This is a genomic window from Rhodococcus sp. ACS1 (assembly GCF_002300155.1).
Lineage (GTDB): Bacteria > Actinomycetota > Actinomycetes > Mycobacteriales > Mycobacteriaceae > Rhodococcus_F > Rhodococcus_F koreensis.
This window is the reverse complement of sequence record NZ_NSDZ01000001.1, coordinates 1031971-1089096: the sequence shown is the minus strand read 5'-3', so window position 1 is coordinate 1089096 and position 57126 is coordinate 1031971. Positions and strand designations below refer to the sequence as shown.

At 68.9% G+C, this 57126-nt stretch carries 53 protein-coding genes, 2 tRNA genes, 1 other RNA gene and 1 pseudogene (2 of these 57 cut by a window edge); 33 read left to right on the top strand and 24 right to left on the bottom strand.

From position 1 onward, the window contains the following. Positions 1 to 188: the 5' end (the start) of an alpha/beta fold hydrolase gene (locus CJ179_RS05220; protein WP_072937667.1), read on the bottom strand. It extends 598 nt beyond the left edge of the window; the window shows 188 of its 786 coding nt (coding positions 1–188); the start codon lies at positions 186 to 188; its stop codon lies beyond the left edge, outside the window. Positions 189 to 244: 56 nt separating this feature from the next. Here CJ179_RS05220 and CJ179_RS05215 point away from each other — a divergent pair, with 56 nt between their 5' ends. Both CJ179_RS05215 and CJ179_RS05210 read left to right on the top strand, forming a co-directional pair. Continuing rightward, positions 245 to 3541: an ATP-dependent DNA helicase gene (locus tag CJ179_RS05215; protein WP_095860831.1), complete on the top strand. Its 3297-nt coding sequence runs from the start codon at positions 245 to 247 to the stop codon at positions 3539 to 3541. Next, complete coding sequence (locus CJ179_RS05210; RefSeq protein WP_095861063.1) at positions 3538 to 6900, top strand: ATP-dependent DNA helicase; 3363 nt, start codon at positions 3538 to 3540, stop codon at positions 6898 to 6900. The genes CJ179_RS05215 and CJ179_RS05210 overlap by 4 nt, the downstream gene beginning before the upstream one ends. Here CJ179_RS05210 and CJ179_RS05205 read toward each other — a convergent pair. Then, positions 6878 to 7276, bottom strand: a complete 399-nt coding sequence (locus tag CJ179_RS05205) for a MauE/DoxX family redox-associated membrane protein (RefSeq protein ID WP_095860830.1) — start codon at positions 7274 to 7276, stop codon at positions 6878 to 6880. The two genes, CJ179_RS05210 and CJ179_RS05205, sit on opposite strands and share 23 nt — an antisense overlap. 121 nt (positions 7277 to 7397) lie before the next feature. Here CJ179_RS05205 and CJ179_RS05200 point away from each other — a divergent pair, with 121 nt between their 5' ends. Further along, complete coding sequence (locus CJ179_RS05200; RefSeq protein WP_072937670.1) at positions 7398 to 8465, top strand: TrkA family potassium uptake protein; 1068 nt, start codon at positions 7398 to 7400, stop codon at positions 8463 to 8465. Between the two features lie 20 nt (positions 8466 to 8485). After that, positions 8486 to 9397, top strand: a complete 912-nt coding sequence (gene nudC / locus CJ179_RS05195) for an NAD(+) diphosphatase (protein ID WP_072937671.1) — start codon at positions 8486 to 8488, stop codon at positions 9395 to 9397. On the opposite strand, the gene CJ179_RS05190 is transcribed toward nudC, so the two are convergent. After that, entirely contained in the window at positions 9394 to 9648 is a 255-nt protein-coding gene (locus CJ179_RS05190; protein ID WP_015890142.1) for a mycoredoxin, read from the bottom strand. The genes nudC and CJ179_RS05190 overlap by 4 nt on opposite strands. An 80-nt stretch (positions 9649 to 9728) precedes the next feature. Between CJ179_RS05190 and CJ179_RS05185 the strand changes: the two genes are divergently transcribed. After that, positions 9729 to 11867, top strand: coding sequence for an ATP-dependent DNA helicase UvrD2 (locus tag CJ179_RS05185; RefSeq protein ID WP_083395561.1), 2139 nt, complete (start codon positions 9729 to 9731; stop codon positions 11865 to 11867). A gap of 451 nt (positions 11868 to 12318) precedes the next feature. Further along, complete coding sequence (locus CJ179_RS05175; RefSeq protein ID WP_095860829.1) at positions 12319 to 12660, top strand: WhiB family transcriptional regulator; 342 nt, start codon at positions 12319 to 12321, stop codon at positions 12658 to 12660. 41 nt (positions 12661 to 12701) lie between these two features. Here CJ179_RS05175 and CJ179_RS05170 read toward each other — a convergent pair whose 3' ends face one another. The 3 genes from CJ179_RS05170 to CJ179_RS05160 form a co-directional block, all read right to left on the bottom strand. After that, positions 12702 to 14039, bottom strand: a complete 1338-nt coding sequence (locus CJ179_RS05170) for an AarF/ABC1/UbiB kinase family protein (RefSeq protein WP_072937674.1) — start codon at positions 14037 to 14039, stop codon at positions 12702 to 12704. Further along, positions 14039 to 14929 (bottom strand): hypothetical protein, encoded by an 891-nt coding sequence (locus CJ179_RS05165; protein WP_095860828.1) that lies wholly within the window; start codon positions 14927 to 14929, stop codon positions 14039 to 14041. Before CJ179_RS05165 ends, CJ179_RS05170 begins: the two co-directional genes overlap by 1 nt. A 119-nt stretch (positions 14930 to 15048) precedes the next feature. Beyond that, positions 15049 to 16476, bottom strand: a complete 1428-nt coding sequence (locus tag CJ179_RS05160; RefSeq protein WP_072937676.1) for a zinc-dependent metalloprotease — start codon at positions 16474 to 16476, stop codon at positions 15049 to 15051. Positions 16477 to 16589: 113 nt separating this feature from the next. Between CJ179_RS05160 and CJ179_RS05155 the strand changes: the two genes are divergently transcribed. Beyond that, a complete protein-coding gene (locus tag CJ179_RS05155) occupies positions 16590 to 17612 on the top strand; it encodes a PDZ domain-containing protein (RefSeq protein ID WP_072937792.1) in 1023 nt (340 codons plus the stop codon). A 36-nt stretch (positions 17613 to 17648) separates the two neighbouring features. Here CJ179_RS05155 and CJ179_RS05150 read toward each other — a convergent pair whose 3' ends face one another. After that, on the bottom strand, positions 17649 to 18260 hold the full coding sequence (locus CJ179_RS05150; RefSeq protein WP_072937677.1) for a PPA1309 family protein: 612 nt from the start codon (positions 18258 to 18260) through the stop codon (positions 17649 to 17651). Between the two features lie 155 nt (positions 18261 to 18415). Here CJ179_RS05150 and CJ179_RS05145 point away from each other — a divergent pair, with 155 nt between their 5' ends. Continuing rightward, the gene (locus tag CJ179_RS05145; protein WP_072937678.1) at positions 18416 to 21397 is read left to right on the top strand and encodes a UPF0182 family protein; all 2982 of its coding nucleotides are present in this window, start codon (positions 18416 to 18418) and stop codon (positions 21395 to 21397) included. 77 nt (positions 21398 to 21474) lie between these two features. Here CJ179_RS05145 and CJ179_RS05140 read toward each other — a convergent pair whose 3' ends face one another. Continuing rightward, positions 21475 to 22029: a transglycosylase family protein gene (locus CJ179_RS05140; protein ID WP_072937679.1), complete on the bottom strand. Its 555-nt coding sequence runs from the start codon at positions 22027 to 22029 to the stop codon at positions 21475 to 21477. A 481-nt stretch (positions 22030 to 22510) separates the two neighbouring features. Continuing rightward, positions 22511 to 22840, bottom strand: a pseudogene (locus CJ179_RS05135) (transglycosylase family protein); the annotation flags it as partial. A 440-nt stretch (positions 22841 to 23280) separates the two neighbouring features. Between CJ179_RS05135 and CJ179_RS05130 the strand changes: the two are divergent. Beyond that, a tRNA-Met gene (locus tag CJ179_RS05130) sits at positions 23281 to 23357 on the top strand. A 104-nt stretch (positions 23358 to 23461) separates the two neighbouring features. Here CJ179_RS05130 and CJ179_RS05125 read toward each other — a convergent pair. Both CJ179_RS05125 and CJ179_RS05120 read right to left on the bottom strand, forming a co-directional pair. Beyond that, entirely contained in the window at positions 23462 to 25096 is a 1635-nt protein-coding gene (locus CJ179_RS05125; protein WP_095860826.1) for an acyl-CoA synthetase, read from the bottom strand. Positions 25097 to 25175: 79 nt separating this feature from the next. After that, the gene (locus CJ179_RS05120) at positions 25176 to 25937 is read right to left on the bottom strand and encodes an MBL fold metallo-hydrolase (protein ID WP_095860825.1); all 762 of its coding nucleotides are present in this window, start codon (positions 25935 to 25937) and stop codon (positions 25176 to 25178) included. Positions 25938 to 26034: 97 nt separating this feature from the next. On the opposite strand from CJ179_RS05120, the gene CJ179_RS05115 reads away from it, so the two are divergent. Beyond that, positions 26035 to 28023, top strand: coding sequence for a phage holin family protein (locus CJ179_RS05115; protein WP_095860824.1), 1989 nt, complete (start codon positions 26035 to 26037; stop codon positions 28021 to 28023). A gap of 36 nt (positions 28024 to 28059) precedes the next feature. Here the strand turns inward: CJ179_RS05115 and CJ179_RS05110 are convergent, their stop codons facing one another. The 4 genes from CJ179_RS05110 to CJ179_RS05095 all read right to left on the bottom strand — a co-directional run bounded on the left by CJ179_RS05110 (position 28060) and on the right by CJ179_RS05095 (position 32259). After that, complete coding sequence (locus tag CJ179_RS05110; protein ID WP_095860823.1) at positions 28060 to 29265, bottom strand: acyl-CoA dehydrogenase family protein; 1206 nt, start codon at positions 29263 to 29265, stop codon at positions 28060 to 28062. A 29-nt stretch (positions 29266 to 29294) separates the two neighbouring features. Next, positions 29295 to 30707 (bottom strand): acyl-CoA dehydrogenase family protein, encoded by a 1413-nt coding sequence (locus CJ179_RS05105; RefSeq protein ID WP_095860822.1) that lies wholly within the window; start codon positions 30705 to 30707, stop codon positions 29295 to 29297. A gap of 224 nt (positions 30708 to 30931) precedes the next feature. Then, a complete protein-coding gene (gene hisN, locus CJ179_RS05100) occupies positions 30932 to 31714 on the bottom strand; it encodes a histidinol-phosphatase (protein ID WP_095860821.1) in 783 nt (260 codons plus the stop codon). Between the two features lie 50 nt (positions 31715 to 31764). Continuing rightward, complete coding sequence (locus CJ179_RS05095; protein WP_095860820.1) at positions 31765 to 32259, bottom strand: carbonic anhydrase; 495 nt, start codon at positions 32257 to 32259, stop codon at positions 31765 to 31767. Positions 32260 to 32425: 166 nt separating this feature from the next. On the opposite strand from CJ179_RS05095, the gene prfB reads away from it, so the two are divergent. From prfB to CJ179_RS05015, 16 genes are all read left to right on the top strand, one after another. Then, entirely contained in the window at positions 32426 to 33532 is a 1107-nt protein-coding gene (gene prfB / locus CJ179_RS05090; protein ID WP_072937793.1) for a peptide chain release factor 2, read from the top strand. 5 nt (positions 33533 to 33537) lie between these two features. Next, complete coding sequence (locus CJ179_RS05085; RefSeq protein ID WP_072937794.1) at positions 33538 to 34434, top strand: mechanosensitive ion channel family protein; 897 nt, start codon at positions 33538 to 33540, stop codon at positions 34432 to 34434. Continuing rightward, the gene (locus CJ179_RS05080; protein WP_095860819.1) at positions 34431 to 34892 is read left to right on the top strand and encodes a hypothetical protein; all 462 of its coding nucleotides are present in this window, start codon (positions 34431 to 34433) and stop codon (positions 34890 to 34892) included. Before CJ179_RS05085 ends, CJ179_RS05080 begins: the two co-directional genes overlap by 4 nt. A 53-nt stretch (positions 34893 to 34945) precedes the next feature. Continuing rightward, on the top strand, positions 34946 to 35635 hold the full coding sequence (gene ftsE, locus CJ179_RS05075) for a cell division ATP-binding protein FtsE (protein WP_005240222.1): 690 nt from the start codon (positions 34946 to 34948) through the stop codon (positions 35633 to 35635). Between the two features lie 67 nt (positions 35636 to 35702). Continuing rightward, a complete protein-coding gene (gene ftsX, locus CJ179_RS05070) occupies positions 35703 to 36608 on the top strand; it encodes a permease-like cell division protein FtsX (RefSeq protein WP_072937689.1) in 906 nt (301 codons plus the stop codon). A gap of 75 nt (positions 36609 to 36683) precedes the next feature. Then, positions 36684 to 37157, top strand: a complete 474-nt coding sequence (gene smpB / locus CJ179_RS05065) for an SsrA-binding protein SmpB (protein ID WP_015890164.1) — start codon at positions 36684 to 36686, stop codon at positions 37155 to 37157. An 8-nt stretch (positions 37158 to 37165) separates the two neighbouring features. Continuing rightward, a complete protein-coding gene (locus CJ179_RS05060) occupies positions 37166 to 38020 on the top strand; it encodes a DMT family transporter (RefSeq protein ID WP_072937690.1) in 855 nt (284 codons plus the stop codon). A 95-nt stretch (positions 38021 to 38115) separates the two neighbouring features. Further along, positions 38116 to 38487: a transfer-messenger RNA gene (gene ssrA / locus CJ179_RS05055) on the top strand. Positions 38488 to 38575: 88 nt separating this feature from the next. Next, positions 38576 to 38950, top strand: coding sequence for a CrcB family protein (locus CJ179_RS05050; RefSeq protein WP_095860818.1), 375 nt, complete (start codon positions 38576 to 38578; stop codon positions 38948 to 38950). Then, on the top strand, positions 38947 to 39291 hold the full coding sequence (gene crcB, locus CJ179_RS05045; RefSeq protein WP_072937692.1) for a fluoride efflux transporter CrcB: 345 nt from the start codon (positions 38947 to 38949) through the stop codon (positions 39289 to 39291). Before CJ179_RS05050 ends, crcB begins: the two co-directional genes overlap by 4 nt. A 73-nt stretch (positions 39292 to 39364) precedes the next feature. Continuing rightward, positions 39365 to 40996 carry a phosphoglucomutase (alpha-D-glucose-1,6-bisphosphate-dependent) gene (pgm, locus tag CJ179_RS05040; RefSeq protein ID WP_072937693.1) on the top strand — a complete coding sequence of 544 codons (1632 nt, stop codon included), beginning with the start codon at positions 39365 to 39367 and terminating at the stop codon, positions 40994 to 40996. 58 nt (positions 40997 to 41054) lie between these two features. Beyond that, entirely contained in the window at positions 41055 to 42281 is a 1227-nt protein-coding gene (locus CJ179_RS05035; RefSeq protein WP_095860817.1) for an MFS transporter, read from the top strand. A gap of 26 nt (positions 42282 to 42307) precedes the next feature. Next, positions 42308 to 42796 carry a MauE/DoxX family redox-associated membrane protein gene (locus tag CJ179_RS05030; RefSeq protein WP_072937695.1) on the top strand — a complete coding sequence of 163 codons (489 nt, stop codon included), beginning with the start codon at positions 42308 to 42310 and terminating at the stop codon, positions 42794 to 42796. Positions 42797 to 42837: 41 nt separating this feature from the next. Next, positions 42838 to 43569: a DsbA family protein gene (locus CJ179_RS05025; protein ID WP_095860816.1), complete on the top strand. Its 732-nt coding sequence runs from the start codon at positions 42838 to 42840 to the stop codon at positions 43567 to 43569. A 162-nt stretch (positions 43570 to 43731) separates the two neighbouring features. Beyond that, positions 43732 to 43804: transfer RNA gene (locus CJ179_RS05020), tRNA-Ala, on the top strand. Positions 43805 to 43891: 87 nt separating this feature from the next. Beyond that, the gene (locus CJ179_RS05015) at positions 43892 to 44101 is read left to right on the top strand and encodes a hypothetical protein (protein WP_011598322.1); all 210 of its coding nucleotides are present in this window, start codon (positions 43892 to 43894) and stop codon (positions 44099 to 44101) included. A gap of 258 nt (positions 44102 to 44359) precedes the next feature. Here CJ179_RS05015 and CJ179_RS05010 read toward each other — a convergent pair whose 3' ends face one another. Continuing rightward, a complete protein-coding gene (locus CJ179_RS05010; RefSeq protein ID WP_241031547.1) occupies positions 44360 to 44761 on the bottom strand; it encodes a PAS domain S-box protein in 402 nt (133 codons plus the stop codon). 127 nt (positions 44762 to 44888) lie between these two features. On the opposite strand from CJ179_RS05010, the gene CJ179_RS05005 reads away from it, so the two are divergent. Further along, entirely contained in the window at positions 44889 to 45374 is a 486-nt protein-coding gene (locus CJ179_RS05005; protein ID WP_072937697.1) for a DapH/DapD/GlmU-related protein, read from the top strand. Here CJ179_RS05005 and CJ179_RS05000 read toward each other — a convergent pair. Beyond that, on the bottom strand, positions 45314 to 45838 hold the full coding sequence (locus CJ179_RS05000; RefSeq protein ID WP_072937698.1) for a MarR family winged helix-turn-helix transcriptional regulator: 525 nt from the start codon (positions 45836 to 45838) through the stop codon (positions 45314 to 45316). The two genes, CJ179_RS05005 and CJ179_RS05000, sit on opposite strands and share 61 nt — an antisense overlap. A gap of 65 nt (positions 45839 to 45903) precedes the next feature. On the opposite strand from CJ179_RS05000, the gene CJ179_RS04995 reads away from it, so the two are divergent. The 3 genes from CJ179_RS04995 (at position 45904) to bluB (ending at position 48510) form a co-directional block, all read left to right on the top strand. Next, on the top strand, positions 45904 to 46746 hold the full coding sequence (locus CJ179_RS04995) for an alpha/beta fold hydrolase (RefSeq protein ID WP_095860815.1): 843 nt from the start codon (positions 45904 to 45906) through the stop codon (positions 46744 to 46746). 70 nt (positions 46747 to 46816) lie between these two features. Beyond that, positions 46817 to 47854, top strand: coding sequence for a GTP-binding protein (locus CJ179_RS04990; RefSeq protein ID WP_072937700.1), 1038 nt, complete (start codon positions 46817 to 46819; stop codon positions 47852 to 47854). Then, positions 47851 to 48510, top strand: coding sequence for a 5,6-dimethylbenzimidazole synthase (gene bluB / locus CJ179_RS04985; protein ID WP_095860814.1), 660 nt, complete (start codon positions 47851 to 47853; stop codon positions 48508 to 48510). Before CJ179_RS04990 ends, bluB begins: the two co-directional genes overlap by 4 nt. Here the strand turns inward: bluB and CJ179_RS04980 are convergent. The 4 genes from CJ179_RS04980 to glp all read right to left on the bottom strand — a co-directional run bounded on the left by CJ179_RS04980 (position 48507) and on the right by glp (position 52754). Continuing rightward, on the bottom strand, positions 48507 to 49940 hold the full coding sequence (locus CJ179_RS04980) for a DEAD/DEAH box helicase (protein WP_174705451.1): 1434 nt from the start codon (positions 49938 to 49940) through the stop codon (positions 48507 to 48509). The genes bluB and CJ179_RS04980 overlap by 4 nt on opposite strands. 252 nt (positions 49941 to 50192) lie before the next feature. Continuing rightward, positions 50193 to 50606 (bottom strand): molybdenum cofactor biosynthesis protein MoaE, encoded by a 414-nt coding sequence (locus tag CJ179_RS04975; RefSeq protein ID WP_087556627.1) that lies wholly within the window; start codon positions 50604 to 50606, stop codon positions 50193 to 50195. Further along, positions 50599 to 51573: a bifunctional molybdenum cofactor biosynthesis protein MoaC/MoaB gene (gene moaCB / locus CJ179_RS04970; RefSeq protein ID WP_095860813.1), complete on the bottom strand. Its 975-nt coding sequence runs from the start codon at positions 51571 to 51573 to the stop codon at positions 50599 to 50601. Before moaCB ends, CJ179_RS04975 begins: the two co-directional genes overlap by 8 nt. Beyond that, positions 51570 to 52754, bottom strand: a complete 1185-nt coding sequence (glp, locus tag CJ179_RS04965; RefSeq protein WP_072937703.1) for a gephyrin-like molybdotransferase Glp — start codon at positions 52752 to 52754, stop codon at positions 51570 to 51572. The genes moaCB and glp overlap by 4 nt, the downstream gene beginning before the upstream one ends. Positions 52755 to 52873: 119 nt before the next feature. Between glp and moaA the strand changes: the two genes are divergently transcribed. Both moaA and CJ179_RS04955 read left to right on the top strand, forming a co-directional pair. Continuing rightward, positions 52874 to 53929 (top strand): GTP 3',8-cyclase MoaA, encoded by a 1056-nt coding sequence (moaA, locus tag CJ179_RS04960; protein WP_095860812.1) that lies wholly within the window; start codon positions 52874 to 52876, stop codon positions 53927 to 53929. Then, complete coding sequence (locus CJ179_RS04955) at positions 53922 to 54179, top strand: MoaD/ThiS family protein (protein WP_015890181.1); 258 nt, start codon at positions 53922 to 53924, stop codon at positions 54177 to 54179. Before moaA ends, CJ179_RS04955 begins: the two co-directional genes overlap by 8 nt. A 20-nt stretch (positions 54180 to 54199) precedes the next feature. Here CJ179_RS04955 and CJ179_RS04950 read toward each other — a convergent pair whose 3' ends face one another. Both CJ179_RS04950 and nadE read right to left on the bottom strand, forming a co-directional pair. Beyond that, positions 54200 to 54973, bottom strand: a complete 774-nt coding sequence (locus CJ179_RS04950; RefSeq protein WP_095860811.1) for an SDR family oxidoreductase — start codon at positions 54971 to 54973, stop codon at positions 54200 to 54202. 4 nt (positions 54974 to 54977) lie between these two features. Further along, on the bottom strand, positions 54978 to 55817 hold the full coding sequence (gene nadE / locus CJ179_RS04945; RefSeq protein ID WP_072937706.1) for an ammonia-dependent NAD(+) synthetase: 840 nt from the start codon (positions 55815 to 55817) through the stop codon (positions 54978 to 54980). Between the two features lie 50 nt (positions 55818 to 55867). On the opposite strand from nadE, the gene CJ179_RS04940 reads away from it, so the two are divergent. Next, positions 55868 to 56419, top strand: coding sequence for a nucleosidase (locus CJ179_RS04940; protein WP_072937707.1), 552 nt, complete (start codon positions 55868 to 55870; stop codon positions 56417 to 56419). On the opposite strand, the gene CJ179_RS04935 is transcribed toward CJ179_RS04940, so the two are convergent. Further along, positions 56416 to 57126, bottom strand: the 3' portion of a protein-coding gene (locus tag CJ179_RS04935) for an META domain-containing protein (protein WP_072937708.1). Its footprint extends 60 nt past the window's final position; only the last 711 of its 771 coding nucleotides appear in the window; its start codon lies beyond the right edge, outside the window; its stop codon occupies positions 56416 to 56418. The genes CJ179_RS04940 and CJ179_RS04935 overlap by 4 nt on opposite strands.

The window sequence follows — 57126 nt, the reverse complement described above, 5'->3', positions numbered from 1 at the left end:
CACGGCGGCGACCACGTCGAGCGGCCGTGCCCGAGCAGGTCGGGGGAGATCCACCGGGCGTCGGGCAGCTGGTCGGTGGCCAGCGCCTCCCACCGTCTGCCGTGGCCGGTGAGTCCGTGCAGGGCGAGGATCTCCGTGCCGTCCTCGGCGCCGAACAGGTACGTATTCAGTGCTGACACGTGACCCATGATGCCGGATCGGGCCGCCGCAGGAGATGTCGGACCGTTCTGGTGGAATGCTGCCCATGACGGAATCGGCGGTGCGCACCAGGACGTCGGCTCCCCGGGCCCGGCTCGTGCACCGCCCGAGCCCCGACCGCCCGGCCCGGGTGTGGGACGACTCCACGCAGCGGGTCCTCACCGCACCGCCCCTCGGCATGGGCTGGAATCCCTGGCAGGTGCTCGGCGGCCCGGGAACCGGCAAGACGTCGCTACTCGTCGACGTCGCGGTGGACCGGATCGCCGGCGGCGAGGACCCGGAGTCGGTGCTCGTCCTGACGCAGTCGAAGCGAGCGGCGGGCCGGGTGCGCGAAGAGGTGACCGCCGCCCTCATCGGCCACGACGAGCACCACGGGCCCCGGGCCACGCGCGAACCGCTCGTCCGCACCGTCCACTCCTACGCGTTCGCGGTGCTGCGGTTGCAGGCCGCCGCCCACGGCAATCCGCCGCCGCGCCTCATCACCGGCGCCGAGCAGGACGCCGTGCTCCGCGAGATGCTGCAGGGCGACATCGCGGACGGCGGCGAGATGTGGCCCGAACGGCTGCGTCCCGCACTGGCGCTGGGCGGCTTCGCCGTCGAACTGCGCGACCTCATGTTGCGCGCGAGCGAGCGGGGCCTCGGCCCGGAAGATCTGATCACGCTGGGCCGGCGGCACGACCGCTCCGAGTGGGTGGCGGCGGGCATGTTCGCCGCCCGGTACGAGCACGGCATGCTGCTGCGCGGAGCGGTGGGTGTCGAGGCCCCCGAGGCCACGGCGCCGGCGCTGGACGCGGCCGAACTCATCGGTGCGGCCCTCACCGCGTTCGCCACCGACCCGGACCTGCTGCGCGCGGAACGGGACCGGGTGCGGCACCTGCTCGTCGACGACGCCCAGCACCTCGATCCGCAGGCCGCGGAACTGGTCCGGCTCGTCGGCACCGGTACCCGCACCACGGTCGTGGCCGGCGACCCCGACCAGTCGATCTACGGGTTCCGCGGGGCCGACCCCACGTTCCTCGCCGACCTGGCCGACAAGGGCGATCCCCGGCAGGTGCTGTTACCGGTCAACTTCCGCAGTTCGGCGGAGGTCGCGACCACTGCGGCCCGGATCACGTCCCGCCTGCCGGGGCATCTGCCCCACCGGATCTGGACCCCGTCCCAGGGCGGCGGCAGGACGTCGGTCCGGGTCCTGGGCACCGCGGCGAAGGAGGCGGCGCTGATCGCCGACACCCTGCGCCGCGCCCACCTCCTCGACGGGGTGCCGTGGTCGGAGATGGCGGTGATCGTGCGCTCGGTTCCGCGGGCGCTGGCTCCGCTCCGGCGGGCGCTGCTCGGTGCGGGTGTGCCGGTCACCACCGCGGCGTCCGAGTTGCCGCTGGCTCGTCAGCACGGGGTGTCGGGGCTGATGCTGGTGCTGCGGGCACTGTCGGGGCAGGAATTCACGGGCGAGGACGCGCTCGCCCTGCTCGCAGGCCCGGTCGGCGGCGCAGAACCCGTGGCGCTCCGGCGTCTTCGCCGGGGTCTGCGGCGCGCCGAGCTGGCCTCCGGCGGCGACCGTGACTCCGCGGAACTGGTCCGTCTCCTGCTGGTCGGCGAGACGGACAGCACCCGCAGGGTCACGGCGAAGCTGACCGACGTCGAAGCGGCGTCCCTGAACCGGGTGCTGTCCGTGCTGCGCAAGGCGAGGGTTCCGCTCGAGCGGGGGCGCGGCATCGAGGACGTGCTGTGGGCGGCGTGGCAGGCCACCGGACTCGAACGTCGCTGGTCGGCGGCCTCCGCCCGCGGCGGTCCGATCGGGGCGCAGGCCGACCGCGACCTCGACGCCGTGGTCGCCCTGTTCGACGCAGCGGCGAGTTACGTCGACCGTCTCCCTCGCGCGCAGCTCGCCGGGTTCGTCGACTACCTGACCGGGCAGGCGATTCCCACCGCGCGCACCGTCTCCGTCGTTCCGGGCGACGCCGTGTCGGTGCTCAGCGCCCACTCGGCGGCCGGCCGGGAGTGGGACGTCGTCGCGGTCGCGGGTGTGCAGGAAGGGCTGTGGCCGAGCCTGCGGGCGCGCGGAAGCCTGCTCGGCACCGAGGCGCTGATCGACCTCACGGGCGGCGTGTCCGACGGCAGCGAGACCGCCGCCGACCGGATGTCGCGCACCGCACCGCTGCTGGCCGAGGAACGCAGGCTGTTCCTGGTGGCGTGCAGCCGGGCGAGGCGGAGTCTGCTGGTCACCGCGGTCGACTCGGCCAGCGGCGACGCCGATCTCGTCCACTCCCGTTTCGTCGACGAACTGCTCGCCGGAGAACAGGATTCGGACGCCGAGGAGGTGGTGGTTCCTGCGGAGGATCCGGCGACCCGGGTCCTGGCCCTGCCCGCCCTCGTCGCCGAATTGCGCAGCGTGGTCTGCGATCCGGACGTCGCCGAATCCGACCCCGCCCGCCAGGAACGCGCCGCCCGCCAACTCGCCCGGCTCGCCGAAGCCGGGGTGCGCGGCGCCCACCCGGACCAGTGGTACGGCACGGCCGAACCGAGCACCGGCGTGGCGTTGTGGAACGCGGAGGACGGACCGGTGTCGCTGTCGCCGTCCACCGTCGACCTGCTCAACACCTGCCCGTTGCGGTGGCTGCTCGAACGCCACGGCGGCCGGGACGGCGACAACACCCACGCCATCGCCGGAACGCTCGTGCACACGCTGGTGCAGGCGCTCGCAGGCCGCATCCCACCCGATCAGGTGGAACGTGCGCTCGAGAACGCCTGGGAGTCGATCGATCTCGGCTCCCAGTGGTACTCGCGGCGCGAACTCGACCGCACCCGGGACATGCTCGCCACGTTCACCGCCTGGCTCGGGAACACCCGGTCCGAACTCACCGAGGTCGGAGTCGAGGTGGCCGTCGACGGCGTCCTCGAGCCGCGGGAGGAGGGTTCCCCGCAAATCCGGCTGCGGGGGCGGATCGACCGGCTCGAACGCGACGCCGAGGGCAGGCCCGTGATCGTCGACGTGAAGACCGCCCGCTCACCCGTCACCAGGGACGACGCCCAGCAGCACGCCCAGCTGGCGGCGTACCAGGTGGCGGCGGCCACCGGTGCGATCGACGGGGAGCCGGCGTCGAAACCCGGTGGGGCGCGGCTGGTCTTCGTCGCCAAACCACACAAGAAGGAAGGCGCGACGCAGCGGGTGCAGGCACCGCTGTCGGAGGAGGACCTCGAGACGTGGCTCGCGGTCATCCATGCGGCGGCGGCCGCCACCAAGGGGCCGGAGTTCCTCGCCCGCGTCAACGACGGATGCAGGCACTGCCCGGTGCGGACGAGTTGTCCCGCGCACGACGAGGGACGGCAGGTGACGTCGGAATGACCATCCGAATCGACCCGGTGGAACTCGCGATCGGACTGGGGCAGCATCCGCCGACCCCGGAACAGGCCGCCGTCATCGCGGCCCCCCTCGGCCCGACCCTCGTCGTCGCGGGGGCAGGCGCGGGCAAGACCGAGACGATGGCCGCCCGCGTCGTGTGGCTGGTGGCCAACGGGGTCGTCGACCCCGAGGCGGTGCTGGGTCTGACGTTCACCCGCAAGGCGGCGCAGCAGCTGACCGCCCGGATCAGGAAACGCCTTGCCCGTCTGGCGGGTTCGGACCTGCTCCGCCGGGTCGACCCGAGCGGTGACCTCCGGTCGCGCATCCTCGCCGGCGAACCGGAGGTCAGCACGTATCACTCCTACGCCGGGCGACTGCTGTCCGAGCACGGGCTCCTGTTGCCCATCGAACCGTCGGCGACGCTGCTGTCGGAGACGGAACTGTGGCAGCTGGCGCACCGGGTGGTCAGCTCGTGGGACGGCGACCTCGACACCGATAGAAATCCGGCGTCCGTCACCGAGGCGGTCCTCGCGCTGGCCGGGCAGCTCGCCGAGCACCTCGTCGAACCGGACGACCTGCGGGAGGCGCACACCGAACTCGACAAGCTCGTCCACACCCTGCCCGCCGGACCGCGGCAGCGCGGTGGTCCCGGTAAGGAACTGCTCGACATCCTCGACACCCAGCACCGCCGGGTGGAACTCTTGCCGCTGGTGCAGCGGCTCGCGGACACCCTGCGACGGGAAGGCGCGCTCGACTTCGGCAGTCAGATGTCGCTGGCGGCACGCGTCGCCGCGGACCACCCCGAGGTCGGCCTCACCGAGCGCACCCGTTTCCGGGTGGTGCTGCTCGACGAGTACCAGGACACGGGACACGCGCAGCGGGTGCTGCTGTCGTCGCTGTTCGGCGGCGGACTCGACGGCGAACTTGCGCTGACCGCGGTGGGCGATCCCATGCAGTCGATCTACGGCTGGCGCGGTGCGTCGGCGGCCAACCTGCCCCGCTTCGCCACGGATTTCCCGCTGACGAACGGGGATCCGGCGCCGACGCTGGAACTGCTCACCAGCTGGCGCAACCCGCCGGAGGCCCTGGCGCTGGCCAACATGGCGTCGGCGTCCCTGCGGGAGCGGGGCGTGGCGGTCAGCATGCTGCGGGCGCGACCGCAGGCCGTACCCGGGGACGTGCGGCTGGCCCTCACCGGTGACGTCGTGCAGGAACGGGAATGGGTGGCCGACCGCATCGCCGAACAGTACGCGGACGCCGCGAACCGGGGCGAGGATCCGCCGACCGCCGCGGTGCTGATCCGCCGCAACGCCGACGCGGCACCGGTCGCGGAGGTGCTGCGGTCGCGGGGTCTGCCGGTCGAGGTGGTCGGTCTCGGCGGTCTGCTCCACACGCCCGAGGTGGCCGACGTCATCGCGATGCTCCGGGTCGTCGCCGACCCGATGGCGGGCAGTGCCGCCGTCCGGATGCTGACCGGCGCGAGATGGCAGATCGGGGCCGCCGACCTGACGGCGCTGTCGCGGCGAGCGTCCGAACTGGCCATCGGAACGGGCTACGGAACCACCGGCGCCGTCACGGATTCGGCCGCCCTCGCCGACGCCGTCGGCGAGGCGCTGCCCGGTGAACACGCGGAGCAGGCGGGGCTGGCGGACGCGCTGGCGGATCCCGGCCCCGCAGAACGCTATTCGCAGGTCGGCTACGCACGGATCACCGCGGTGGCGGCGGAGTTGGCGTCCCTGCGCGAGCGGATCGGGCAGCCGCTCACCGAACTGGTGGCGGAGGTCGAACGGGTGCTGGGGATCGGCATCGAAGCGCAGGCCCGGACGCGGCAGTCGGCGCGGGGGAGTGCGGGCCGGGAACATCTCGACGCCTTCGCCGACGTCGTCGCCGGTTACGCGAACCGCACGTCGGCCACCGTCACCGGACTGCTCGCCTTCCTGTCCGCCGCGGAATCGGTCGAAAAAGGCCTGGCGCCCGGCGAAGTCGAAGTGGACCCGCACCGCGTCCAGGTGCTGACCGTGCACTCCGCGAAGGGGCTGGAGTGGGAAGTGGTGGCGGTGCCGCACCTCACGGCCGGTGTCTTTCCGTCGCGGACCGCGTCCGGGTCCTGGCTCGGTGCGCTCGGCGAACTGCCGCCGTCGCTGCGCGGAGACCGGGAGCGGCCGGGTGAGTCGGCAGACGGTGTACCCGTCCTCGAACTCGAGAACCTGTACGACCGGAAAGACCTCGAGGAGGCCGTGAAGGCGCACAAGTCGGCGCTGGCGGCCCGCAGACTGGACGAGGACCGCCGGCTGTTCTACGTCGCCCTCACCCGCACCGAACGGGTGCTGTTCGCTTCGGGTCACCACTGGGCAGAATTGGGAACCGAGCCGAAGGGGCCGTCGGAGTTCCTCACCGAACTGCGCGACACGGTGACGGACGAGGAGTACGAGGGTATCGGGATCGTCGATCTCTGGGCGCCCACGCCCGAACCTGAGGAGCAGAACCCGCTGACCAGCACCCCCAAGTCGGCTGTGTGGCCGCGGGATCCGCTCGGTCTCCGCCGGGAGGCGGTCGAGCGTGGTGCGGCGCTGGTCGTCGCGGCACTGAAGAACGTCGGCCGGCAGGCGCCGGCGGACGAGGAGGACGACCACGAGAACTGGGCAGCCGACGTCGACGCCCTCCTCGCGGAGCGGGAAGCGCGTGCGAACGCCCGGACCGAGGTGGTGTTACCCGGCCAGCTGTCGGTGAGCCAGCTCGTCGAACTCGAGGCCGACCCGGACGCCCTGGCCGCCCGGCTGCGGCGGCCGCTGCCGTTCCCGCCGAATCCGCTCGCGCGGCGCGGCACCGCGTTCCACGCATGGGTGGAGCGCCGTTTCGGAGCCACCCGGCTGCTCGATCTCGACGAGCTGCCCGGTGCCGCCGACACGGGTGCGGGCCCGGACGCCGATCTCGCGACGTTGCAGGACGCGTTCCTGCGCTCGCCGTGGGCCGACCGCAACCCGACGGAGGTCGAGGTGCCGTTCGAGACCTCGGTGGCGGGGACCGTGCTGAGGGGCCGGATCGACGCGGTGTTCACCGACCCCGACGGCGGGTGGACGGTGATCGACTGGAAGACCGGCGCCGAACCGAGCGCGGCCAACGAGAAGGCCGTCGTGATGCAGCTCGCCGCGTACCGGCTGGCGTGGGCCGAACTGATGGACGTTCCGATCGAGCGGGTGCGCGCCGCATTCCATTACGTGCGGACCGGACGGACGATCGCGCCGGACCGCCTCCCCGGCGCCGACGCGCTCGCCCGACTCCTCAGTACCGCCGGCGCCGGCGAATCGGATCCCGCCGACGGAGGTCCCGAAGACGAGCTCAGGCGTGACGCCGAGCTTTGAGGGCCTCGGCGATCAACGGGATCTGCAGCGGAAGACGCAGCAGCGCACCGGTTTTCTGCACGGTCGTCGTCTTCGGGCTCTTCAGCCAGTCCACTGCCATGTTGATGTTGGCAGGGAAGACGGCGACGAACAGCAGTGCGGCGAGACCGCCACCGAGCCTGCGCGTGCGCGGCACGGCCAGCGCGGTGCCGATCGCGAGCTCGGCGACCCCGGACACGTAGGTGTAGGTGCGGGCGTCGCCCGGCAACTGTGTGGGCACCGTGGAATCGAAGAACTTCGGGGCGGCGAAGTGCATCGTGCCCGCGCCCAGCAGCAGCGCGGCGAGACGGAGTGCGGGCTTCTGGCTCGGTCGTGGTGTGACGCTCTCTCGTTGCATGACGCCAGCTTGCCCGAACCACCCGGTTCGCGACAACGAGGCTCCGACGTGTGTCCGGTGGGACAATCGGGGTTAGGCTGCCAGCCGATGTCGGAGTTCAGTGCAACGTGGAGACGAACATATGGCCGGTAGGCTGCGTGAGAGATTGAGCAGGTCGGACACCCTCACCGACCGGCCGGACTTCGCGTTGGTGGGTGTGCTGCGGATTCCGGAGTTGCAGACGAGTCCGGCGCGGGCGATCTACCGCCGGGTGGGGATCGCCCTGGCGGCGTTGGCGTTGGCGGTGCTCATCGTCTACATCGACCGGGCGGGCTATCGCGACGTGCAGGACAACGAACTGTCGTTGCTCGACTGCATCTACTACGCGACGGTGTCGTTGTCGACGACGGGATACGGCGACATCACGCCGTTCACACCGTCGGCGAGGCTCGTCAACGTCCTCCTGATCACGCCCCTTCGAATCTTCTTCCTCATCGTCCTGGTCGGTACTACTCTCTCCGCGCTCACGGCGAGCTCCCGGCAGGCGTTCAAAATTCAGCGTTGGAGGCAGCACGTGCGCAATCACACCGTGGTGATCGGCTACGGAACCAAGGGACGCACCGCGATCGACGCGATGCTCGGCGACGACGTTCCGCCGTCGGAGATCGTGGTGGTCGATACCGACCACGCCGTGCTCGACTCGGCGGCCAGCAAGGGCCTCGTCACGGTCCACGGGTCCGCCACCAAATCGGACGTGCTGAGGTTGGCGGGCGCGCAGAACGCGTCGGCGATCATCGTCGCCGCCAACCGCGACGACACCGCGGTGCTGGTGACGCTGACGGCGCGCGAGATCGCACCGAAGGCGAAGATCGTCGCCGCGATCCGCGAATCCGAGAACACGCATCTGCTCCGCCAGTCCGGCGCCGACTCGGTGGTCGTGTCCTCCGAGACCGCGGGCCGGCTCCTCGGCATCGCCACGAAGACGCCGAGCGTCGTCGAGATGATGGAGGACCTCCTGACTCCGGAGGCGGGTTTCGCGATCGCGGAACGTCCCGTGGAGCGGGACGAGATCGGCGGCTCTCCACGCCACCTCGCGGACATCGTGCTCGGTGTGGTGCGGGACGGCCGCTTGATCCGGGTCGGCTCGCCGGAGGTCGATTCGATCGAGGAGAACGACCGACTGCTGTACATCCGTCGGGTCGCCAACTGATCGGCAGTAGTGTCGACGGCGTGACTGTATTCCGGCTCAACGACACCCCGCTCCTGTCCCGCTCCGCCGTCGGGCGGGCCGAGGAATTGCGTTCGGACACGGACGCGCTGCGTGCGGGCTGGCGGGATGCGCTGCTGCTGCGCGTCAATCACCGCGGACAGGTGCGGGTGGGGGACGACGGTCTGGTGTTCGCGGAGGCCACCGAACTCGGCCCCGAACCGAAACCGGGGGCGGTGTTCCTCGGCATTCGCAAGGACCGGCACGTGTGGGCGGTGCGGGTGCAGGCGCTGACCGGCGAGCTGGCCGATCTCCGGATTCTGGGCGGCACGCTGGACGACGCCGACGCCGGTGTGCTCACCGGCGCCCTCGCGATGCTCAACTGGCACGACAGTGCCGGCTTCAGCGCGCTCGACGGCGCGGCGTCGGAACCGACGATGTCGGGATGGTCGCGGATCTCGACGAGCACCGGTCACGAGGAATTTCCCCGCACCGATCCGGCGGTCATCTGCCTCGTGCACGACGGCGGAGACCGTGTGCTCCTGGCCCGGCAGCCCACGTGGCCGCCGCGGCGGTTCTCGATCCTGGCCGGATTCGTCGAGGCCGGAGAATCCCTCGAGACGTGCGTCGTCCGCGAGATCAAGGAAGAGGTGGGCGTCGACGTCCGTGACGTGCGCTACCTCGGCAGCCAGCCGTGGCCGTTCCCCCGTTCGGTGATGATCGGGTTCGCGGCCGTCGGCGATCCCGACGCCCCGCTGACGTTCGCGGACGGCGAGATCGCCGAGGCCCGGTGGTTCACCCGGGACGAGGTGCGCACGGCACTCGAACTCGGCGACTGGGCGTCGGACACCGACGCCACGCTGCTGCTGCCGGGCTCGATATCCATCGCGCGCGGAATCATCGAGTCCTGGGCTGCGGCAGCGACGGAGTCCTAGACGCCGAGAAGCTGCTTGACCTGCGCCAACGACGGGTTGGTGGCGGTGCTGCCGTCGGCGAACTTGACGGTGGGCACGACGTGGTTGCCACCGTTGACGCTGCCGACGAACTCCGCCGACGCCGGATCGTCCTCGATGTCGATCTCCACGTAGCCGATGCCGGATTCGTCCAGCTGCGTCTTCAGGCGCCGGCAGTAGCCGCACCAGGTGGTGGAGTAGATGGTCAGGGCCGGGGTGTCGGTAGCAGTCACGGCGGATATAACACCACGAGCCCGCCGTGTGTTCCCACTGCGGTGTTCGTCCGCTTCGCGCCGTGTCGGTCGCCCCTGTCATGATGGACGCCATGTCAGCAGCCGGCGCAGCAGAGGTGACGACTACCGGTCTCGATCCCGAACAGTCCGCAGCGGTCCTCGCTCCCCGGGGGCCGGTGTGTGTGCTGGCCGGTGCCGGAACAGGCAAGACCCGGACCATCACCCGGCGGATCGCGCACCTCGTCGCCAGTGGGCACGTCGCCGCGGGGCAGGTGCTGGCGGTGACGTTCACGGCGCGCGCGGCAGGCGAGATGCGCGGGCGGCTGCGCAGCCTGGGCATCGGCGACGGGGGAGCGCAGGTCCAGGCACGTACGTTCCACGCGGCCGCGCTGCGGCAGCTGCGGTACTTCTGGCCGCAGGTGGTCGGCGACACGGAATGGCGGCTGCTGGACCGCAAGTTCGCGGTCGTGTCGTCCGCCGCCGGACGGGTCGGCCTGTCCACCAGCACGGAGAGCATCCGCGACCTGGCGAGTGAGATCGAGTGGGCCAAGGCCTCGCTGATCGCGCCGGAGGACTACCCGCGGGCGGTGGCGAAGTTGCGCCGGGAGGCGCCGGTCGACGCCGCCAAGGTCGCCGAGGTGTATCACGGCTACGAACAGCTCAAGGCGCGCGGCCAGGACGGGATGCTCCTCGATTTCGACGACCTCCTGCTCCACACGGCGGCGGCACTCGAAGAGCATTCGGCCGTCGCGGAGGAGTTCCGCGACCGCTACCGCTGCTTCGTCGTCGACGAATACCAGGACGTCACCCCGCTGCAGCAGCGTGTCCTCGATGCCTGGCTCGGCGAGCGGGACGACCTCACCGTCGTCGGCGACGCCAACCAGACCATCTACTCGTTCACCGGCGCCACCCCGAACTACCTGCTCGACTTCTCGCGCCGGTTCCCCGAGGCCACCGTCGTGCGCCTCGAGCGCGACTATCGTTCGACCCCCGAGGTCGTGTCGATGGCGAACCGGGTGATCGGAGCGGCGCGCGGCCGGATCGCGGGCACCCGTCTGCAACTGATCGGGCAGCGCGACTCCGGGCCGGAACCGAGTTTCGTCGAGTTCGACGACGAACCGGCCGAGGCCGCCGGGGTGGCCCGCACGATCAAGCGGCTCATCGCGTCCGGCACCCCGGCGGCGGAGATCGCGGTCCTGTACCGGATCAACGCCCAGTCCGAGGTGCACGAGCAGGCGCTGACGAAACTCGACATCCCGTACCAGGTGCGTGGCGGTGAGGGTTTCTTCACCCGCACCGAGGTGCGTCAGGCCGTGGCGGCGCTGCGCCAGGCCGCGGGCCGCGACGACCTGCCCGACGCGGTCGGCGCCGACCTCGTCACGCTCGTCCGCGCCGTCCTCGTTCCGCTGGGGCTGACGGACGCCGAACCGGCGGGTGCGCAGGCCCGCGAGCGCTGGGCCTCCCTGTCGGCGCTCGTCGCGCTCACCGAGGAACAGCTGACCCAGGATCCGGAGTTGACCCTCGACGCACTGTTGCGCGAGCTGAGTCTGCGGGCGGAGGCGCGGCACCCACCCGTCGTGCAGGGTGTGACCCTCGCGTCCCTGCACGCCGCGAAGGGTCTCGAATGGGACGCCGTGTTCCTCGTCGGCCTCACCGACGGAACACTGCCCATCCAGCACGTGCTCGGCGACTCCAACTCGGCACCCGACGACGCGGCCGTCGAGGAGGAACGCCGGTTGCTGTACGTCGGCGTCACCCGCGCCCGTGAGCACCTGCAGATGTCGTGGGCGCTGTCCCGGAACGAGGGCGGCCGCAAGTCGCGGCGCCGTTCGCGGTTCCTGCACGGACTCATCCCCGAAGACTCACCGGCCTCGCGGATCGCGGCGCCCGTCAAGAGCAACAAGAAGCGTCCCCGGTGCCGGCTGTGCGGAAAACAGCTGATCGGGACGACCGCGACCATGCTCGGTCGCTGCGAGGGGTGCCCGTCGAACGTCGACGTGGAACTGCTCGAATCGCTGCGGTCGTGGCGGCTCGAGAAGTCGAGGGAGCTGAAGGTCCCGGCGTACGTGGTGTTCAGCGACAACACGTTGACGGCTCTCGCCGAGCAGCGCCCGCAGGACGATCGCGGACTCGTCGCGATCCCCGGGATCGGTGCGAAGAAGCTCGAGCAGTTCGGCGAAGACGTCCTCGGTGTGATCAAGGGAAGCGGTACTCGCTGAACGACTCCCGCACGAGGGTGAAGTAGCACGCATCACTGCAGGTCAAAAATAGGTTGTGCGGTTCTGGAGAATTGCCTACTGTGGTTTCAGTGCGCGGGGAGACCCGTGTGGTTCACATCGGATCGAGAAGAAATGGAGGTGGCAGTGAAATGACGAAGTTCCAAGCACATGAGACGGCAGTCGCTGCTGCCTCCGCGTTGTTCGGCATGAACGCGGCGGAACAGGCACCGGCGATCGTCTGGTCGGCAGCCCGTCGTCGTCCCGCAACAGCAGTCGAGTCCGTGTATCGGAGTTGTCGAGGAATTCCTCGATAGATCAACTCCCACCGTCTTTTCAAGGCCACGGACCCGCATCGCGGACCGTGGCCTTCGTAGTTCGAGCACCCTTCCCGCTCGCAGCCTCGGCTCTGGTTCGCATCCATTTCAACGAACCGAAGAGAATAACCGTCGCAATGAGAGCAGAGGAGAACGACGTGTCTACCGTGACATGCCGAGGGGTATCCGAAACCTCAACCACCACAAGCGGATTTGTTCAGATCGCTACCGCACGTGGTGACCTGCCGTGCCGGGTCGACGACCCCGACCTGTGGTTTGCGGACTCTCCCACCGAGCTGGAGCAGGCGAAGGCGCTGTGCGCGTCCTGCCCGATCCGCTCCCGCTGCCTCGACGCCGCTCTCGATCGAGGTGAGCCGTGGGGCGTGTGGGGTGGGGAGATCTTCGACCAGGGTGTCGTGATCGCCCGCAAGCGTCCCCGTGGACGTCCCCGCAAGACGCCGGCTCTGGTGTGTGCGTAGCACCTGTGAGTACTTGTTAACCGCCCGCGGTTAACAAGTACTCACAGGTCGGGGGCCACGAACCCGGGGAGCCACCGGGTGAGGATCGCCATGTACGGCGCGTACGCGTCCAGTTGGGCGCAGATCCCCACCGAGCCGACGAGAACCCGGAAGATCATCAGATACTCGGCGGGCAGATTCAGTGCCCGGGCGGTCCGGAACTGCGCACTGTTGAAGTCGGTCGCGGAACCCGCCGCCTTCTGCAGCCAGGCGCGGGTGAAGTGGAACGATTCGGTGCGGATCGGATCGGTGACGGGACGCAGGTAGTCGGCGATCTCCTTGTCGGTCACCGTCCTGCCCGGCAGGACAAATCCGTTGGCGTGCAGCAACTCCGTCAGTTCGTCGAACTGCTCGTGGACTGCCAGCCGGACCATCGCCCCGAGCACCGGTGGGAGACCGTGCGGAAACGGTGCCGCGGCACCGAAATCGATGACCCCCAGGCGGCCGTCGCTGTGCAGCATGAAGTTACCCGGATGCGGGTCGCAGTGAAGCAGGCCGACGCGGGTGGGGGAGGCGAAGTGGAACTCCGCGAGCAGTGCGCCGGCAGTGTTGCGTTCCTCGGGGGTGCCGTCGGCGATGATGGCCGACAGCGGTTTCGCCGACATCCATTCGGTGACCACCACCTTGGGGGCGCTGGCGACGACGTGCGGAATCGCGAACTGCGGGTCCCCGTCGAACACCTTCGCGAAGCGGCGCTGATTGTTCGCCTCGATCCGGTAGTCGAGTTCTTCTTCGGTGCGGGCGGTGAATTCGTCGATGACCGGCCGCACGTCGACCCCGGGCATGACCGAAGCGAACAGACCCGCGAACCGTCCCAGTGTCTTCAGGTCGGCGCGCAGCGCTTCGTCGGCGCCGGGGTACTGAACCTTGACGGCCACGTCGCGGCCGTCGGCCCACACGGCGCGATGCACCTGGCCGATGCTGGCCGACGCGGTCGGGGTGTCGTCGAACGACTGGAACCGCTCCCGCCACTTGGTGCCCAGTTGCTGGTCGAGCATCCGGTGGACCGCCTTCGCGGGCAGCGGAGGTGCCTGCGCCTGCAGCTTGTTCAGCGATTCACGGTAGGGTTCCGCGAACTCCTCGGGGATTGCCGCCTCCATGACGCTGAGCGCCTGGCCCAGTTTCATGGCGCCGCCCTTGAGTTCGCCGAGGACGGCGAATAATTGCTCGGCGGCCTTCGCGCTCAGCTGGGCGTCGATCTCGTCCCTGTCGCCGCCGGTCAGCTTCCGGCCGAACCCCATCGCGGCACGCCCCGCGATCCCCAACGGGATGCTCGCGAGTTTCGCGGTGCGGGCAGAACTCCTGCGGGGGATGTCGGGCACCCCACCATCATGCATCATCACCGATGCCGGTTCGATTCGCCCACGGCGGGCGCCAGATACGTGCAGCTGCAACTCGCCTGCCTCGGCCAGCGCCGCGTCACCAGGCGGTGCGCCCCCAGATCGATCTCGAGCGTGGCGTCGAGACTGCTGGGCGGCGCGCCGCGCGGGGCGGACAGCACGGCCTCGAGTTGGCCGAGGGCGACTGCGGCCGTGGCCATGATCACGGCGGGACTCGCATGCCCGACCGTCCCCAGGAGCTGAGCGGACAGGTGCGGCCAGTCCTCGTCGTACGCGGCACGGAGGAGATCGGCGCACCGCAGGCAACTCGTGTGGCCCGGCAGCACGAGCGGACCGACCACACCGCGACCGTCCCGCAGCCGGACCTGCAGGTGCGGTATCCCGTTCTGGACCAGATCCGCAGCGAGGCGAGGGTCCGCCACCAGGTCGTCCGCGAGCACGACGCACAGGGCGTTCCACCGCCGGACATCGCCGTCGGCGGAGTAGCGGAACGAGCGGGAGACCCGGATGCCGCCGTCGGTGAGCCCGGTGGACACCGCATCCGACAGCGGTCCGCGCCCGTGCACGCGGATGGTGATCGTGTCCGCGACGGGGGAGGTGCCCGCGACGTCGATCAGACCGGCGCGGTCCAGATCGCCGAGCAGCTTCGACACGTCCGTGGGCGCCAGGCCGTATCCGACGGCCGTCCACAGGATGTGCGGCCGCGTGTTCTTGCCGTCGAGCAGTCGGACGACGGCGAGGAGTTGCTCGGTCCGGACTCCGGGCGGTGGGGAGAGGACGAGTGCGCGCTCGGGATCCCAGCCGAACTGCACCCGCCCGTCGGGGCGGACGAGCACGGCGATCCGAGGATCGAGGGTGACACCGACGGGGTGCGGGTGCGAGATGGTCACGCACCGAGGATTCCAGGCCACGACTGGTCGCCGGCCCGGAAAAGACGAGTTGTCCACAGGCCGAAACGTGCTCCGACCTGCGGACTTCCCGCTACCGACACATTGGTGCGATCAGGGGGTCAGGACTCCGGCTCGTCGTCCTTACCGGACTTGCCGCGTTCGGCCTCCTCGGCCCGCTCGCGGGCCTCCGTCGCCTCCAGCTGCGCCATCGGATTGTCGAAGTCGCCGCCGTCGCCGCCCCCGAGTACCCGTTCGACGAACGCGTCCGGGCTGTCGAGGTCGGACGAGTCGGGCAGCAGGTCGGGGTGGGCCCACACGCCGTCACGGGCGTCGACGGTCGACTCGGACGTCAGGCGCGTCCACAGCTGCGCCGCCTCCCGGACCTTGCGGGGACGCAGTTCGAGTCCGACGAGTGTCGCGAACGTCTGCTCGGCGGGTCCGCCGGTCGCGCGCCTGCGGCGGAGCGTCTCGCTGAGTGCCGCGACGCCGGGGAGGCGGTCGTTCAACGCCGACGCGACGACGACCTCGACCCAGCCCTCGATGAGGGCGAGCAGTGTCTCGAGTCGCTCGAGGGCCTGCTTCTGCTCGGGTGTGGTCTGCGGTTCGAAGGCACCCTGCTGCAGGATGTTCTCGAGCTGCGACGGATCGGTCAGCGCGGACGGATCGAGCCCCTTCGCCATGTCCTCGATGGCGGAGAAGTCCATGGTGATGCCGCGGGCGTACTCCTCGACGGTGGCGAGGAGACGCTGACGCAGCCACGGGACGTGGCTGTACAGGCGCTGGTAGGCGGCCTCACGTGCGGCGAGGAAGACGAGGATCTCCCGGTCGGGCTGTTCGAGCCCCTTGCTGAACCGTTCCACCGCTGCGGGAAGCAATGCGCCCGTGCCCGCCGGACCGAGGGGGAGACCGATGTCGGTGGAGGTGAGGACCTCCTTCGACAGCTGGCCCAGCGCCTGGCCGAGCTGGGAGCCGAACGCGAGGCCACCCATCTGGCTCATCATGCCGAGCATCGGTCCTGCCATCTGCTGCGCCTCTTCGGGCAGCCCCTGCACCCACATGCCCGACACCTTCTCCGCCACCGGGTCGCACAACCGCTTCCAGGTGTCGAGGGTGTTGTCGAGCCAGTCGTTGGGCGTCCACGCGACGGTCTTCGACGCGCCCGCAGGCAGCGTCGTCGCGGCGTCCAGCCACAGTTCGGCGAGCCGCGAGGCGTCGGCGATCGCCTCGGAATTGCCCTGCGTGATCGGAGCGACGGACCCCATCTGCTGGCGGGCGAGCTTCTTCGCGACCTCGTAGTTGACCGGGCCGGTCTGCTCCCCGGACCCCATCGACGTGCCCATCCCGCTCAGCATCTGGCCGAACTGGGTGAGCATCTGGCCGAGGGCGGCCGGGTCGAAGCCCCCGGCGGGGAAACCACCCGCCCCGAAACCGAAGTCGCCGGAACCGCCCGCGTTCTTGTCGCGGTCGGGCCCGTTCTGATCCCCCGTGTTCTTGTCACGATCGGGATCGTCGTCGGGTTTGGAGAAGCCGAAGGGCGGATTGCTCATGACTCAACGGTACAAGGCGCATGGTTCGGTGGCTGCCGACCGCGTCACGCTGACGGCGAACACGCGGACGGCCGACAGCGGTGCCCGGTGGTTCGCGCTCTACGCTGGTCCAGGTGAATCGACGGATCGTGACGCTTCTGGCTGCGCTGGCCCCGATCGTGGTACTCGGCATTCTCGGCACCGTGATCACGGTGCCGTTCGTGGCTCTCGGGCCGGGACCCACGTTCAACACCCTCGGCGAAGTGGGTGGTGAGCAGGTCGTCGCCATCGCGGGGACGGACGTGGACGACACCACCGGCCACCTCAACATGACGACGGTCGCCGTCCGCGACGACCTCAACGTGTTCGAAGCGTTCGGACTGTGGGCGAGTGGACGCCAGGGCATCGTGCCCCGCGAGGAGGTGTACCCGCCGGACAAGTCGAAGGACGAGGTCAAGCAGGAGAACGACGCCGACTTCCAGCAGTCGGAGGACAGCGCCGAACTCGCGGCGCTCCACTTCCTGGGCAAGCCGGTGGACCTGCGGATCGCCAAGGTCGGTGAGGACGGCCCCTCCCAGGGGCTGCTGCGCGAAGGCGACGTGCTGGTCAGTGTCGACGGAAAGCCGGTGTCGACTGTCGGCGGCGTGCAGGAGGCGGTGGCCGACGTGGCCCCGAACACCGAGGTGCCGATCGTGATCCGGCGTGACGGCGCCGAGACCACGGTGCGGGTGGTGCTCGGTGCCCGCCCGGACGACGAGGCCAAGGGCTACCTGGGGATCACGCCGGAGGAGGTCCCGGACGTCCCGTTCACGATCGACTTCAACCTCGCCGACGTGGGCGGCCCCTCGGCGGGACTCATGTTCACGCTCGCTGTGATCGACAAACTCAGCCCGGGCGAACTCAACGGCGGCAAGTTCGTCGCCGGCACCGGCACGATCGACTCCGACGGCGACGTCGGCCCCATCGGCGGCATCAAGTACAAGTTGATCGCCGCGTCCGAAGCGGGCGCCGAGACATTCCTCGTGCCGGCGAAGAACTGCGACGAGGCACGCCAGGGGGCACCCGACGGGCTCCGGCTGGTGAAGGTCGAGAACCTCGACGGGGCCGTTGACGCGCTCGAGGCCGTCAACGCCGGAGCCGACGCGCCGCACTGCTGACTGCGGCGCGGTCGGTCCTTCTCGACTGCGGAGCGGTCAGTCCTCTTCGGTCGCGTCGAGGGTGGCGTACAGCGCGCTGACGAGATTCGGCGCCAGGTCCTCGTAGGTGAGCAGTTCGATTCCGGCGTACGGGTCGGCGTCCTCGTCGGGGCGCAACTGCATCAGGCACAGCGACGGTCCGTCGCGCAGCACGGCGGCGATGAGCCGGGCGGCCCGGCGGTCGGGATGCGACTCGGCCGCGGCCCGTGCGGCGTCGTCGGCGGCGTCGCGGTCGGACAGGAGGGGGACGAGCGCGTCGTCGAGATCGGATTCCGCCTCGGGAGGCAGGACCACGATCTCCTGGACGAGGGCGCACCCGACCACGGACTCGGGCCAGCTGGTGGTGGCGAGGAATTCGTCGAGTGCGCGTGACCCGCCGTCGATGTCGCCGGGGAACGGATCCTGTTCCACCGGGGTCAATTCCGCACCGTCGGCGAGTTGGTCGAGCAGGCTCGGTTCGGCGGCCGCGAGGAGTTCGGTCGGGACGAGTGCGAACATCTGGGGCGGCTGATCCCACCCTCCGGCATCGACGAATTCGACCACCTCACGCACGCAGCGGGCGAGGGCGTCCGTCTCTCGGTTCACATTCTCTTCACTCACAGGACCCATCTTCGCACCCCCGGAACAGGACCGACGGCGGCAACTCTCGGTTGTTACGTAGAGTGGGACGAAACGGTCACGCCCTCGCTGTTCGGGGTGTGGACGACCGAACGGTGCAGTTGACCGCGGCGTGAGAACGTCGCCGAGTTCTTGGAGTGTGGCACGTGGGCATGCGGCCCCCCGCAGGTTTACCGTCGTTGTCCAAACGCAGTCGAGTGCTGCTGGTGCTGGCGCTTGTCGTCGCGGCCCTGCTGCTGGTGGGTCCTCGGCTGATCAGCACGTACACGGACTGGTTGTGGTTCGGTGAGGTCGGATTCCGTGGTGTCTTCACCACGGTCCTCGTCACCCGTCTGCTGCTCTTCCTCGTGGTGGGGGTGGTGGTCGGCGGAATCGTCTGGCTGGCACTGCTGCTCGCGTACCGTTCGCGGCCGGTGTTCGTCCCGGTGTCGGGTCCCAACGATCCGGTGGCGCGGTACCGCACCACGGTGATGACCCGGCTGCGTCTGTTCGGCCTCGCGATTCCGATCGCGGTGGGACTGCTCGCCGGCCTGATCGCCCAGTCCAGTTGGGTGACGGTGCAGTTGTTCGTCAACGGCGGCGCGTTCGGCGTCGCCGATCCCGAATTCGGCCTCGACGTCGGCTTCTACACGTTCGATCTGCCGTTCTACCGTTTCGTCCTCAATTGGCTGTTCGTGGCGGTGCTGCTGGCGTTCTTCGCGAGCCTGGTGACGCACTACATCTTCGGTGGGCTCAAGCTCGCGGGCCGGGGCGGCGCGCTGACCAATGCGGCGCGAGTCCAGTTGGCAGTGCTGGCGGGAACGTTCATTCTCCTCAAGGCCGTCGCGTACTGGTTCGACCGGTATTCCCTGCTGTCGAGCAGCCGCAAGGAGCCCACGTTCACCGGTGGTAGCTACACCGACATGAACGCGGTGCTGCAGGCGAAGCTGATCCTGCTGGCCATCGCGGTCATCTGCGCGGGCGCGTTCTTCGCGGCGATCTTCCTGCGCGATCTGCGGATTCCCGCAATGGCCACAGCCCTTCTCGTGCTCTCGTCGATCCTGGTCGGCGCGGTGTGGCCGCTCGTGGTGGAGCAGTTCTCGGTGCGCCCCAACGCCGCCGACAAGGAGAGCGCGTACATCGAGCGGAACATCGCCGCCACCCGGCAGGCGTACGGCATCACCGACGACAAGGTCGAGTACCAGGACTACCAGGGGTACGGGACGACGCCGCCGCGCGACGTGCCCGCCGACGTGACGACGATCGCGAACACGCGACTGCTCGACCCGAACATCCTGTCGCGGACGTTCACCCAGCAGCAGCAGCTGAAGAACTTCTACGGTTTCCCGCCGACGCTCGACATCGACCGGTACGACATCGACGGGGAGATGCGTGACTACATCGTCGCGGCCCGCGAGTTGTCGTCGAAGAGCCTGACGGGCAACCAGACGGACTGGATCAACAAGCACACCGTCTACACGCACGGCAACGGACTGGTCGCGGCCCCCGCGAACCGGGTGAACGCCGCCGCAGGCGAGTCCGCGGAGGAAGCCGCCAACAGCAACAGCGGTTACCCCGTCTACATGGTGAGCGACATCGCCTCACAGGCCGCGGGAAATCAGGTCATCCCGGTCGAGCAGCCGCGCATCTACTACGGCGAGGTCATCGCCGACACCGATGCCGACTACGCGATCGTCGGTGGTTCCCAGGGTTCGGATCCGCGGGAGTACGACACCGACACCTCGCGCTACACGTACACCGGTTCGGGTGGTGTGCCGATCGGCAACTGGTTCAACCGGCTGGCGTTCGCGGCGAAGTACACCGAACGCAACATATTGTTCTCCGGTGCCATCGGTTCGGATTCGAAGATCATCTACAACCGGGACCCCCGGGACCGAGTCACGCACGTCGCACCGTGGCTGACCGCGGACGGCGACTCCTACCCGGCCGTCGTCGACGGCAAGGTCGTGTGGATCGTGGACGCCTACACCACGCTGCAGGACTACCCGTACGCTCAGCGCAGTTCGCTCGACGGACTGGTGGAGGACAGCATCGACCAGAACACCGGCCGCCTGCTGCCCCGCAAGGAGGTGTCCTACATCCGCAACTCGGTGAAGGCCACCGTCGACGCGTACGACGGCACCGTGAAGCTCTACCAGGTGGACCAGAACGATCCCGTGCTCGACGCGTGGATGGGTGTGTTCCCCGACGCGGTTCAGCCTGCGGACTCGATTCCGGACGAACTGCGCGCGCACTTCCGTTATCCCGAGGACCTGTTCAAGGTGCAGCGCGAGATGCTCGCCAAGTACCACGTGGACGATCCGAAGGAGTTCTTCACCAACAACGCGTTCTGGTCGGTGCCGAGCGATCCCACGATCGACACGAGCGCGAACCAGCCGCCGTACTACGTGCTGGTCGGTGATCCCGAGACCGGGAAACCGTCGTTCAACCTGACCAGTGCGATGGTGGGTTACAGCCGCGAGTTCCTGTCCGCCTATCTGTCGGTGAAATCGGACCCGGAGAACTACGGCAAGTTCACGGTGCTCCAATTGCCGACGGACACCCAGACCCAGGGTCCGCAGCAGACGCAGAACTCGATGATCTCCGATCCGCGGGTGGCGTCGGAGAGAACGCTGCTCGAGAGATCGAACAAGATTCAGTACGGCAACCTGCTGACACTGCCGATCGCGAACGGCGGCATCCTGTACGTCGAACCGATGTACACGGAGCGAAGTTCGACGGGCCCGAACACGTCGACGTTCCCGCAGCTGTCCCGAGTGCTGGTGAGCTACCGCGAGCCGCCGCCGAGTAACAGTGTGCGCGTCGGGTACGCCCCGACTCTGGCACAGGCGCTCGACCAGGTGTTCGGTGCGGGAACGGGCTCGGTGGCCACGGCGCCCAGCGCCGAGGAGGGGACACCTCCGGAGACCGGCACGACGCCGCCCGTCGCCCAGGGTGCGGCCCCGGCAGCGCCCACCGCACCGGCGACTCCGCCGTCCGGCACGGACGTCTCGGCGGCTGTGGCGGAGCTGGATGCGTCGCTCGACGCGTTGACGTCGGCGCAGCGCAGCGGTGACTTCGCGGCGTACGGTGCGGCCCTCGCCCGGGTGCAGAAGGCGGTCGCCGCGTACGAGGCGATCCCGAAGTAGAGGCGTTTCACCGGAGAGCGAACGAGGCCCTGTCATCCGAACCGGATGACAGGGCCTCGTCGTATACGAGCGGAAGATCAGCGCAGTGCGTCGACCAGCTGCGGGTTGGCGTTCACCAGCTGCTGGAACTGCTGTCCGTAGCCGTTCTGCTCGGCGACCTGACGCGCGGCGTCCAGTGCCTGCTGCGCGGCGGGCTGGACCGGAGCGGGCGCCTGGACCTGTGCCGGTGCCGCGGGGGCGGGCGCAGGGGTGGGCGCCGGAGCGGGCGCGGGGGCCTCGGCGACGGCGCCGCCACCGGTGGTCAGGTACTGACCGCACACCGGCCAGGCACCCTGGCCCTGCGTCGCGAGAACATTCTCGGCGACACGGACCTGCTCGGCCTTGCTGGCGTTCGACGCCGAGCCGCTGCCGCCGTTGGCCTCCCAGGTGCTCTGCGAGAACTGCAGGCCGCCGTAGTAGCCGTTTCCGGTGTTGATTCCCCAGTTGCCGCCGCTCTCGCACGCTGCGACGCCGTCCCAGTTGTGGGAGGCGGCGGAGGCGGTGCCGGTGCTCAGGCCGAGCGGAACGGCGACGACGGCTCCGGTGACGGCGATCCATCCGAGGGCACGCTTGCTGATGCTGTGATTGGTCATGCGGGGTCAATCCTCTCCGCGCTTGCTGTCGTGGCCGGCCTGCGGGCGACGACGTTCGCGTCGTCGCGCCGGGCTGCGATTCTGTGCCGCGTCCCTGCCCCTCGAAGGTTTCGGGGATTCCGAACCCGCGGGGCAGAGCTAGCAGCGGCGGGCCGGCTTTCGCCCGGTTGTTTCGGGCCGAGAGCGACCGTACGGGAGCTTCGCCCGCAGTTCACCTGGCGAAAATGGTGGACAGGTGTCCGGCGTCGAGGGCGAATTTTCCCTGTTTCCGCAGTTCAGAAGCGCTTGATATCGTTTCGGAGTCGATTCGTTACACCGTTGTTATGTGGCGGGGATCACTACTAATTTGTGCAGCGGCTCACGCGTAAATGGCGGGGAAACGGATCTCGGTGGTGTAGGTCGATGCCGTGCAATGCCCGAGCGCCCTGCGCGCAGTCGTGCTGCGCGCCAGGGCGCTCGGGCAAGTGTGGGGTGCGGATCAGAGGTACTGTCCGCAGACCGGCCAGGCGCCGGGTCCCTGGGTCGCCAGGACGTTCTCGGCAACCCGAATCTGCTCCTCGCGCGAGGCGTTCGAAGGCGAGCCGGAGCCGCCGTTCGCGGCCCAGGTGCTGTCGGTGAACTGCAGGCCGCCCGAGAAGCCGTTTCCGGTGTCGGCGCCCCAGTTGCCGCTGCTCTCGCATGCTGCGACAGCGTCCCAGTCTCCGGAAGCGGCCGAAGCGGTGCCGGTGCTCAGGCCGAGCGGCACTCCGATGACTGCTCCGGTGAGTGCGACTGCGCCCATGGTCCGCTTGACGATGCTGGAATTGAACATGTGGTTGATTCCTCTCCGCGCCTGCCGACGAGGTGGTCGTGTGGATGACGGCTGGTGTGCCGACCCGCTGGTCGATCTGTCCTCGTCCTGCCCCTCGAGGTGTCGGGATTCCGGATCCCGCTGGGGCAGGTCGAGCTGCGGCGGGTCGGCGTTGCCCGTTGGTTTCGGGCTGGCAACGAACGTACGCGGCGATCACGGAATGGTCACGGGCCGATTTTCTGTGACGGGCGTCCAAATACTGGGATGAACGCACGGTGTTTTCGCAGGTCGACCCACTAGTTGCGGATTCCGAAAACGTTACAGATTTTCCCAAAAGTGTGATGCAGGTCATAACTTTTAGGTAACGGATGTGACTCGGGTGGTGCTGAAAGGTTGCTAGTCGGCCTCTTTCCGGGCGATTTGCAATCCGTTCGTTCGCTCGTGTAACTTTGTTCATGCAGCGCGGGGTGGAGCAGCTCGGTAGCTCGCTGGGCTCATAACCCAGAGGTCGCAGGTTCAAATCCTGTCCCCGCTACCACCGAAGAACCGGTGTCCTGGAATCCAGGGCACCGGTTCTTTTTTGTTTCCGTATTCAGTTCCGTGGCCGGCGACGGAGCGCCGGGTGGGGCGCAGGCCGGTGGATCAGCTCTCCGTGACGTCCATCTCGATCAGGACGCGGCGCAGCAACTTGCCCGTCGCGTTGCGGGGTAGTTCCTCGATGAAGATGATCTCGCGGGGCACCTTGTACCGCGCCAGGTTCGACTTGACGTGAGCCTTCATTTCCTCGGCGTCCTTCGCGGACCCGGGGGCGGGCACGACGAAAGCCCTGAGTCGATGGCCGAACTCGGAGTCCTCGATACCGATCACGGCGGCCTCGAGCACGTCCTCGCGGTCCGCGAGCAGGTTCTCGACCTCGAGCGGGTAGACGTTCTCGCCGCCGGAGACGATCATGTCGTCGTCGCGGCCGTCCACGAAGAGCAGGCCGTTGCGGTCGAAGTGCCCGACGTCGCCGGTCGACAGCAGGCCGTTGATGCGCTCCTTGTCGCGACCGTCGGTGTATCCGGAGAAGCTGAGACCGCTGGCGACGAAGATGCGTCCGACGGTCTCGGGTTCGGTGATCCGCCGACCCGACTCGTCGTACAGCTCCACGTGGCACGTGACGGGTGCCCGTCCCGCGGTACCCGGCGCCAGTTCGAGGTCGGCGGGTGTCGCGACGGTGGCGACGGCGACCTCGGTGGAGCCGTACAGGTTGTGGAGCACCGTGCCGAACGCGGCGGTGGTGCGCTTGCAGAGGTCGGGGGAGAGCGCGGACCCGGCCGCGAAGATGATCTTCAGGCTCGACGTGTCGTACTTCGCCAAGGTCTCCGGTCCGAGATCGATGATGCGCTGCAGCATGGTGGGAACGACGACCAGCGTGTCGCACCGGTGCTTCTCGACCAGGCGAATCGTGTTCTCCGGATCGAACTTCCGATGCATCACCACGGTCTGGCCCAGCGCCAGCGCGAGTGCGAACTGGGAGACTCCCGTCCCGTGGAAGGCGGGGGCCGCCATCATCATCGTCTGGCCGCGCCGCAGCGGAACCCGGTCGAGGAACTGTGCCGACGCGAGCGGCGACGTGTGTCCGCGGGGAGCGCCCTTCGGTGTGCCGGTGGTGCCACTGGTGAGGAGGACGAATCCACCGAGCGCGGACGGTGCGGGCAGCGAAGCGCGGTCTCGGCCCTCCATCGCGTCGTCGAGCGTGCGGACCCGGGACGTCGAATTTTCCTCCGCCCACGAACGATAGACGATCACCTCGTCCGGGAGGGCCTCGGCGACCTGGTGGAATTCGTCGTCGTACACGAAGGCCTGCACCTGCTCGCGGGCGGCGACGTCGACGAGTTGCGGCCGGGCGAAACCGGTGTTCATCAGCACCAGCTTGGTGCCGTTCTTGGCGGCGGCGAGCATCGTGAGCACCAGGCCACGATGATTGCGGCACATGCATCCCATGACGGAGCCCGCAGTGATGCCGTCGGTCTGCCACGCACGCACCAGGGCGTTGGACTGTTCCTCGATGTCGGCGTAGGTGAGGGCGCCGCGCTCGTCGATGATGGCCACCGCATCCAGGCCCGCCTCGGCGTTCGCGTGGACGGGTCCTGCGAACGGGCCGTACTTCCGCACCGCCAGAATCGATCGGACACCCTGGTCGACGCGGGGAAACGGAACGAGGCCTGCGCGGTTCATCACCCGTACAGCTCCCACGGCGTCCGTCAGCTTGGTGAGAACGTGCTGCACTGACATGTCGAACCCTTCGGATAGGCGGACCGTGTCACCAGTCAGGGTAGAGGACAGCGGCACCGGTGCCGGTCGTAACCGAAAGTCACCGGAATGCCTCGCCCGGGTCCAGTTCGACGGCCCTCAGGCCGTCCGCGTCCGCGCGACGGACGAACTCGCGACCGGGGCCGTGGAACCGGCGAGGCCGGACCGCGTCCATTCCGATCGGCCACAGCGTGCCGAAGTGGATCGGGATCGACACCACGGCGGCCACGGACCTCGCCGCGGCGGCGGCCGATTCCGGATCCATGTGTCCCGGTCCGAGATTCGGCCCCCACCCTCCGACCGGCAGCAGCGCGACGTCGCAGCGCGGAACCCACTCCGCCATCGCGGGATCGAGGGCGGTGTCACCGGCGAAATACGTGGACGCCGCGCCGTCGACGACGTACCCCAGCGCCTGCGCCCGCTGTGGGCCACGGCGCCACCGTCTGCCGTCGTGCACGGCCGGCACCGCGCGCACCGTCACCGAACCGAGTCGCACGTCCTGCCCGGGCGACATCTCGATCAGCCGGTCGCCGAACACCCGCAGTCCCGCAAACGCGTCCACCGCGCCGCGGGGAACGACGATCGGAATGTCGTTCCCGATCAGGGCGAGCGAGGGCAGGTGGGTGTGGTCGGCGTGCAGATGGGACAGCAGCACGGCGTCCGGCCGCACCGGGTCGGCCATCGGGTCTGGGCCGCGGCGACGCCGCAGGTGCGCCACCCGTGCCGTCAGCACCGGGTCCGTCAGGATCGTCGTCCCGCTGTCCGTGATCTCGACCGTCGCATGCCCCCGCCACCGGATGAGCACCCCTGCGTTCTCGGTCATGGCGGTCCCGTTCGCTCGTCGCGGTGACGCTGCTGCGATGAGTTCCGCCGCGCCACTCCCTGTCAGACCTTACGATCCCCCAAAAGGGAGGTCTGCGATGCGCTCTCTGGGCTCGGCGGCCAGGACGGTCACCGAATTTCTCGTGCTGTGGCTCGTCTCCGCCGTCGCACTGGTCCTGACCGACCTGATCCTGCCGGGGGTCCGGCTGCGTCCGACACCTGCGGGCGGCCCCTTCGACACCATCCCGGCAGCATTGTTCCTCGCCCTCGTGTACGGACTGCTGTCGGTCACCCTGTGGCCGTTGCTCGTGCGCGCGATGCTGTGGGTCGGTCCGGCGCTGCTGTTCCTGGGCGTGTTCGCCGGGAACTGGCTGATCATGGTGCTCGCCGTGCGGGTCGTACCGGTCGCCACCACGGAACGGGTCGCCGACGTGCTGGTGCTGGCCCTGGTGATGTCCGTCGTCGGTTCCGGTGTCGCCGGAGCCATCGCGGCCAGGCGCGACGACACGTACCGTTTGATGCTGGTGCGCCGCAACCGGTCCCGGCTACGACGTCGCGGCGGTGCGGACGCGGCGGCGGGGGAACCCGGACTGCTCTGCATCCAGATCGACGGCCTCGGCCACGCGGTGCTGCAACGCGCGATCCGCGACGGCGTCACGCCGCACCTCGCCGGGCTCGTGCACCGGGGCTCCCACGTCCTGACGTCCTGGCACACGGACTGGAGCAGTCAGACCGGTGCGAGCCAGCTCGGGATCCTGCACGGTGACAACCACAACGTGCCCGCGTTCCGGTGGTACGACAAGACCCGCGGCACCGTCGCCGTCTTCAGCAATCCCGCCGACAACGCCGCCCGCGAACTCGAGCGCGCGCACCGGCCCGGTCTCCTCACCGGGGGCGCCAGCCGCGGCAACCTGGTCACCGGCGGCGCCGACGACAACGTCCTCGTGGTCAGCCGTATGCGAGGCGCCCGGATGGGTGGCAGGGCAACCGGATACGCCGACTACTTCGTCGACCCGGCGAGCGCCGTGCGCACCGCGGTTCGGCTCGTCGCCGAGGTGCTGCGGGAGAACGTGCAGGCGTACCGGCAACGCCGCGCCGACGTCACCCCGCGCGTCCGGCGGGGTGGGCTGTATCCGCTGGTCCGTGCGTTCACGACGGTCGTCGAGACGGACGTCGTCGTCGCCGCGGTCGTCGGTGATCTCATCGCGGGCCGCAGCCCCGTGTACGTCGACCTGGTCGGGTACGACGAGGTCGCCCACCATTCCGGTGTCGAACGCCCCGAGACGCGTAAGGTCCTGCGCACACTCGACGACGAGATCGGGATGATCGCCGCCGTCGCCGCCCAGGCGGGCAGGCACTACCGCATCGTCGTGCTGTCGGATCACGGGCAGAGTCAGGGTTCCACGTTCCGCGACCGCTACGGCAAGGGCCTCGAGGACGTCGTGCTCGACGCCTGCCACGCCCCGGGTCGCCGTGAGGGCGACTCCGTCACGCTCGGCAGCCGAGGGCGCGGCGCCGAGGGCCTCGGCTATGCCGAGGCCAGCCTCCGGTCGGAAGCGACTCCCGACGTCGTCACCCCGGGCGAGAATCCGGTGGTTCTCGCGTCGGGCAATCTCGGGCTGGTCAGCTTCCCGCGGGTGCCGGGCCGGGCCACCCGCGAATGGATCGACGCCCGTTACCCGGACCTGATTCCGGCGCTCGTCACACATCCCGGTATCGGGTTCGTGCTCGTGGCCCGCGACGACGACGGCTCGGTCGTGCTCGGATCTGCCGGCAGCGCCGACGTCGCCACCGGTGAGGTCGACGGCGTCGATCCGCTCGCCGATTTCGGGCCCGGCGCCCTCGACCGGGTCCGCCGCACGGACACGTTCGACAACGTCGCCGACCTGATGGTGGGCGGGCGGTACTGGCCGGATACCCGGGAGGTCGCCGCGTTCGAAGACCAGGTCGGATCGCACGGCGGGCTCGGTGGACCCCAGAACACGCCGTTCCTGCTGTATCCCGCGGACCTGCCCGCGCCACCGAACCCTCTGCAGGGCGCCGAGGCCGTGCACGAGGTTCTCGTCCGGTGGCGCGATCTCGCGTGAATCCCGTTCCCGGACGGTATGAGCCGTGCGCGGGTGCTACTTCAGCTCTGCCGACGACTTCCCGAGTAGACGGCGGGCCACGATGAGCTGCTGGATCTGCTGCGTGCCCTCGAAGATGTCGAGGATCTTCGAGTCGCGTGCCCATTTCTCGAGCAGCGGTTGCTCCGAGTATCCCCATGTGCCTGCGAGTTCGACGGCCTTGAGGGAGATGGCGGTTCCGGTGCGGCCGGCCTTCGCCTTCGACATCGACGCCTCGAGTGAGTTCGGCTTCTTGTTGTCCGCCATCCACGTTGCCCGCAGGGCGAGCAGGTAGGCGGCTTCCCAGTCGGCCTCGAGTTGCAGGAACTCGGCGGCGGCCGCGTGCTGGTTGTATGCGGGGGTGTCGTACGAGATCTCCACACCGGCGTCGGAGAGGATGCTGCGCAGTTCCTCGAGCGCGGCGCGGCCCAGGCCGACGGCCATGCCGGCGACGATCGGGCGGGTGTTGTCGAACGTCTGCATGACGCCGGCAAAGCCCTTCTCGACGTTGACCTCCGGCGTGCCGAGCAGGTTGTCCTTCGGGATCCGGCAGTCCTGCAGCAGCAGCACTGCGGTGTCCGACGCCTTGACGCCCAGCTTGTGCTCGAGGCGGGCGACGCTCAGGCCCGGGGCGTCGCGCGGGACGACGAACGACTTGATCGCGGCGCGGCCCTTGGTCTTGTCGACGGTGGCCCACACGACGATGTGGGTGGACCGCTCGCCGGCGGTGACGAAGATCTTCTCACCGTTGAGGACGTATTCGTCGCCGTCGAGGACCGCGGTGGTGGTGACGGCGGCGGAGTCGGAACCGAAACCGGGTTCGGTGATCGCCATCGACGCCCACACCTTGCCGAAACGCTCGAGCTGCTCGTCGGTGGCGACCGCCGCGATCGCCGAGTTGCCGAGACCCTGGTACGGGATCGCCAGTGTGAGGCCCACGTCGCCCCAGCAGGTTTCGATGACATTCATCAGCGAGGACATGTTGCCGCCGTTGACGTTCCCGATGACCTTCGGTTCGTCGCCGCGTCCGAGGGCGGCTCCCGCCGCCCCCTTACCGGAGTCGTTGAGGCCCTCCACCATGGCGGCCATGGTGTCGAGTTCCTTGGGGTAGGCGTGCTCCGCGAGATCGTACTTGCGGGAGATCGGCCGGAAGATTTCTGCCGCAACCTGGTGCGCCTGGTTCGCGGAGGCTTTGAGCTTCTTGGGAAGTTCGAGGTTGATCATGACTGTTTCCTTAGTTCGAATCCGGCCGCTCAGATCAGGACGATGCCCTCGGCGACGCCGATGGCGCGCAGATCGCGGTACCAGCGCTCCACGGGATGTTCCTTGGTGTAACCGTGGCCACCGAGCAGCTGGACGCCGTCGAGACCGATCTGCATGCCCTTCTCGGACGCCAGCTTTCGGGCGAGGGCCGATTCGCGGGCGAACGAGAGCCCCTGCTCGGCGCGGGAGGCGCCGCGCAACGTGACCAGGCGCAGGCCGTCGAGTTCGATGCCGATGTTCGCGACCATGAACGCGACCGCCTGACGGTTGCTGATCGGCTCACCGAACGCGACCCGCTCGTTGACGTAGGGGATCACGTAGTCGAGAACGGCCTGCCCGGTGCCGATCGCGAGCGACGCCCAGCCGAGGCGGGCCAGCCGGATGGCGTCGGCGTATTCGGCCTTCCTCGCGTCGGCGTCGGCGGCGCCGAGCAGACCCGACTCGGGCACGGCGACATCGGTGAGGTTGAGCCGGCCGAGCCCCGCGGCGCGCAGGCCCATGCTCGGGTCCGACTCCACGACGAGTCCCTTGGTGTCGGCCTCGACGATGAAGAAGGAGGGCTTGCCGTCGAGTTCGGCCGCCACGATGAACAGTTCCGACGAGGCCGCGGCGGGAACGAGGCTCTTGACGCCGTTGAGCCTGTAGCCGCTGGGGGAGCGGACTGCCTTGGTCTGCAACGCGAATGGATCGAACAGTGCGCGGGGCTCGTTGACGACCACGGCCGCGTTCGGAACCTGCTCGCCCGTGAACGAGGGTAGGTAGGTCTTCTGCTGGGAGTCGGTGCCCCACTGGGTGAGGGCGACCGCGACGCCACTCGGCGCGAGAATCGGCAGCGCGAGCCCCATGTCGCCGTGGGCGAGGGCCTCGGCGACGAGGGAGTTGGTGACGGCCCCGCGCTCGCTGGCGACCCCGTCGAGTTCCTCGGGAACGTTGATCAGGGTGATGCCGAGTTCGGCGGCGCGCTTCACGAGATCCGCCGGTGCGGCGGCGGCAGCGTCGGCGTCGTGGCCGGCGGGCCGCAGGATCTCGGCGGCGAACTCGCGCACGGTCTCGACGATCATCTGCTGCTCGTCGCTCGGGGTCAGGTCGAAGTAGCCGGCCTTGGCGGTCGGGTTGTCGGGCAGGCGTTTCGGTGCGCCGCCGCCGGACACCTTCTGGAATCCGCGGGTCGCGGCGCCGAGCGTCTTGAAACCGGTCTTCGTGCCTTCGTAGGTCACCCGGTCGATCGTCTGGCGCAGGTTGTACTTCTCGGCCAGATCGGATCCGGTGATCTTGGTCAGCACGCGCATCGCGGCACCCATGGCGTCGCGCTTGACGGGATTCAGTCCGACGGCGGACGTGTCACGGGGGTTCCGCTTCGCTCTGCCGTTGGGGGCAACAGTGTCTTGCTTGCTCATGATCACCAGCTGTTTCTCGGTGTTCGGGCGTGGACACCAACTATCTTACTTAGCAGTAAGGTGGGTGTCTACTATCGAGTAAGTTCCGGTGCCCACGAGCTCCCCACCGCGTCGGGTTCGAGCCCGATTCTCGGGGGCGGGGGGTGCAGACAGCGGACATACGAAATCCGCCCTCCTCGGGAGCCGAGGAGGGCGGAGGCCTTGTCAGGACTGCTGCCTGTATTACTGCATCAGCGCAGTCGGGACAGCGCCTCGTCGTGCAGCAGAGTGTTGGTGGCCAGCGCACTGCCGCCGTGCGGGCCGTCGGCGCCGGCGAGATTGGTGAACCGGCCGCCGGCCTCGCGCACCAGGACGTCGAGGGGCGCGAGGTCCCACAACGACACCTCGGGCTCGGCGGCGATGTCGACGGCGCCCTCGGCGAGCAGGCAGTAGGAGAAGAAGTCACCGAATCCGCGGACCCGCCACACGTCGTCGGTGAGGGAGAGGAACTGCTCGCGGATGCCGAGTTCCTTCCATCCGGACAGGCTCGAGAACGTGAGGCTGGCCGAACCGAGACGGTCGACGGCCGAGACGGCGATCCGAGTGGGCTCGGAGCCGTCGAACGTCGACCAGGCGCCGCGACCCGATGCCGCCCACCAGCGGCGCGCGAGTGCCGGGGCGCTCACGACGCCGACGGTGGGAACGCCGTCCTCAAGCAGCGCGATCAGCGTGGCCCAGATGGGGACGCCCCGCACGAAGTTCTTGGTGCCGTCGATCGGGTCGACCACCCACTGCCGACCCGAGAACTGCGCGTCGCCGCCGAACTCCTCACCGAGGACGGCGTCGGCGGGCCGCTCGGATTCCAGCGTCGCCCGGACCGCCCGTTCCACCGCCAGGTCCGCGTCCGTGACCGGGGTGAGGTCGGGTTTGTCGTCCACCGACAGGTCGAGTGCCCCGAAGCGGGCCCTCGTGATCGCATCCGCCTCGTCGGCGATTCGGAGGGCGAGCTGCAGGTCGGCGTCGAGATCGGTCACGGTCGCACAGATTACTCGTACCGCGCGGTCGTACCGCGCCCGCGCGGACCTCAGTCGATCTTCACTTCGGCGAGCTTGCCGGTGGCGACGTCGAAGACGAACCCGCGGAGAGAGGTGGTCGCCGTGACGAAGGGACTGGCCTGGATGCGGCGCAGCGACTGCCGGACGTCCTCGTCGAGGTCGGAGAACGCCTCGGCTGACCAGGCCGGTTTGATCCCGACCTCGTCCTGGATGGACTTCTTGAAGTCGTCGTCGGTGAACGTGAGCATCCCGCAGTCCGTGTGGTGGATGAGGATGATCTCGGTGGTGCCGAGCAGCCGCTGGCTGATCGCGAGCGAGCGGATCTCGTCGTCCGTCGCCACCCCGCCCGCGTTGCGGATGACGTGCGCCTCACCCTCCTGGAGACCGAGGATCCGGTAGACGTCCAGACGTGCGTCCATGCAGGCGAGGACCGCGACGTGCTTGCTGGGGGGCAGGGGGAGCGGCCCGGTGAATCCGGCGGCGTACTCCTCGTTGTTCTTCAGGTACTGGTCGGTCACGGTCATCGTCGACTCCGTCCGGGATGGCGGCACAAACAATTGCGTACCCGTGCATGCAACAAGGCACTTCCGGGGTCCGCAAGGCTTTCGCGCCACGTGATCGGAAGGGGTGACTTCGGCCGGAACGAAGGGGTGACAGGGCACCTGTCCGCACCCGGTAACCTTGGGAACCGTGCATCCCGACGTATCCGCAGACCTGAGCGAGCTCGACACCACCCTCCGCACCGTCGAATCGGTGCTGGACGTGGAGGAGTTGCGCCGCCGTATCGACGAGCTCGAACACCAGGCTGCCGATCCGGAGCTGTGGAACGACCAGGAGCACGCCCAGCAGGTCACCAGCCAGCTGTCGCACTCCCAGGCCGAACTGCGCCGCGTCGAGGAACTGCGCTCGCGGCTCGACGACATGCCGGTGCTCTACGAACTCGCCGAGGACGAGGGCGCGGAGGCCATCGCGGACGCCGACGCCGAGCGGCACAGCCTGCGCGAGGACATCGCGGCGATGGAAGTCAAGACGATGCTCTCGGGCGAATACGACGAGCGTGACGCGCTGGTCAACATCCGCTCCGGCGCCGGTGGCGTCGACGCCGCCGACTGGGCCGAGATGCTGATGCGCATGTACATCCGCTGGGCCGAGAAACACGGTTACGGCGTCGAGGTCTACGACACGTCCTACGCGGAAGAGGCCGGCATCAAGAGCGCGACGTTCGCGGTCAAGGCGCCGTACAGCTACGGAACCCTCTCCGTCGAGATGGGCACGCACCGGCTGGTCCGGATCAGCCCGTTCGACAACCAGGGCCGCCGCCAGACGTCGTTCGCCGAGGTTGAGGTCCTGCCCGTGGTCGAGACCACCGACCACATCGACGTCAACGAGAACGACGTCCGCGTCGACGTGTACCGCTCCTCGGGCCCCGGCGGGCAGTCGGTCAACACCACCGACTCCGCGGTCCGGTTGACGCACATCCCGACCGGCATCGTCGTGACGTGTCAGAACGAGAAGTCGCAGCTGCAGAACAAGGTGTCGGCGATGCGCGTCCTCCAGGCCAAGCTGCTCGAGGTCAAGCGCAAGGAGGAGCGCGCCGAAATGGACGCGCTCAAGGGCGACGGCGGCAGTTCCTGGGGCAACCAGATGCGGTCGTACGTGCTGCACCCGTACCAGATGGTCAAGGATCTGCGCACCGAGTACGAGGTCAACAACCCGTCGGCGGTGCTCGACGGTGACATCGACGGCTTCCTCGAATCCGGCATCCGGTGGCGGATGCGCGAGAGTCAGGCGTCCTGATCTCCATGGAACCGGCGGCGGCAGTGTTCGCTCCCACCCAGAACCTCCTCGACTGGCTCTCGTCGACGGGGCTGGCGGTGTCCCTCACCGTCCTCGGAGCGATCCTGATGGCGCGGTTCGTCAGTTGGGGCGGCGGCAAGGTGACCGACCGGATCGACAGCAACTACATGCAGGGCGACGCCCTCGTGCGGTCCGAGGCGACCAAGCACCGCCACTCGGTGGCGCAGGTGATCACCTGGGTGATCATCACCATCATCTACGTGATCGCGACGATGAAGGTCCTCGACCAGCTGAGCCTGCCGATCGGCAGCCTGGTGGCCCCGGCCACCGTGCTCGGTGCGGCGCTCGGTTTCGGCGCGCAGCGCGTCGTGCAGGACATCCTCGCCGGCTTCTTCATCATCACCGAACGCCAGTACGGATTCGGTGACACGGTGCAGCTCGCGGTGACGGGGTCGTCGGAGGACGCCGAGGGCGTGATCGAGGACGTCACCCTCCGGGTCACCCGGATGCGGAACTCGGACGGTGAGGTCATCACCGTGCCCAACGGCCAGATCGTGAAGGCGATCAACCTGTCCAAGGACTGGGCGCGCGCCGTGATCGACGTTCCCGTTCCGGCCACGTCGGACATCAACCGCGTCAACGAGGTGCTCCACCAGGTCGGCGTCGAGGCCTTCGCGGATCGCGGACTGAAGAAACTACTGCTCGACGAGCCGACGGTGATGGGAGTGGAGAGTCTGACGGTCGACGAGGTCAGCGTCCGCGTCGTGGCGCGGACCCTGCCGGGTAAGCAGTTCCAGGTCGGTCGCGCACTGCGCGTGCGCATCGCCACCGCGATGCGACGGCAGGGGATCACCGTCGAACCGGACCTCCAGACGGTCCGGGCAGCGGAGGGCGAGGGATGACCGACGAACCCCGGCGCGGACTGGACCGGATTCTGCACTCCTCGTTCCTTCCCGCCAAGATCCTCGGCGGCCGGGTGCGGACGTCGACGCTGGTGCTGTGCATCCTGTGGGTGGTGCTGTACACGCTGTACACGTACCTCAATCCCGCCGAAGAGGTGGTTCAGGGACCGGTCGCTCCGGCTGTCGTCCCCACCCGGGAGGCGCCGATCCAGGAGACCACGCCGCCGACGTCGGAGTTCGAGACGACGATCGAGTCGACGACGGAGACCGCCACGACCACCGAGTCGACACCCGAGCCGACGCCGGAGCAGACGGCGCCCACCGGGACCAGTCAGGTGACGTCGACGCCGACGCTGCCGTTCGGGATTCCCAATCCGTTCCCGCCTCCGCAGACCACCACGCCGCCGACCACGTCTTCCGTCCCGACGACGTCGGCGACACCGCAGACGGGGCGATGACGCGCGCGTCGCTCCATTTGGTCACTGTTCGATAACGTCTAGACTGGCTCCTCGTGATCAGCGTCGAGAATGTGTCGAAGTCGTACAAGACCTCCACGAGGCCCGCCCTGGACAAGGTGAGCGTCGAGGTGGACAAGGGCGAGTTCGTCTTCCTGATCGGCCCGTCGGGCTCGGGAAAGTCGACGTTCATGCGCCTGCTCCTCAAGGAGGAGTCGCCGACGTCGGGTGACATTCACATCGCGGATTTCCACGTCAACAAGCTGTCCGCCCGGCGTGTGCCGAAGCTGCGGCAGAGCATGGGCGTCGTCTTCCAGGACTTCCGGCTCCTGCAGAAGAAGACCGTGTCCGAGAACGTCGCGTTCGCGCTCGAGGTGATCGGGAAGCCGCGCGCGATGATCTCCCGGACCGTCCCCGAGGTGCTCGAGATGGTCGGGCTGTCCGGAAAGGCCGACCGGCTCCCCACCGAACTGTCCGGTGGTGAGCAGCAGCGCGTCGCCATCGCGCGGGCGTTCGTGAACCGGCCGCTGGTGCTGCTGTGCGACGAGCCCACCGGCAACCTCGACCCGGAGACCAGCCAGGACATCATGCTGCTGCTCGAACGGATCAACCGCACCGGAACGACGGTGGTGATGGCGACCCACGACCACCACATCGTCGACTCGATGCGTCGTCGCGTGGTGGAACTGGACCTCGGCAGAGTGGTGCGCGACGAGGCTCGGGGTGTGTACGGCGTGGGGCGTTAGCCGCCCTCCCTGCACTCCAAGCTTCAGTACTGTCCCCAAGTCTCCTACGAAGGACTCTGATTCCCCGATGCGTGCCAGTTTCATTTTCAGTGAGGTCCTGACCGGACTCCGCCGCAACGTCACCATGACCATCGCGATGATCCTCACCACCGCGATCTCCCTCGGCCTGTTCGGGAGCGGGTTGCTGGTGGTGCAGATGGCCGGCAAGACCCAGCAGATCTTCCTGGACCGCGTCGAGGTACAGATCTTCCTCACCGACGACATCTCCACGTCGGACCCGGGCTGCGAGGGGGAGATCTGCAAGTCGCTGCGCACGGAACTGGAGGACACGCCGTCGGTGGTGTCGGTGGAGTACCTCAACCGGGACGACGCGGTGAAGGACGCGACCGAGCGGGTGTTCAAGGATCAGCCCGAACTCGCCGCGCTCGTCAGCCCCGACAGCTTCCCCGCCTCGTTCAAGGTCAAGCTCAGCGACCCGGAGCGGTTCGGCGTCATCAACGAGAACTTCGGTACCCGCCCGGGCGTCGAGAGCGTCCTCAACCAGCGCGAACTGGTCGAGCGGCTCTTCAGCGTCCTCAACGGGGTGCGCAACGCCGCGTTCGCGATCGCGATCGTGCAGGCCGTGGCGGCAATTCTCCTGATCGCGAACATGGTTCAGATCGCGGCCTTCACCCGTCGCACCGAGGTCGGCATCATGCGGTTGGTCGGTGCCACCCGCTGGTACACACAGTTGCCGTTCCTGCTCGAGGCGGTGGTCGCCGCGCTGGTCGGCGCCGTCCTGGCCATCGTCGGCCTGTTCACCGCGAAGAACATGTTCATCGACGACGTGCTCGCGGACGTGTACGAGGCCAACATCGTGGCCCGGATCTCCAACAGCGACGTGCTGTTCGTGTCGCCGGTGCTGGTGCTGGTGGGCGTCGGAATGGCGGCGGTCACCGCATACGTGACCCTGCGCTTGTACGTCCGCGAATAATCGGTTTGCCCCTTCTCCTATGCTGGAGGGTACGAACTGTTCACCTCGGACATCGCGGACTGAAAGGCCCGGAACGTGAAGGAAAAGGGCCGCAAGGTCATTGCGACCAACCGCAAGGCGCGTCACAACTACACCATTCTCGACGTCTACGAGGCGGGGATCGCCCTCGTCGGTACCGAGGTGAAGAGTCTGCGCGAGGGCAAGGCGTCGCTGGTCGACGCGTTCGCCACAGTCGACGACGGGGAGGTGTGGCTGCGCTCCCTGCACATCCCCGAGTACACGCAGGGCACGTGGACCAACCACTCGCCGCGCCGCACCCGGAAGCTGCTGCTGCACAAGCGGGAGATCGAACACCTCGTCGGCAAGACCCGCGAGGGCAACCAGACTCTGGTTCCCCTGTCGATGTACTTCTCCGACGGCAAGGTCAAGGTGGAGCTCGCGCTCGCCAAGGGCAAGCAGGACTACGACAAGCGCCAGGACCTGGCCAGGCGGACCGCCGAGCGTGAGGTGACCCGCGAACTCGGACGCCGAGTCAAGGGCATGCGCTGACGTCCATCCTGCTCGCGCTCGTGGCCGCGATCGGCTACGGCGTGAGCGATTTCGTCGGCGGAGTCGCGTCCCGCAGGGTGGCGGCGCTGCGCGTCGTCATAGTGTCGTACCCGCTGTCCCTGCTGATCGTGCTCCTGATCGCCCCGTTCGCCGGCGGCACTCTCACCTCGTCCTCCCTCGTGTGGGGCGCGGTGGCGGGAGTGGCAGGCGGCGTGGCGGTCTGGTGGTTCTATCTCGCGTTGGCGTCGGGACCGATGTCGGTGGTGTCGCCGCTGACGGCCGTGCTGGTCGCCGGTATTCCGGTGTTGATCGGGCTCGCGTTCGGCGAGCGGCCCGGGCCCGTCGCGTACATCGGGATCGCAGTGGCCCTCGTCGCCGTCGTCCTCGTCAGCCGGGAATCGCCCGACGAGACCGCGGGCGAGGTGGCAGGCGGCAGGGTGCTGCGCTTCACCCGCACCGTGGCGCTGCTCACCGTCGGATCCGGCATCGCGTTCGCGCTGTCCTTCGTCTCGCTGCACCAGATCGGCGAGGAGGGCGGAATGTGGGCGCTCGCCGTGTCCCGCGCCGCGGCGACCGCGGTGGTGTGGCTCGTCGCCCTCGCCGCCGGCCACTTCGTGCCACCCCACGGCGAACCCCTCAAACTAGCCGTGTACGTGAGTTTCCTCGACGTCCTGGCCAACGCGGCGATGATGTACGCGTTCCAGGGTGGCCTGCTGTCGCTCGTCAGCGTGATCGGGTCGCTGTACCCCGCGGCCACCGTGCTGCTGGCGATGGTGATGCTCGGTGAACGGGTGAGCAGAATGCAGCAGGCGGGGATGCTCCTCGCCCTCGCGGCCGTCGGAATGATCGCCGTGGCCAGCTGAAACACGCCCGTCGACACTCCCAGGGGAAACCGGGATGAAACCGGGCGGGGTTCGCGTTACACTAGGTGGCCCCGCGAGACTCGTGGGGCACGTACGGGGCTGAACGGTTTCGACTGCGTACGTTGAGGTAGGGGAAGCGTGTCGGTGCAGGCAAGAGACCACCGTAAGCGTCGCTGCAAACATATAAGCGCCGATTCCAATCAGCGCGACTACGCACTCGCTGCCTAAGTAGCGACTGCGTGTCTGTCAGTCCGGGTTCGCCCTCGGTCCGGGTACTGGCATCAGCTAGAGGGCTTTACCGTTCGACTCGGTCGCGGAGTCGAATGGGACAACCAACAGCGACTGGGATCGTCATCCTGGCTTGTTTGCGAGACTGGGAGATCCAAGTAGAGACATAGCAAACTGCACACGGAGAAGCCCTAGCTTTGCTGCGGAGGACCCGGGTTCAATTCCCGGCAGCTCCACCAAGGTCCGGGCCGGACACCACCAGGTGTCCGGCCCGGACCTTTTTGTGCGCACCGGAGTTCGACCATCCTGGCGGGCCGCCGTGACACGATGTGTGCCGTGTCCCTGACGAAACCGGTGGCCGTGGTCGCCCTGGGCGGTGCGCTCGGTGCGTCCGCGAGATTCCTCCTGTCCGAGCTGTGGCCGGGCATCTGGACCGTCCTGCTGATCAACGTGATCGGGTCGCTGCTGCTCGGCTACCTCGCCGAGACGGTGGGACCGGACCGGTTGTGGCGGCTGTTCCTGGGAGTCGGCGTCCTCGGCGGTTTCACCACGTTCTCGACCTTCGCCGTCGACGCGGTGCGGGAGGACGTGGTGACCGCGAGCCTCTACGTCGTGGCCACCCTGATCCCCGCCCTGCTCGCGGCGCGGCTGGGGATGCTCGTCGGTCACCGCCACCGGCTGGCGCGGAAGGCGGCGACATGATCGTCCTCCTCGTCGCGGTCGGCGGCGCGCTCGGTGCGACGACGCGGTACCTCGCCGGCCGGTACGTCGACTCGTACCGCAGTTTCCCGGTCGCCACCTTCCTCGTGAACGTCGCCGGGTGCCTGATCCTCGGACTGCTGTCGGGGGCGTCGATGTCCGCGCAGGCGTTCGCGTTGCTGGGCACGGGCTTCTGCGGGGGACTGACCACGTACTCGACGTTCGCGGTGGAATCGGTGGGACTGCTGCGGATCCGGCTGGCGCTCACGTCCGTCGTGTACACGATCGCGAGTGTGACGGCCGGTCTGGCCGTCGCCTGGCTGGGATTCCGATTGACGTCTTGAGGGCAGACTCCGGCGCGAGGGTGCAGGATGGGTTGGAGCCGAGTTCGATCCCGAAACGTTTCCAGGAGGTCTCGTGGCGCACGACAGGGCGGGTCAGGTGGCACTGCCGGAGGATCTCGTAGACATCGCGCACCTGGTGACCGCGTACTACAGCGGCGTGCCCGACCCCGAGAACCCTGTGCAGCAGGTGCTGTTCGGGACGTCCGGCCACCGGGGGTCGAGCCTGGACACCGCGTTCAACGAGGCGCACATCCTCGCCACCACTCAGGCCATCGTCGAGTACCGGGCGTCCCAGGGCATCGACGGACCTCTGTTTCTCGGGCGCGACACCCACGCCCTGTCCGAGCCGGCGTGGACGTCGGCGCTCGAGGTGCTGGCCGCGAACGACGTGACGGTGCTGATCGATTCGCGGGACCGCTACACGCCGACTCCCGCGGTCAGCCACGCGATTCTCCGCTACAACCGCAGCGGCCCGGAGTCGAAGGCCGACGGCATCGTCGTGACGCCGTCGCACAACCCGCCCCGCGACGGCGGCTTCAAATACAACCCGCCGCACGGTGGCCCCGCCGGCTCCGAGGCGACGACGATCATCGCCGACCGGGCGAACGAGCTACTCCGGCGGGACCTCTCGGGCGTGCGGCGGATCCCGGCGGCCCGGGCGATCGCGCGGGCCGAGCGGTACGACTTCCTCCGCTTCTACATCGACGACCTACCGAGCGTTCTCGACCTCGACGCCATCCGCAGCGCCGGGGTGCGGATCGGCGCCGACCCGCTGGGCGGCGCGAGCGTCGACTACTGGGGTGCGATCGCCGACATCCACCGCCTCGACCTCGAGGTCGTCAACCCGCTCGTCGACGCCACGTGGCGGTTCATGACCCTCGACACCGACGGCAAGATCCGCATGGACTGCTCGTCGCCGAACGCCATGGCCTCGCTGATCGGAGCCCGGGACCGGTTCGACATCTCCACCGGCAACGACGCCGATGCGGACCGGCACGGAATCGTCACTCCCGATGCGGGACTGATGAATCCCAACCACTACCTCGCGGTCGCCATCGACTACCTGTTCTCGCACCGACAAGGGTGGAGCTCGGGTGTGAAGGTGGGCAAGACGCTGGTCAGTTCGTCGATGATCGACCGGGTGGTCGGAAGCCTCGGCCGTGAACTCCTCGAGGTCCCGGTGGGTTTCAAGTGGTTCGTCCCCGGGCTGCTCGAGGGTTCGCTCGGTTTCGGCGGCGAGGAGAGTGCGGGTGCGTCGTTCCTGCGCCACGACGGCGGGGTGTGGACCACGGACAAGGACGGGATCATCCTGGCCCTGCTGGCCTCGGAGATGACGGCGGTGACGGGAAAGACACCGTCGGTCCGGTACCGGGAACTGACCGAGCAGTTCGGCAGCCCCGCCTACGCCCGCATCGACGCCCCCGCCACCCGGGAGCAGAAGGCGGTGCTGGCGAAACTGTCGCCCGAACAGGTGTCGGCCACCGAACTGGCGGGGGAGCCGATCACCGCGACGCTGACGAGCGCCCCGGGCAACGGGGCGGCCCTCGGCGGGCTGAAGGTCACCACCGCATCGGCGTGGTTCGCGGCGCGGCCGTCGGGCACCGAGGACGTCTACAAGATCTATGCCGAATCGTTCCAGGGCCCGGATCATCTCGCGCAGGTGCAGGCGGCGGCCAAGGAACTGGTGGCCGACGTCCTGAAGTAGGTGTTCGGCGGGGTAGGTGCCGTCGCGGAAGCGGGGGCACCTACCATCGGATTCAACTATGAACACTCGCGCAGCCGGGCTGCCCGCCGGGCGCAGCCCGCGGCTCCCTTCGGAAATCTGGGTGCTGGTCTCGGCCAGCTTCGTCATCGCACTCGGATTCGGGATCGTCGCACCCGCTCTCCCGCAGTTCGCCCGCAGCTTCGACGTGAGCGTGACGGCGGCCACCGTCGTGATCTCGTCGTTCGCGTTCATGCGTCTGATCTTCGCCCCGGTGAGCGGCCGGCTCGTGCAGAAGCTGGGGGAGCGGCCCGTCTACATCACCGGGCTCCTGATCGTCGCGGCCTCGACCGCCGCCTGCGCGGTCGCGGGGGACTACTGGCAGTTGCTCGTCTTCCGCGCACTCGGGGGCATCGGCTCGACGATGTTCACGGTGTCGGCGATGGGCCTGGTGATCCGCATCGCACCGGTGGACAGCCGCGGCCGCGTGTCCGGGCTCTACGCGACCAGCTTCCTGATGGGATCGATCTCCGGACCCCTCGTCGGCGGGTTGCTCGTCGGATTCGGGCTCCGGGTTCCGTTCGTGATTTACGCGATCGCCCTCGTCGTCGCGGCCGCTGTCGTGTTCGTGAGCCTGCGGGGTTCGCACCTGACGGCACCCGACGCCACTGCTGCCGGTGCCACCATGACGCTGCGGGAAGCACTCGGGCAGCCCGTCTACCGGGCGGCGCTCGGCTCCAACTTCGCGTTCGGTGGTGTGATCTTCGGAGTGCGGGTGGCGATGGTGCCGCTGTTCGTCGTCGAGGCGCTGCACCGCGACGCCGCCCTCGCCGGTATCGCCCTCACCGTGTTCGCCGTCGGCAATGCGCTCGTCCTCATCGTGTCCGGGCGGTTGTCGGACGTCTACGGCCGGAAGGTGTTCGTCCTGCTCGGACTGCTGGTGTGCGGCGCCAGCACCGTCGGAATGGGACTCAGCGAGAACCTGCTGGTGTTCCTGGTGCTGTCCGGCATCGCGGGCATCGGATCCGGAGTGATGAGCCCCGCGCAGCAGGCCGCGGTCGCCGACGTCGTGGGCGCGAAATCCCGCGGCGGCCCCGTGCTGGCCGCGTTCCAGATGGTCGCCGACGTCGGCGGGGTCCTCGGCCCGGTCGGCGCGGGTCTGCTCGCTCAGCACCTGTCGTACGCGGTCGCATTCGGGGTCACCGGAGGGGTCATGCTCCTCGCCGCCATCGGCTGGCTGCTGGTCCCGAACAAGCCGGCGCCCAAGGTGTCGGTCGAGGCGGTCTGACCGGCGTCTTCGGTACGCTCGTCCGGGTGTGGATCAAGGTCGTCTCCCTGCTCGCCCGGCTGTCACTCGCTGCCGTCTGGCTGGTCTCCGGCGCACTCAAGGTCGCCGACCCCGCCCAGACGATCATCGCGGTCCGGGCGTACCAGCTACTGCCCGAAGACCTCGTCCGGCCGGTCGCCAACACGCTGCCGTTCTTCGAGATCGCCCTCGGTCTGCTCCTGCTGATCGGGCTCGCCGTCCGCGCCACGGCCTCGGTGTCCGCGGTGCTCCTGCTCGTCCTCATCGGCGTGATCGTCTCGGTGTGGGCGCGCGGGCTGTCCATCGACTGCGGATGCTTCGGCGGCGGCGGTGCGGCCGACGTGAACGGCTGGGACTACACCAAGGAAATCCTCCGGGATGTGGGCTTCCTCGCACTGGCGGTGTGGCTGATCGTGTTCCCCCGTTCCCCGTCCGCGCTGGGGCTCCGCTCCCGCACCACTTTCTCAGTGACCCCTCAGCAGACGGTGGCAGAGTAAGCATTCGGTAAATCGATCCGACGTCGAAGGACTGCATCCACGTGAGCTCGAAGAACAAGTACAACCCGCAGCCGGAATCCAGCCGGTCCACCTACATTCTCGGTGGGCTCGCCGTACTGGTCATCGCCGTACTCGTCATCGGTGGTGTGATCTGGCAGAGCAACCGCAGCAAGCCGCGCAACGACGGTTACGGCGGGGTCCAGAACTCCGAGGTCCAGGTGGCGTTGCAGGGTGACGGCGTCGTGCTCCTCGGCCGGCCGGATGCGGCCACCACGGTCGACCTGTTCGAAGATCCCATGTGCCCGTACTGCGCCGAGCTCGAGAACAAGAACGGTCAGGAACTCGCGCAGTCCATCGACGACGGCAAGGTGGCCGTGCGCTACCACGTCCTGAACTTCCTCGACCGGCTCTCGGCCACCGGCGACTACTCCACCCGCGCCGTCGCCGCGTCCGAGTGCGTCGCCGAAACCGGTGACGCCGTGGCGTATTCGGCATTCCATGCGGCGTTGTTCTCGCCGGCGAACCAGCCGAAGGAGAACGGCAGCTCCGATCACACCAACGAGGAACTCGCGCAGATCGCCCGCGACGCCGGAGCATCCGACGCGGCCGCCGAGTGCATCACCACCGGGGCGAAGGTCGAGCAGGCCCGGGCGCACGCCGAGGCGGGCCGTCAGGCCCTCGCCGCGAGCGGTGCCACCGGCACGCCCGCCGTCGTCAAGGACGGCACCGTGATCGACGCGCTGTCCAACGAGAACTGGGTGTCGCAGCTGTAGGCGGCTCCGCCGCCCGTGCGTGGTTGACGAGTGTCTGGACTCGTTAACCACGCACGGGCACGAAGCGCCCCTGACCAGGCGATTTGTTGGCCCGGTCGGCAATGGTGTAACTTTCTTCGAGCACGGAGGAAGTCATTCCGAGTGCGGAGAACAACCGAATACGGGGCTATGGCGCAGCTGGTAGCGCACCACACTGGCAGTGTGGGGGTCAGGGGTTCGAGTCCCCTTAGCTCCACTTTCGAGAGAAGCCTCTCATCCGCAGACGATGCGGGTGGGGGGCTTTCCTCATTCATCCCTCTTGTCCCGGTGGGACACTGGCGTCATGACATTCACTGTGACGCATCGCTCATTCGACCAATTGGCGGAGTTCGCCGTCACCGACTTCGGCGACGACGACAGCTACAGCATCCACGAGTCCGGGGCGCTCGTCATCGTCCGCGCCGCGCGGGAGCTGATCTACGCCCCCGGGAGTTGGTTCCTGGTGGAGCGGGAGGACGGCCAGGAGGACGGTTCGCCCGGCAATTACATGTGACGCTTCGGGCAGCGATTCGCACATCTGTTCGACTGCCGGGTAGATTCGACGTGTGGCCGCCCGAACCGAGACCGCGCCGGGGTGCTGTCCGAACGGGCACCCGCTGGCCGCGAATACGTGCCTGGTGGGGTGGGAGGTGTGCGGGTGTGCGACGTCCAGCAACGGTGGGCACCGCACCCATTTCTGCCGGCGATGCGGCGCCACCGTTCGGACTCCGCCGTGCTGCGGCGGTTCCGACGACGGCCGGTGAGCGGACGGTTATCGGATCGGCTGCCTCGCGGCCGTGGGGTTGCCCCAGATCGTGTCGGACTCGTCCTGGAGCACGAGGGCGACCAGTCTCTCGGTGCCTGCGGTGAACGTGGACGCCGCGACGAGCACCCAGATCCAGTGGCCCTCCCGGTGCCGGATGCGCAGATGTGCTGTCGCGCTGGGGCTTTCCTGGCTCAGTACCCGGGCGAGCATGGTGCCCCACAGTGCGGCGTCGTCGGGGTGGAACAGTTGCTCGTGATCGAGGTCCGCGAATTCGTCGGCGTCGTAGCCGATCAGGGCCGCGCAGGCGGGGTTGCTGAACACGACGTTTCGTTCGCGGTCGTGAACGCTGATCGCGTGGGGAATGGATTCCATCAGCGCAGCGAATCCGTCGCTATCCAGTTGTCTCACGGTTCCCCCCTCGTGCTTTTCGATGGCGCCCACATGGTACGCCGCACCGTGCAGTTTCGTGCGGTGAAATAGTTAATGAATAGCAAACCTCGATCGCGAACGTGCTCCGCGGGGCTAGGGTGACGGGATGCGGTTCGTCACCATCGTCCAGGCCTCCGCGTTCGTCCCCGTGTGGTTGCGGGTCCTGCTGCTGATGGCCGCGGGAGCGAAAGTGTGGGGAGCCGGCATCTATTCGGGCTGCTATTTCGGCAGCAAGGACGTCACGATGGGGCTGGGGACCTTCGTCAACCGCGGCGTCCTGTTCGACGGCACCGCGCCCATCACGCTCGGCAGGCAGGTCGCCGTCGGGCACCGCGTCCAGTTCGTCACGAGCACCCACGAGATCGGTCCGAGCTCCGGCCGGGGCGGGCGCGTGGTCGACCGTCCGATCGTGATCGGCGACGGGTGCTGGATCGGCGCGGGCGCGATCATCCTTCCCGGAGTGACGGTGGGCGAAGGGTGCGTCGTGGGGGCGGGCGCCGTGGTCACCCGCGACTGCGAGCCGAACGGGCTCTACGCGGGGTCGCCCGCGCGCCGGGTTCGCGACCTCGACTCCGCCCCGTCCGTGCGCTGAGGGCCGGCCTGGCGTTCGACGGCGACCGCGCGGTTCACGCCGTCGAGAAACCGTGAAATGGTGGCTTTTTCGACCGCGTCGAAGTCGTCGAGGACGGCGGCCGTCCGGTGGATGAGCGGCCCGAAGAACGTCTGACCGAGATCGACGGCGCGGGGTGTGACCGCGAGCAACCACCTGCGGCGGTCGTCGGCGTCCCGGTCGCGGCGGATCAGGCCTGCCTTCTCCATGCGGTCGAGCAGGGCGGTGACCGAGGCGGAGTTGATGCCGAGCTGGCCTCCGAGCCATCCGGGTGTGGCGGCGAGGCCTGCCCGGTCGGCGTCGAGGATGCAGATCAGGGCGCGGAGATCGGTGGTGTGCAGTCCGTGCAGTTGCGCGAATTCGGCACCGAGCAGGTTCAGCTCCACTGCGAGTGCACGCAGCCGGTGCACTGTCTGTGCGCCTTCGTCCGGGTCCACGCTCCGCAATCTACTGCGACCTTTCCTTCGATTGTCTAGTATCTCGATTATCGAGATATTTCGAGGAGGATGCGATGACGGCAGTCGGCGACTTCGTCCGCGCCTACGACTCGCTGCTGGCCGACTGGCCGGTGGACGTCACACCCGTCGACGTTCCCACACCGTTCGGGTCCACCCGGGTGAACGTGTGCGGACCGGAGTCGGGGGCGCCGCTGCTGCTGCTTCCCGGCGGAGGGGCCACGTCGACCGTGTGGGTCGCCAACGTCGCGGCGCTCGCCCGCAGTCACCGGGTGCTCGCGGTGGACGTCATGGGCGATGTGGGGCGCAGTGTGAACGACGGTGCACCGCTGCGCACCGCCCCGGACCTGTTCGAGTGGCTGGACGCGGTGCTCGACCACCTCGGGGTGACGGCGCCGGCGGTGGTCGGCCATTCGTACGGTGCGATGATCGCGCTCGCCTACGCACTGCACGATTCCCGTCGCGTCGACCGTCTGGCGCTGCTCGACCCGACGTCCTGCTTTGCGGGCCTGAGCGCGCGGTACCTGCTCCACGCGGCGCCGGTGCTGATCCGGCCGACGGAGAGACGGCAGCGGAGGCTGATCCGCTGGGAGACGGCGGGTGCCGGAGTCGACCCGCGGTGGCTCGGCGTCACCGCGCTCGGTGCGGCCGCGTTCGGCCGCACCACGCTCGTCGTGCCGTTGCGTCCGACAGCCGACGCGCTGGCGGGCCTGACCGTCCCCACGACGGTGGTGCTGGCGGGTGGCAGCCGGGCGCACGACGCGGGCAGGGTCGCGGAGAACGTCGGGCGGCTGCTCCCGTCGGCCACGGTCACGACGATCCCCGGAGTCACCCACCACACGCTGCCGATGACGCCCGCCGCCGACGTGGACGCGGCGATCCTCGCCGCGGTCGGCTGACGCGCGCCCGGGTGCCGGGCGTTAGGATGGGCGCCCGGTAGCTCGTCGAGGTCCCACGGAGGTCGCAGCGTTGGCGAAGAAGCGGATTCCCGTCGTCATCGTCGCCGGATTCCTCGGTTCGGGAAAAACCACCCTGCTCAACCATGTGCTGCGCAACAACCGCGGCGTCCGGGTCGGCGTCATCGTCAACGACTTCGGCGCCGTGAACATCGATTCGATGATGGTGGCCGGCCAGGTCGATTCCATGGTGTCGCTGAGCAACGGCTGCATGTGCTGCGCCGTGGACGTCAGTGACATGGACGAGATGCTGGACCGCCTCGCGCATCCCGCGTCGCAGATCGACGTGATCATCGTCGAGGCGAGCGGGCTTGCCGAGCCGCGCAACATGATTCGTCTCGTCCTCGGAAGCACCAACCCGCACGTGATGTACGGCGGTCTCGTCGTGATGGTCGACGGCGAGCAGTTCGAGGACATGTCCGAGCAGCACCCGGACCTCGGCAAGCACGTCACGCTCGCCGACCTCGTGATCCTCAACAAGACGGACCGCATCGACGACGACCGGCGCGCCGCCGTGCAGGCGATGGTCCGCGGCTACAACGACCGCGCGCCCGTCCTCACCACCGCGCACGGCCGGATCGAGCCCACCCTGCTGTTCGACCGGGAACCCGGGCGTGAACCGGCGCCGGGGGAGCAGCTCACCCTCGACCAGCTCCTGCTGGATCAGCACGACCACTGCGAAGGCCACGACCACCTGCATTCGTCGTACGAGGCAGTCGATTTCGCTTCGGACGAGCCGATCGATCCGCGGCGGCTCGTCGAGTTCCTCGAGAAGCGACCGGTCGGGATCTACCGGATCAAGGGATTCGTGCATTTCGCGGTGCCGGGGCAGTCCCGAAAGTTCGAGGTGCAGACCGTCGGGCCGCACATCAGATTCACGTCGACGCGCTGGGAGCCCGGCGAGGAGCGGGCGACCCAGCTGGTGCTCATCGGTGCCGACATCGAGGGCGAGCACGTGCGGACCCGGCTCGCGGGCTGCGTCGTGGCGGTGGGCGAAGATGCGGACCCCGGCGCGATGCTGGGTGTGCACCGCTATACCGTGACCGCGTGACCGAGTCTGCGTGTAGTCCCGATACGAATCCCGAGCCGGCGCTGTCGGTGTACGACGCGATCCGCCGCCGCCGCGACGTGCGGGCCGAGTTCACCGGGGAGCCGATCGCGGAGGAGGTTCTCGACCGCATCCTGGGCGCCGCGCACTGCGCGCCCAGCGTGGGCAACACCCAGCCGTGGGATTTCGTCGTCGTACGCGACACCGGCACGCTGACCACGTTCGCCGACCACGTGGCCGGCGCCCGCAGGCGGTTCGCGGAGTCGCTGCCCGAATATCGCAAGAAGACGTTCGACCCCATCAAGATCGAAGGGATCTGCGAGAGCGGAATGGGGGTAGTCGTGACGTACGACCGGAGCCGCGGCGGCGAACACATCCTCGGCAGGCACACGGTCGACGACACGGGCCTGTTCTCCGCGGTGCTCGCGATCCAGAATCTGTGGCTCGCCGCGGCCGCCGAGAACGTGGGCGTCGGCTGGGTGTCGTTCTACGACGAGCCCTATCTCACCGAACTGCTGGGCATCCCCGAGCCGGTGCGTCCCATCGCGTGGCTGTGCGTGGGGAGGGTCGCCGAGTTCCAGCAGGTGCCGGACCTCGAACGCTTCGGGTGGCGGGGGCGCCGGCCATTGGCCGACGCCGTCCACCTCGAGAAGTTCTAGCCCTGACGGCGGCGTGAACCGCCGGCGGACGCCGTGCGGGTTCCGCCGCCCGTGGAGGAGGCTGCGCGGGGGCGTCCGGCTCCACCCGAGCGGGAGCGACGTGCGCCGCCGCCCTGACCGTGTGCGCGGCCGCCCTGACCGGCTTGACCGCCGCGTCCGCCCTGGGCGCCGCCCGGCCGCTGATTGCGTCCGCCGCCGCCGTTCGACGCCGGTGCCGCCTTGGGGGCCGGCGCGACGTGCGGTGCGATGTCGCCGACCAGGTCGAGCACGTGTGCGGAGTCCGCGGTGCTGCGGACCGGGGTCACCTTGATCGCGGCCTTGCGCATGAGGACGGCCAGGTCCTTGCGCTGCTCGGGCAGCACGACCGTGACGACGTCGCCTGCGCTGCCCGCGCGTGCGGTGCGGCCGGAACGGTGCAGGTAGGCCTTGTGCTCGGCGGGCGGATCGACGTGGACGACCAACTGGACGTCGTCGACGTGCACGCCGCGCGCCGCGACGTCGGTGGCCACCAGCACGCGGGCCTCACCGGCGGAGAACGAGGCGAGGTTGCGGTCGCGGGCCGCCTGCGACAGGTTGCCGTGCAGGTCGACCGAGGGGATTCCCGCCTCGGTGAGCTGACGGGCCAGCTTGCGGGCCTGGTGCTTGGTGCGCATGAACAGGATGCGGCGTCCGGTGCCCGATGCAAGCCGCTCGACCAGCTTGCGCTTGGCCTCGACGCCGTCCACGTCGAACACGTGGTGCGTCATGGCCGCGACGGGCGAGTTCGCCTCGTCCACCGAGTGCAGCACCTCGTTCTTCAGGAACCGCTTCACGAGCTTGTCGACGCCGTTGTCCAGGGTGGCGGAGAACAGCAGTCGCTGCCCCTGCTGGGGGGTCGCAGTGAGGATGCGGGTGACGACGGGCAGGAAGCCGAGGTCGGCCATGTGATCGGCCTCGTCGAGCACGGTGATCTCGACGGCGTCGAGGCTCACGAACTTCTGCTTCATCAGGTCTTCGAGCCGTCCGGGGCACGCGACGACAATGTCGACGCCCGCCTTGAGGGCGCTCACCTGACGGTTTTGGGAGACACCACCGAAGATCGTGGTGACTCGCAGGTCGTACGCGGCGGCGAGGGGCTCGAGGGTTGCGGTGATCTGCGTGGCGAGCTCGCGGGTGGGGGCGAGGATCAGGCCCACCGGGCGGCCCGGCCGGCGCTTTCCGCCGGACAGTTCACCCGCGAGGCGGGACACCATCGGAATGGAGAATGCCAGCGTCTTGCCGCTGCCCGTCTTGCCGCGGCCGAGCACGTCCCGTCCCGACAGTGTGTCGGGGAGGGTGTCGACCTGGATGGGGAACGGGGAGGTGATCCCCTTGTCGGCGAGTGCTTTCACCAGCGGTTCGCGGACACCGAGCGCGGCGAACGTCGTGTCGGGGGTATTCGTGTCAGACAAGTGGTCAGGCCTTTCGAGCACAGGGTTGTGCCCGGAGGGCCGATACGGAAGGTCTCCGTCGGAGCTCGAGCACAGGTTGGCGGCGTTGCCGGTCGGCAAGCTTCTTCGCCGTAAGAAGAGCGGATGCGGTGGTGCACATCCAACAGGATTCGGGTGACCGAACTGAATGCGTTCTACGACGCTGGATGACCGTCGTGGTCATCTAGTAATGGCGAGTCTACCTGGTGACGGCCGGCCGGTCCGACCGAGGAGTCACAGACCGACCCATTCGGACGCCCCGTCGGCGAATTTCTGCCGCTTCCAGATGGGTACCTCGTGCTTGATGCGCTCCACCAGTTCGGCGCAAGTGGTGAACGCCTCGGCGCGGTGGGGGGCGGCGACCGCGGCGACCACCGCGAGGTCGCCGACGGTGAGGGATCCGACCCGGTGGATGGCCGCCACGGGGAGTCCGGACGAGGCCGCGACCTCCTCGCAGACGGTGCGGAGGAAGCGTTCGGCGTCCGGGTGCGACTGGTATTCGAGTGCCGAGACCGATTGTCCGCCATCGTGATTGCGGACGACGCCGGTGAACACGACGACGGCGCCGTGTTCGGGCCCGGCCACGGCGGCGTCGACGACGGCGGGATCGAGCGGCTGATCCGAGATCTGGGCGAGAATGTCAGGCATCGTGCGCACCTCCACCTGCGACCTGAGCGAGAAGATGATCGACGATGGGGTCGAGGACGGACAATCCGTCCTTGACCCCGCCCGGCGAGCCGGGGAGATTCACCACGACTGTGCCGTTCGCCACACCGGCGAGTCCGCGGCTCAGCGAGGCGTGCGGGGTCACCTCCGTGCCGCGGTTCCGGATGGCGTCGGCCACGCCGGGCAGTTCGCGGTCGAGCACCGCGCGGGTGGCCTCCGGGGTCGCGTCCGTGGGGGAGACCCCGGTGCCGCCGGTGCTGATGATCAGTGCCGGGCTCCCGGACAGGGCGTCGGCGAGTCCGGACGCGATGTCCGCGTCCGCGTAGACGAGCGGACCCCGGGTGGTGAAGCCACGTTCCTCGAGCCACGCGGCGATCACCGGGCCGGTCGTGTCTTCCCGCGTGCCCTTGGCCCCGCCGGTCGAGGCGACCAGTACGGCCGCGGATCGTGCTGTCACCGTGGGCATTCCGGTGCTCTGCTGCTCGCGCGTCCAATGCCCGCGTTTGCCGCCGTCCTTGGTGAGCAGCCGGACACCGTCCAGTGTCGCGGCGGGGTCGACGGCTTTCACCATGTCGTGCAACGTCAATCCGGCCACCGCCACGGCTGTGAGGGCCTCCATCTCGACGCCGGTCGGGCCCTTCGTCTTCGCGGTGGCCTCGATGGTGATCGCAGTGTCGGTGAACCCGAACTCCAGCTTCACCGACGACAGCGCGAGTTGATGGCAGAGCGGAATCAGCTCGGACGTCTTCTTCGCCCCGGAGATCCCGGCGATCCGGGCCGTCGCGAGAACATCGGCCTTGGGGAGGTCGTCGGCCCGGACCAGTTCGATCACCGCGGGGGTGGTGACCAATTGCCCGGCGGCCACCGCGGTTCGGGTCGTGTCCGCTTTCGCGCTCACGTCGACCATGCGCGCGCGGCCCTCGCTGTCGAGGTGCGTCAGGTCGCTCATAGGGGGATCACCTTCACGAGTTGGCCGGCGTCGAGCGCGGTGACGTCGGCGGGAACGTCGAGGAGGACGTCCGCCCACGCCATCGCGGCGACGAGATGGGAGCCGGGGCCGGAGACGAGTTCGACTCCGGCGTCGGTGCGGCGCGCCCGGAGGAACTGCCGCTTGCCGGGAATGGAGGTGACGGCCGCGGCGAGCGGCAGTTCCTCGGGTTCCGTCGGCGGGAGCCCGGCGGCGCGCCGGATCTCGGGACGTGCGAACACCTCGAAGGAGACGAGGGTGCTGACCGGGTTCCCCGGAAAGTTGAGGACGGGCGTGCCGTCGACGACGGCGGTGCCCTGCGGGCCGCCCGGTTGCATCGCGACGTGCCCGAAGTGCGCGCCGAGCGGTGAGAGCGTCTCCTTGACCACCTCGAAGTCGCCCATCGACACCCCGCCGGACGTGAGGACGAGGTCGGCGGTGGTGGTCGCCTCCGCGAGCAGGGTCCGGAATTCGGCCGGGTCGTCGCCGCTGCGCGCGATCGACACGACCTCGGCACCGTTGGCCCTGGCGCTGGACGCGAGGGCGATTCCGTTGGAGTCGTAGATCTCTCCGGGGTGCAGCGTCGTTCCGGCGTCCACCAGTTCGGCTCCCGTGGTGATCACGGCGATGCGCGGGCGCGGGCGCACGGGGACGCGCTGCAAGCCGACGGCGGCGAGGACGGCGATGTGCCGGGCGGCGAGCACACTGCCCGCGGGCAGCAGGAGCATGCCCTCCCGGACGTCGCTGCCGCGCTCGCGCACGAACTCACCGGCGGTGCGCGAGCGTTCGATGCGGACCTGTCCGTCCGCGGCCTCGGTGTCCTCGACCGGGACGATCGCGTCGGCGCCTTCGGGGATCGGCGCACCGGTCATGATCCGGTAGGCGGTCCCGGGAGTGTGGACGGTGGTGCCTGCCGGTCCCGCGGCGATCACGCCCCGGACCGGCAGCACCGCCGGGATGGACGTGACGGAGGCGGCGTCGACCGCGTATCCGTCCATCTGCGAATTCCGGAACAACGGCAGGTCGACGGGGGAGCGGACGTCGGCGGCCAGGGCGCGCCCGAGTGCCTCGCCCAGCGGGATCTCCTCGGGCGGGCGCCCGTGCAACGGCGCGAGGAGTTCGGCGACGTGCTGGGCGTGCTGCTCCACAGAGCGTGCGGTCACGATATTCCTCCGGCCATGATCACCAATCCTAGGCACCTCCCGGCGGAGTGACGCGCACCGCATCGGACAACGCTCACCCCCGCGCGGCATACTGGACAGATGCAGCGAAAGGCGACTCGATGACGACGGTGGAGATGGGGATCCCGACCGTCCGGTCGTCGGTCTCGCTCGACGGCAGACCGGACGTCGACCAGCTGGTCGACCGGTTCGGCCGCGTCGCGCGGGATCTGCGGGTGTCGATCACCGAGAAGTGTTCGCTGCGCTGCACGTACTGCATGCCCGAGGAGGGCCTGCCCGCCATTCCGGCGCAGAATCTCCTCACCGCAGACGAGATCGTCAGGCTCGTCGACATCGCCGTCCACCGGCTCGGTGTCCGCGAGGTCCGGTTCACCGGCGGCGAACCGCTGATGCGGGTGGATCTCGAGCGGATGATCGCCGGATGCGCCGAGCGGGTGCCGGGGATTCCGCTCGCGATGACCACCAACGCGGTCGGTCTCGAGCACCGCGCGGCCGGGCTCGCCCGCGCCGGGCTGACACGGGTCAACGTCTCCCTCGATTCGGTCGATCGTGAGCACTTCGCGAGACTGACCAGGCGCGACCGTCTGCCGTCGGTGATGGCCGGTATCCGCGCCGCCGCCCGAGCCGGACTGGCGCCGATGAAGATCAATGCGGTGCTGATGCCCGAAACGCTCAGCGGAGCGGCCGATCTCCTGGAATGGTGCCTGCACGAGGGCGTCACGCTGCGGTTCATCGAGGAGATGCCGCTCGACGCCGATCACGAGTGGGCACGCGACAACATGGTCACCGCCGACCGGTTGCTGGCCGTCCTCGGCGAGCGGTTCACGCTCACCGAACACGGGAGGGAAGACCCGTCGGCGCCCGCCGAGGAGTGGCTCGTCGACGGCGGACCGGGCACGGTCGGAATCATCGCGTCCGTCACCCGGTCGTTCTGCTCCGACTGCGACCGCACACGCCTCACCGCCGAGGGAACGGTACGTTCGTGCCTGTTCAGCGACCAGGAGGTCGACCTGCGGTCGGCGCTGCGGTCGGGTGCGGGCGACGAAGACCTGGCGCAGTTGTGGCGCGGCGCGATGTGGAACAAGTGGGCAGGCCACGGGATCAACGCGGCGGGCTTCGCCCCGCCGCAACGCAGCATGGGAGCAATCGGTGGTTGATGTGACAGGCATTTCGGTTCGGTACTTCGCGGCCGCCGCCGACGCGGCGGGCTGCACGAAGGAGACCCTCGACCTCCCGGCCACCGCGGATCTCGGCCAGGTGAAGGACCTTCTCCTCGCCAAGTACGGTCCCGACATGCAGCAGGTGCTCTCGGTCTCCGCCTTCCTGGTGGACTCCGAGTTGACCCGCGATCTGACGCGCACCGCCGGCGCCCAGGTGGACGTGTTGCCACCGTTCGCCGGCGGCTAGTCCGCTGTCCGCCGGGCCGTTCAGTGGATGGACTCGGCCAGCCACCGGTCGAAGGTGATCGTTCCGAACCGGTTGTCGGGCACCAGGTTCGATCCGTTTCGCAGGAACTGCCCCAGCGCGCCGGGAAGCGGCACGTTCACGACGAACCCGTGCGTTCCGGTGGCCTTCTTCCACGCCGTCGTCAGATCGCGGGCGGTGCGCACCTCCGGGCCGCCGATGGTGATCGTCCCCTTCGGCGCGTCGGCGGCCAGGGCGGCGTCGACCAGGGCGGTCGCCACGTCCCTCGTGTCGATGGTCTGAAAGCTCGTCTTCGAGAACGCCGGGATCAGCCCCGCCCGGCTCGCCGGCTTCGCGATCATGGGAATGAAGTCGTGGAACTGGGTTGCCCGCACGATCGCCGTCTCCATCGCGGCACTCTCGTAGACCCGCTCCTGGGTGCGCTTCGCCTGGTAATAGGCGAGTTCGGCCTGGTCGACGTTGACGATGGAGAGGAGGACGGCGCGTCCGACGCCCGCGCCGTCCGCGGTGGCGAGCAGGTTCTCGGCGCCCTTCTCCAGCACCGCCCGGGTGCCCTTGGTCTTGCCGTCGGTGGTGTCCACCACGACGTCGACACCGTCGAGCGCCTCGTCGAGGCCGTCGCCGGTGACGAGATCGCCGTGGAAATGCGCGATCTCGCTACCGGGCGCCCCGCCGTGCCGGGTCAGGACCCGGACGGAATGACCGCGGGCGAGGAACTCCTTGACCACCTGCCGGCCTGCAGTGCCGGTACCGCCCGCGACCAGCGCCTGGACCACCGGGTCACCGCCACCACGTGTCGAGCGGGGTCACCGGGACCGTGCGCTTGTGCCGAGTGCTGCGGAACATCGCCTCGAGCTTCTCGGCCACGGCGTCCGGGACGTCCTTGCCCTCGAGGTAGTCGTCGATCTGCGCGTACGTCAGGCCCAGCGCCTCCTCGTCGGGAAGCGCGGGACGGTCGTCCTCGAGGTCGGCGGTGGGAACCTTCTTCCACGTGCTCTCGGGTGCGCCGAGTTCGCGGAGCAGCGCGGCACCCTGACGCTTGGACAACCCCGTCAGGGGAGTGACGTCCACGCCGCCGTCGCCGAACTTGGTGAAGAAACCGGTGATCGCCTCGGCGGCATGGTCGGTGCCGACGACGAGATACCCGAGCTGACCGGCGATCGAATACTGGATCACCATGCGCTCGCGGGCCTTGATGTTGCCGCGGACGAAGTCCCGGAGTTCGCCGCCGTCGCCGATGATGTCGCGCAGGGCATCGGAGGACTCCTTCGCGGTCGCGTCCGCGCCGGGCTTGACGTTGACGACCACCGACCGGTCGGGCTTGATGAAGTCGAGGGAGATCTGCGCGTCGGATTCGTCGGCCTGCGTGCCGTAGGGCAGCCGCACGGCTACGAACTCGGCGTCGTGGCCCTCCTCGCGCAGTTCGCTCGCCGCGAGCTGGGCGAGGCGCCCGGTGAGGGTGCTGTCCTGACCGCCGCTGATACCCAGGACGAAACCCTTGGCCGGGGTCGACAGCAGGTAGTCCTTCAGGAACTGAACACGTTTGCGGATCTCGCCGGCCGCGTCGATGGTGGGCCGGGCACCGAGTTCCTCGAGGATCTGCGCACGTAGATTCGCCATGACAGAACTCTAGCGAGTGCCCCTGACGGGCGCAGGGTACGGTTCCGCGCATGAGTAGATCGGACGTTCTGGTGGTCAGCGCGACCAAGGCGGAGGCGGTGCACGTCCCGTCCGAGTTCGAGGTCCTGATCACCGGGATCGGCAAGGTGAGCGCCGCCGTGGCCGTGGCGTCCGCGCTCGCCGACTACCCGCGAACCGGCAAACCGCTCGTCGTCAACATCGGCACCGCGGGGGCGCTCCACGAGCATCACAGCGGGCTGTTCACGCCGTCGACCGTCCTGAATCACGACATCAGCGGCGACGCCATCCGGGCGCTCGGGCACGACGTGGGCGATCTTCTGGCCCTGCCCGACGGCGACGGGTCCGTGCTCGCGACCGGAGATCTGTTCGTGTCCGACGCCGGCGTGCGCGACGAACTCGCCCGCAGAGCCGACCTCGTCGACATGGAGGGTTTCGCCGTCGCGTATGCCAGCGCCCGCGCCGGCGCCCGGTGCCGGCTCGTCAAGCACGTCAGCGACACGGCGGACGACTCGGCACTGGACTGGCCCGCCCGGATCGATGCGAGCGCCCGCGAACTCGGGCGCTGGCTCACCGCTCTCTAGCTCGCGCGTAGTTCCAGCCCGGTGCCGTCCGCGTTGACCACGCGCATCGAATCCGAATGGACGCTGTATCCCGTCTCCCCGGTCAGTGCCGCGAGGACGGCGCGCTCCACCTCCGTCTCGTCCGGCGGACACGCCATCCGGGTGGTGGCCCACGACCCGAACGTGATCGAACTCTGCTGCACGTCCGCGGTCCCGGTCATCCGGTTGCAGCCGGTGAAACCGGACGCCGAACCGTCGGCTGCGATCAGCAACTGCGGTGCGGTCCGCTCCAGCGCCGCTGTCGTGGTGACGGCGTCCGGGCTGATCAGCGCGGTCACCGTCCACGTGGTCCCGACGACGGGCCGGTCCGGCCGGGCGACCTTCTCGTCCGTGAGCGTCACCGAAGCGGTGGGCGTGGTGAGGGTGAGCGTGTCGCCGCCGAGGGTCCAGTTCGGTTGCGCGTCCAGCAGGGCCGCCACCCAGGCGTCGGCGCCTGCCGCCTCGCCGGGGCACGCCATCAGCGTCATGGCGAGCGGTCCCGTCACGATCTTCCCGTCGGACAGGTCGACGTCGGCGCTGCCCTGATTGCATCCGGCGTCGACGGACAGCCGCCCGGGGTCGGTGAACCCGAGCACGAGCGGCCCACCGCCGGGAATGGGGTCGCCCTCGACGGAGGTGGAGACGAACGTGCGGCCGGTCGGGTCGGGGGCCTCGGGCTGCGCATCCCC

Excerpts from the sequence above, each read along its gene's own strand:
- CJ179_RS05215 (WP_095860831.1), top strand. The coding sequence starts at position 245 with ATGACGGAATCGGCGGTGCGCACCAGGACGTCGGCTCCCCGGGCCCGG.
- CJ179_RS05210 (WP_095861063.1), top strand. The coding sequence starts at position 3,538 with ATGACCATCCGAATCGACCCGGTGGAACTCGCGATCGGACTGGGGCAG.
- CJ179_RS05205 (WP_095860830.1), bottom strand. The coding sequence starts at position 7,276 with ATGCAACGAGAGAGCGTCACACCACGACCGAGCCAGAAGCCCGCACTC.
- CJ179_RS05200 (WP_072937670.1), top strand. The coding sequence starts at position 7,398 with ATGGCCGGTAGGCTGCGTGAGAGATTGAGCAGGTCGGACACCCTCACC.
- CJ179_RS05185 (WP_083395561.1), top strand. The coding sequence starts at position 9,729 with ATGATGGACGCCATGTCAGCAGCCGGCGCAGCAGAGGTGACGACTACC.
- CJ179_RS05175 (WP_095860829.1), top strand. The coding sequence starts at position 12,319 with ATGAGAGCAGAGGAGAACGACGTGTCTACCGTGACATGCCGAGGGGTA.
- CJ179_RS05170 (WP_072937674.1), bottom strand. The coding sequence starts at position 14,039 with ATGATGCATGATGGTGGGGTGCCCGACATCCCCCGCAGGAGTTCTGCC.
- CJ179_RS05160 (WP_072937676.1), bottom strand. The coding sequence starts at position 16,476 with ATGAGCAATCCGCCCTTCGGCTTCTCCAAACCCGACGACGATCCCGAT.
- CJ179_RS05150 (WP_072937677.1), bottom strand. The coding sequence starts at position 18,260 with ATGGGTCCTGTGAGTGAAGAGAATGTGAACCGAGAGACGGACGCCCTC.
- CJ179_RS05140 (WP_072937679.1), bottom strand. The coding sequence starts at position 22,029 with ATGACCAATCACAGCATCAGCAAGCGTGCCCTCGGATGGATCGCCGTC.
- CJ179_RS05125 (WP_095860826.1), bottom strand. The coding sequence starts at position 25,096 with ATGTCAGTGCAGCACGTTCTCACCAAGCTGACGGACGCCGTGGGAGCT.
- CJ179_RS05120 (WP_095860825.1), bottom strand. The coding sequence starts at position 25,937 with ATGACCGAGAACGCAGGGGTGCTCATCCGGTGGCGGGGGCATGCGACG.
- CJ179_RS05115 (WP_095860824.1), top strand. The coding sequence starts at position 26,035 with ATGCGCTCTCTGGGCTCGGCGGCCAGGACGGTCACCGAATTTCTCGTG.
- CJ179_RS05110 (WP_095860823.1), bottom strand. The coding sequence starts at position 29,265 with ATGATCAACCTCGAACTTCCCAAGAAGCTCAAAGCCTCCGCGAACCAG.
- CJ179_RS05095 (WP_095860820.1), bottom strand. The coding sequence starts at position 32,259 with ATGACCGTGACCGACCAGTACCTGAAGAACAACGAGGAGTACGCCGCC.
- CJ179_RS05085 (WP_072937794.1), top strand. The coding sequence starts at position 33,538 with ATGGAACCGGCGGCGGCAGTGTTCGCTCCCACCCAGAACCTCCTCGAC.
- CJ179_RS05080 (WP_095860819.1), top strand. The coding sequence starts at position 34,431 with ATGACCGACGAACCCCGGCGCGGACTGGACCGGATTCTGCACTCCTCG.
- ftsX (WP_072937689.1), top strand. The coding sequence starts at position 35,703 with ATGCGTGCCAGTTTCATTTTCAGTGAGGTCCTGACCGGACTCCGCCGC.
- CJ179_RS05050 (WP_095860818.1), top strand. The coding sequence starts at position 38,576 with ATGTGTGCCGTGTCCCTGACGAAACCGGTGGCCGTGGTCGCCCTGGGC.
- crcB (WP_072937692.1), top strand. The coding sequence starts at position 38,947 with ATGATCGTCCTCCTCGTCGCGGTCGGCGGCGCGCTCGGTGCGACGACG.
- CJ179_RS05035 (WP_095860817.1), top strand. The coding sequence starts at position 41,055 with ATGAACACTCGCGCAGCCGGGCTGCCCGCCGGGCGCAGCCCGCGGCTC.
- CJ179_RS05015 (WP_011598322.1), top strand. The coding sequence starts at position 43,892 with ATGACATTCACTGTGACGCATCGCTCATTCGACCAATTGGCGGAGTTC.
- CJ179_RS05005 (WP_072937697.1), top strand. The coding sequence starts at position 44,889 with ATGCGGTTCGTCACCATCGTCCAGGCCTCCGCGTTCGTCCCCGTGTGG.
- CJ179_RS04995 (WP_095860815.1), top strand. The coding sequence starts at position 45,904 with ATGACGGCAGTCGGCGACTTCGTCCGCGCCTACGACTCGCTGCTGGCC.
- CJ179_RS04975 (WP_087556627.1), bottom strand. The coding sequence starts at position 50,606 with ATGCCTGACATTCTCGCCCAGATCTCGGATCAGCCGCTCGATCCCGCC.
- moaCB (WP_095860813.1), bottom strand. The coding sequence starts at position 51,573 with ATGAGCGACCTGACGCACCTCGACAGCGAGGGCCGCGCGCGCATGGTC.
- moaA (WP_095860812.1), top strand. The coding sequence starts at position 52,874 with ATGACGACGGTGGAGATGGGGATCCCGACCGTCCGGTCGTCGGTCTCG.
- nadE (WP_072937706.1), bottom strand. The coding sequence starts at position 55,817 with ATGGCGAATCTACGTGCGCAGATCCTCGAGGAACTCGGTGCCCGGCCC.
- CJ179_RS04940 (WP_072937707.1), top strand. The coding sequence starts at position 55,868 with ATGAGTAGATCGGACGTTCTGGTGGTCAGCGCGACCAAGGCGGAGGCG.